This window comes from Bifidobacterium sp. UTCIF-39, from assembly GCF_006408715.1.
Lineage (GTDB): Bacteria > Actinomycetota > Actinomycetes > Actinomycetales > Bifidobacteriaceae > Galliscardovia > Galliscardovia tissieri.
Map to the genome: position 1 here is coordinate 54,988 of NZ_JEOG01000008.1, position 57,671 is coordinate 112,658.

General features: G+C 60.6%; 53 protein-coding genes and 8 tRNA genes (2 of these 61 only partly in view). 23 read left to right on the forward strand and 38 right to left on the reverse strand.

Annotated elements, in window-relative coordinates; all coding sequences use genetic code 11:
- The 17 genes from EP30_RS05255 to EP30_RS05325 all read left to right on the forward strand — a co-directional run.
- Positions 1 to 867, forward strand: partial view of a phage portal protein gene (locus tag EP30_RS05255; protein WP_140556774.1) — the 3' portion only. The gene continues 645 nt to the left of window position 1, outside the view; 867 of the gene's 1,512 nt are visible here — the last part of the coding sequence; its start codon lies beyond the left edge, outside the window; the stop codon is at positions 865 to 867.
- Positions 782 to 2,524: a hypothetical protein gene (locus EP30_RS05260; RefSeq protein WP_140556776.1), complete on the forward strand. Its 1,743-nt coding sequence runs from the start codon at positions 782 to 784 to the stop codon at positions 2,522 to 2,524. Before EP30_RS05255 ends, EP30_RS05260 begins: the two co-directional genes overlap by 86 nt.
- On the forward strand, positions 2,521 to 2,775 hold the full coding sequence (locus tag EP30_RS05265) for a hypothetical protein (protein ID WP_140556778.1): 255 nt from the start codon (positions 2,521 to 2,523) through the stop codon (positions 2,773 to 2,775). Before EP30_RS05260 ends, EP30_RS05265 begins: the two co-directional genes overlap by 4 nt.
- An 89-nt stretch (positions 2,776 to 2,864) precedes the next feature.
- Positions 2,865 to 3,344 carry a heavy metal transporter gene (locus EP30_RS05270; protein ID WP_140556780.1) on the forward strand — a complete coding sequence of 160 codons (480 nt, stop codon included), beginning with the start codon at positions 2,865 to 2,867 and terminating at the stop codon, positions 3,342 to 3,344.
- A gap of 48 nt (positions 3,345 to 3,392) precedes the next feature.
- Positions 3,393 to 4,274, forward strand: coding sequence for a phage major capsid protein (locus tag EP30_RS05275; RefSeq protein WP_140556783.1), 882 nt, complete (start codon positions 3,393 to 3,395; stop codon positions 4,272 to 4,274).
- Positions 4,274 to 4,789: a hypothetical protein gene (locus tag EP30_RS05280; RefSeq protein ID WP_140556785.1), complete on the forward strand. Its 516-nt coding sequence runs from the start codon at positions 4,274 to 4,276 to the stop codon at positions 4,787 to 4,789. Before EP30_RS05275 ends, EP30_RS05280 begins: the two co-directional genes overlap by 1 nt.
- Positions 4,790 to 4,815: 26 nt before the next feature.
- Positions 4,816 to 5,226, forward strand: coding sequence for a Gp19/Gp15/Gp42 family protein (locus tag EP30_RS05285; RefSeq protein WP_140556787.1), 411 nt, complete (start codon positions 4,816 to 4,818; stop codon positions 5,224 to 5,226).
- 62 nt (positions 5,227 to 5,288) lie between these two features.
- Positions 5,289 to 5,552 carry a hypothetical protein gene (locus EP30_RS05290; protein WP_140556789.1) on the forward strand — a complete coding sequence of 88 codons (264 nt, stop codon included), beginning with the start codon at positions 5,289 to 5,291 and terminating at the stop codon, positions 5,550 to 5,552.
- The gene (locus tag EP30_RS05295; RefSeq protein WP_140556791.1) at positions 5,549 to 5,788 is read left to right on the forward strand and encodes a hypothetical protein; all 240 of its coding nucleotides are present in this window, start codon (positions 5,549 to 5,551) and stop codon (positions 5,786 to 5,788) included. Before EP30_RS05290 ends, EP30_RS05295 begins: the two co-directional genes overlap by 4 nt.
- A gap of 336 nt (positions 5,789 to 6,124) precedes the next feature.
- Entirely contained in the window at positions 6,125 to 6,490 is a 366-nt protein-coding gene (locus EP30_RS05300; protein ID WP_140556793.1) for a hypothetical protein, read from the forward strand.
- Positions 6,491 to 6,498: 8 nt separating this feature from the next.
- Complete coding sequence (locus EP30_RS05305; protein ID WP_140556795.1) at positions 6,499 to 7,191, forward strand: hypothetical protein; 693 nt, start codon at positions 6,499 to 6,501, stop codon at positions 7,189 to 7,191.
- Between the two features lie 104 nt (positions 7,192 to 7,295).
- On the forward strand, positions 7,296 to 9,623 hold the full coding sequence (locus EP30_RS05310) for a bifunctional DNA primase/polymerase (RefSeq protein ID WP_181160805.1): 2,328 nt from the start codon (positions 7,296 to 7,298) through the stop codon (positions 9,621 to 9,623).
- Positions 9,616 to 10,032, forward strand: coding sequence for a hypothetical protein (locus EP30_RS10900; protein ID WP_181160806.1), 417 nt, complete (start codon positions 9,616 to 9,618; stop codon positions 10,030 to 10,032). Before EP30_RS05310 ends, EP30_RS10900 begins: the two co-directional genes overlap by 8 nt.
- A gap of 271 nt (positions 10,033 to 10,303) precedes the next feature.
- On the forward strand, positions 10,304 to 10,438 hold the full coding sequence (locus EP30_RS11100) for a hypothetical protein (protein ID WP_258185377.1): 135 nt from the start codon (positions 10,304 to 10,306) through the stop codon (positions 10,436 to 10,438).
- Positions 10,431 to 10,562: a hypothetical protein gene (locus tag EP30_RS11105; protein WP_258185378.1), complete on the forward strand. Its 132-nt coding sequence runs from the start codon at positions 10,431 to 10,433 to the stop codon at positions 10,560 to 10,562. The genes EP30_RS11100 and EP30_RS11105 overlap by 8 nt, the downstream gene beginning before the upstream one ends.
- Positions 10,559 to 11,314: a hypothetical protein gene (locus EP30_RS11110; RefSeq protein ID WP_258185379.1), complete on the forward strand. Its 756-nt coding sequence runs from the start codon at positions 10,559 to 10,561 to the stop codon at positions 11,312 to 11,314. Before EP30_RS11105 ends, EP30_RS11110 begins: the two co-directional genes overlap by 4 nt.
- A gap of 58 nt (positions 11,315 to 11,372) precedes the next feature.
- A complete protein-coding gene (locus tag EP30_RS05325; RefSeq protein ID WP_140556800.1) occupies positions 11,373 to 11,852 on the forward strand; it encodes a hypothetical protein in 480 nt (159 codons plus the stop codon).
- A gap of 188 nt (positions 11,853 to 12,040) precedes the next feature.
- On the opposite strand, the gene EP30_RS05330 is transcribed toward EP30_RS05325, so the two are convergent.
- From EP30_RS05330 to EP30_RS05340, 3 genes are all read right to left on the reverse strand, one after another.
- Positions 12,041 to 12,117: transfer RNA gene (locus EP30_RS05330), tRNA-Pro, on the reverse strand.
- A gap of 537 nt (positions 12,118 to 12,654) precedes the next feature.
- Complete coding sequence (gene der, locus EP30_RS05335) at positions 12,655 to 14,802, reverse strand: bifunctional cytidylate kinase/GTPase Der (protein ID WP_094664474.1); 2,148 nt, start codon at positions 14,800 to 14,802, stop codon at positions 12,655 to 12,657.
- Positions 14,799 to 15,581, reverse strand: a complete 783-nt coding sequence (locus EP30_RS05340; protein WP_094664472.1) for a pseudouridine synthase — start codon at positions 15,579 to 15,581, stop codon at positions 14,799 to 14,801. Before EP30_RS05340 ends, der begins: the two co-directional genes overlap by 4 nt.
- A 158-nt stretch (positions 15,582 to 15,739) precedes the next feature.
- Between EP30_RS05340 and EP30_RS05345 the strand changes: the two genes are divergently transcribed.
- Positions 15,740 to 16,870, forward strand: coding sequence for an MIP/aquaporin family protein (locus tag EP30_RS05345; RefSeq protein ID WP_140556802.1), 1,131 nt, complete (start codon positions 15,740 to 15,742; stop codon positions 16,868 to 16,870).
- 182 nt (positions 16,871 to 17,052) lie between these two features.
- On the opposite strand, the gene EP30_RS05350 is transcribed toward EP30_RS05345, so the two are convergent.
- The 22 genes from EP30_RS05350 to EP30_RS05455 all read right to left on the reverse strand — a co-directional run bounded on the left by EP30_RS05350 (position 17,053) and on the right by EP30_RS05455 (position 32,137).
- The gene (locus EP30_RS05350) at positions 17,053 to 17,370 is read right to left on the reverse strand and encodes a DUF3017 domain-containing protein (protein ID WP_140556804.1); all 318 of its coding nucleotides are present in this window, start codon (positions 17,368 to 17,370) and stop codon (positions 17,053 to 17,055) included.
- 22 nt (positions 17,371 to 17,392) lie between these two features.
- A complete protein-coding gene (purH, locus tag EP30_RS05355; RefSeq protein ID WP_140556806.1) occupies positions 17,393 to 19,021 on the reverse strand; it encodes a bifunctional phosphoribosylaminoimidazolecarboxamide formyltransferase/IMP cyclohydrolase in 1,629 nt (542 codons plus the stop codon).
- Positions 19,021 to 20,610, reverse strand: a complete 1,590-nt coding sequence (locus EP30_RS05360) for a DUF6350 family protein (protein WP_140556808.1) — start codon at positions 20,608 to 20,610, stop codon at positions 19,021 to 19,023. The genes purH and EP30_RS05360 overlap by 1 nt, the downstream gene beginning before the upstream one ends.
- The gene (sucD, locus tag EP30_RS05365; RefSeq protein WP_140556810.1) at positions 20,607 to 21,527 is read right to left on the reverse strand and encodes a succinate--CoA ligase subunit alpha; all 921 of its coding nucleotides are present in this window, start codon (positions 21,525 to 21,527) and stop codon (positions 20,607 to 20,609) included. The genes EP30_RS05360 and sucD overlap by 4 nt, the downstream gene beginning before the upstream one ends.
- A complete protein-coding gene (gene sucC, locus EP30_RS05370) occupies positions 21,524 to 22,720 on the reverse strand; it encodes an ADP-forming succinate--CoA ligase subunit beta (protein ID WP_140556812.1) in 1,197 nt (398 codons plus the stop codon). The genes sucD and sucC overlap by 4 nt, the downstream gene beginning before the upstream one ends.
- Positions 22,721 to 22,807: 87 nt before the next feature.
- Entirely contained in the window at positions 22,808 to 23,386 is a 579-nt protein-coding gene (locus EP30_RS05375) for an adenine phosphoribosyltransferase (RefSeq protein WP_140556815.1), read from the reverse strand.
- Positions 23,387 to 23,465: 79 nt separating this feature from the next.
- Entirely contained in the window at positions 23,466 to 23,942 is a 477-nt protein-coding gene (yajC, locus tag EP30_RS05380) for a preprotein translocase subunit YajC (RefSeq protein WP_181160807.1), read from the reverse strand.
- A gap of 77 nt (positions 23,943 to 24,019) precedes the next feature.
- On the reverse strand, positions 24,020 to 25,081 hold the full coding sequence (ruvB, locus tag EP30_RS05385; RefSeq protein ID WP_140556821.1) for a Holliday junction branch migration DNA helicase RuvB: 1,062 nt from the start codon (positions 25,079 to 25,081) through the stop codon (positions 24,020 to 24,022).
- Positions 25,082 to 25,090: 9 nt separating this feature from the next.
- On the reverse strand, positions 25,091 to 25,708 hold the full coding sequence (gene ruvA, locus EP30_RS05390) for a Holliday junction branch migration protein RuvA (RefSeq protein WP_140556823.1): 618 nt from the start codon (positions 25,706 to 25,708) through the stop codon (positions 25,091 to 25,093).
- 109 nt (positions 25,709 to 25,817) lie between these two features.
- Positions 25,818 to 26,399 carry a crossover junction endodeoxyribonuclease RuvC gene (gene ruvC / locus EP30_RS05395; protein WP_094664450.1) on the reverse strand — a complete coding sequence of 194 codons (582 nt, stop codon included), beginning with the start codon at positions 26,397 to 26,399 and terminating at the stop codon, positions 25,818 to 25,820.
- 36 nt (positions 26,400 to 26,435) lie between these two features.
- Positions 26,436 to 27,191, reverse strand: coding sequence for a YebC/PmpR family DNA-binding transcriptional regulator (locus EP30_RS05400; RefSeq protein ID WP_094664448.1), 756 nt, complete (start codon positions 27,189 to 27,191; stop codon positions 26,436 to 26,438).
- 139 nt (positions 27,192 to 27,330) lie between these two features.
- A complete protein-coding gene (thrS, locus tag EP30_RS05405) occupies positions 27,331 to 29,364 on the reverse strand; it encodes a threonine--tRNA ligase (protein WP_094664446.1) in 2,034 nt (677 codons plus the stop codon).
- A 133-nt stretch (positions 29,365 to 29,497) separates the two neighbouring features.
- Complete coding sequence (locus tag EP30_RS05410; protein WP_140556825.1) at positions 29,498 to 30,544, reverse strand: ABC transporter permease; 1,047 nt, start codon at positions 30,542 to 30,544, stop codon at positions 29,498 to 29,500.
- Positions 30,545 to 30,659: 115 nt separating this feature from the next.
- Positions 30,660 to 30,929, reverse strand: a complete 270-nt coding sequence (locus EP30_RS05415) for a hypothetical protein (RefSeq protein WP_140556828.1) — start codon at positions 30,927 to 30,929, stop codon at positions 30,660 to 30,662.
- A gap of 124 nt (positions 30,930 to 31,053) precedes the next feature.
- The gene (locus EP30_RS05420) at positions 31,054 to 31,242 is read right to left on the reverse strand and encodes a hypothetical protein (protein WP_140556830.1); all 189 of its coding nucleotides are present in this window, start codon (positions 31,240 to 31,242) and stop codon (positions 31,054 to 31,056) included.
- Between the two features lie 192 nt (positions 31,243 to 31,434).
- Positions 31,435 to 31,510, reverse strand: a tRNA-Gly gene (locus EP30_RS05425).
- Positions 31,511 to 31,533: 23 nt separating this feature from the next.
- Positions 31,534 to 31,605: transfer RNA gene (locus tag EP30_RS05430), tRNA-Val, on the reverse strand.
- Positions 31,606 to 31,644: 39 nt separating this feature from the next.
- Positions 31,645 to 31,717: transfer RNA gene (locus EP30_RS05435), tRNA-Gly, on the reverse strand.
- 24 nt (positions 31,718 to 31,741) lie between these two features.
- Positions 31,742 to 31,814: transfer RNA gene (locus EP30_RS05440), tRNA-Val, on the reverse strand.
- A 41-nt stretch (positions 31,815 to 31,855) separates the two neighbouring features.
- Positions 31,856 to 31,930 (reverse strand) — tRNA-Val (locus EP30_RS05445).
- Positions 31,931 to 31,968: 38 nt separating this feature from the next.
- Positions 31,969 to 32,039: transfer RNA gene (locus EP30_RS05450), tRNA-Cys, on the reverse strand.
- A 25-nt stretch (positions 32,040 to 32,064) separates the two neighbouring features.
- Positions 32,065 to 32,137 (reverse strand) — tRNA-Gly (locus EP30_RS05455).
- 186 nt (positions 32,138 to 32,323) lie between these two features.
- Here EP30_RS05455 and EP30_RS05460 point away from each other — a divergent pair.
- A complete protein-coding gene (locus EP30_RS05460) occupies positions 32,324 to 33,160 on the forward strand; it encodes a PAC2 family protein (RefSeq protein WP_258185380.1) in 837 nt (278 codons plus the stop codon).
- Positions 33,161 to 33,330: 170 nt separating this feature from the next.
- Here the strand turns inward: EP30_RS05460 and EP30_RS05465 are convergent, their stop codons facing one another.
- Positions 33,331 to 34,257, reverse strand: coding sequence for an undecaprenyl-diphosphate phosphatase (locus EP30_RS05465; protein ID WP_140556832.1), 927 nt, complete (start codon positions 34,255 to 34,257; stop codon positions 33,331 to 33,333).
- Positions 34,258 to 34,471: 214 nt separating this feature from the next.
- Here EP30_RS05465 and EP30_RS05470 point away from each other — a divergent pair, with 214 nt between their 5' ends.
- Positions 34,472 to 35,266, forward strand: coding sequence for a fructosamine kinase family protein (locus tag EP30_RS05470; RefSeq protein ID WP_140556834.1), 795 nt, complete (start codon positions 34,472 to 34,474; stop codon positions 35,264 to 35,266).
- 197 nt (positions 35,267 to 35,463) lie between these two features.
- Here EP30_RS05470 and dnaJ read toward each other — a convergent pair whose 3' ends face one another.
- Together dnaJ and hrcA are read right to left on the reverse strand one after the other, a co-directional pair.
- The gene (gene dnaJ / locus EP30_RS05475) at positions 35,464 to 36,615 is read right to left on the reverse strand and encodes a molecular chaperone DnaJ (RefSeq protein ID WP_094664432.1); all 1,152 of its coding nucleotides are present in this window, start codon (positions 36,613 to 36,615) and stop codon (positions 35,464 to 35,466) included.
- 82 nt (positions 36,616 to 36,697) lie between these two features.
- The gene (hrcA, locus tag EP30_RS05480) at positions 36,698 to 37,810 is read right to left on the reverse strand and encodes a heat-inducible transcriptional repressor HrcA (protein WP_094664430.1); all 1,113 of its coding nucleotides are present in this window, start codon (positions 37,808 to 37,810) and stop codon (positions 36,698 to 36,700) included.
- A 284-nt stretch (positions 37,811 to 38,094) separates the two neighbouring features.
- Between hrcA and tkt the strand changes: the two genes are divergently transcribed.
- Entirely contained in the window at positions 38,095 to 40,197 is a 2,103-nt protein-coding gene (gene tkt, locus EP30_RS05485) for a transketolase (RefSeq protein WP_094664428.1), read from the forward strand.
- A gap of 89 nt (positions 40,198 to 40,286) precedes the next feature.
- Entirely contained in the window at positions 40,287 to 41,390 is a 1,104-nt protein-coding gene (gene tal / locus EP30_RS05490; protein ID WP_094664426.1) for a transaldolase, read from the forward strand.
- Positions 41,391 to 41,737: 347 nt separating this feature from the next.
- Here the strand turns inward: tal and EP30_RS05495 are convergent, their stop codons facing one another.
- From EP30_RS05495 to uvrA, 10 genes are all read right to left on the reverse strand, one after another.
- Positions 41,738 to 43,360: an aminotransferase class I/II-fold pyridoxal phosphate-dependent enzyme gene (locus EP30_RS05495; RefSeq protein ID WP_094664424.1), complete on the reverse strand. Its 1,623-nt coding sequence runs from the start codon at positions 43,358 to 43,360 to the stop codon at positions 41,738 to 41,740.
- Positions 43,361 to 43,763: 403 nt separating this feature from the next.
- Positions 43,764 to 44,600 (reverse strand): HAD family hydrolase, encoded by an 837-nt coding sequence (locus tag EP30_RS05500; RefSeq protein WP_140556836.1) that lies wholly within the window; start codon positions 44,598 to 44,600, stop codon positions 43,764 to 43,766.
- A 160-nt stretch (positions 44,601 to 44,760) separates the two neighbouring features.
- Positions 44,761 to 45,009, reverse strand: a complete 249-nt coding sequence (gene secG, locus EP30_RS05505) for a preprotein translocase subunit SecG (protein WP_093959502.1) — start codon at positions 45,007 to 45,009, stop codon at positions 44,761 to 44,763.
- Positions 45,010 to 45,100: 91 nt separating this feature from the next.
- The gene (gene tpiA, locus EP30_RS05510) at positions 45,101 to 45,901 is read right to left on the reverse strand and encodes a triose-phosphate isomerase (RefSeq protein ID WP_094664420.1); all 801 of its coding nucleotides are present in this window, start codon (positions 45,899 to 45,901) and stop codon (positions 45,101 to 45,103) included.
- A gap of 165 nt (positions 45,902 to 46,066) precedes the next feature.
- The gene (locus tag EP30_RS05515) at positions 46,067 to 47,275 is read right to left on the reverse strand and encodes a phosphoglycerate kinase (protein ID WP_140556838.1); all 1,209 of its coding nucleotides are present in this window, start codon (positions 47,273 to 47,275) and stop codon (positions 46,067 to 46,069) included.
- 236 nt (positions 47,276 to 47,511) lie between these two features.
- Complete coding sequence (whiA, locus tag EP30_RS05520) at positions 47,512 to 48,468, reverse strand: DNA-binding protein WhiA (protein WP_140556840.1); 957 nt, start codon at positions 48,466 to 48,468, stop codon at positions 47,512 to 47,514.
- Between the two features lie 194 nt (positions 48,469 to 48,662).
- Positions 48,663 to 49,571 carry an RNase adapter RapZ gene (rapZ, locus tag EP30_RS05525; RefSeq protein ID WP_140556842.1) on the reverse strand — a complete coding sequence of 303 codons (909 nt, stop codon included), beginning with the start codon at positions 49,569 to 49,571 and terminating at the stop codon, positions 48,663 to 48,665.
- A complete protein-coding gene (locus tag EP30_RS05530; protein ID WP_140556844.1) occupies positions 49,571 to 50,464 on the reverse strand; it encodes a shikimate dehydrogenase in 894 nt (297 codons plus the stop codon). The genes rapZ and EP30_RS05530 overlap by 1 nt, the downstream gene beginning before the upstream one ends.
- An 89-nt stretch (positions 50,465 to 50,553) precedes the next feature.
- Positions 50,554 to 52,863: an excinuclease ABC subunit UvrC gene (gene uvrC, locus EP30_RS05535; protein ID WP_140556884.1), complete on the reverse strand. Its 2,310-nt coding sequence runs from the start codon at positions 52,861 to 52,863 to the stop codon at positions 50,554 to 50,556.
- 15 nt (positions 52,864 to 52,878) lie between these two features.
- Positions 52,879 to 55,830 (reverse strand): excinuclease ABC subunit UvrA, encoded by a 2,952-nt coding sequence (gene uvrA, locus EP30_RS05540; RefSeq protein WP_140556846.1) that lies wholly within the window; start codon positions 55,828 to 55,830, stop codon positions 52,879 to 52,881.
- 262 nt (positions 55,831 to 56,092) lie between these two features.
- On the opposite strand from uvrA, the gene EP30_RS05545 reads away from it, so the two are divergent.
- Positions 56,093 to 57,671, forward strand: the 5' portion of a protein-coding gene (locus EP30_RS05545; protein ID WP_181160808.1) for a carbon starvation CstA family protein. The gene runs 821 nt beyond the window's last position; only the first 1,579 of its 2,400 coding nucleotides appear in the window; the start codon lies at positions 56,093 to 56,095; its stop codon lies beyond the right edge, outside the window.

The following is a 57,671-nucleotide window of genomic DNA, read 5'->3' on the forward strand; positions in this document are numbered from 1 at the left end:
CGCCTCGACCGTGTCAGCGTGGTGCCCATCGTCTACGACCGTGGAGACCGTCCGTTCGGTCACAGCCGCATCAACCGCACGCTCATGAACCTGACCGACATGGCCATGCGCACCATGATCCGCATGGAGGCGTCCGCCGAGTTCTACAGCGTGCCCAAGATCTGGTTCCTCGGCCTCAACCGGAACGCGTTCAGCCAGGACACGTGGAGCAGCCTCGTGTCCAGCATCAACGCGGTCAGCCGCGACGAGAACGACAACATCCCCGAACTCAGGCAGGTCACCCAGGCGAGCATGCAGCCGCACGGCGACATGCTCGAGACCATCGCCATGCTCGCCAGCGCCGAGACCGGCATCCCCGCCGAACAGCTCGGCATCCGCCTGACCAACCCCACCAGCGCCGAGGCCCTGGCCGCGGCCGAGGACCAGCTGACCCGGATCGCGGACCGGCAGAACCGCGCGTTCGGCGTCCAGCTCATGACCGCGATGAGCATGGCCGTCCAACTGCGCGACAACACGCCCGACCCGCCCGACCTGACCGGCATCCGCCCCCTGTGGGCTCCCACCCGCGTCGTGTCCGAGGCGGCACGCGCCGACTACTACACGAAGGTCGCCGGAGCCAACCCCGCGTGGGCCGACTCCGACGTGGGCCTAAGCAAACTCGGCCTGAACGCCGACGAACTCAAAAGCTTCCGCGCATGGCAGCAGCGCCAGCGCGCACAGGAGCAGATCGACCGGCTCAAACAGCAGACACTACCCCAGCGGACGCAGGAGGTGACGGCGGATGGCGACGATGAACGATCTGCCGGCCAGCCCGGATCTGAAGCGGCTGCTGGAACAGGCGCAACGGGACTATCAGGACAATCTTGATAACCTGACCGACGCGGCCACCGACGCGATCGAAACCGCGGTCACCCGCGGCGACATCGACCTTCAGGAGCTCGTCCAGGACTATGCGCGCGAGGCCAGTCAGATGGCCAACGACTACTACCAGCGGCTGCGCCTCCTCTGGGCCGAATCCGGGAACGTCGAAATGCCGGACCACGTGTCGGAGCCGCTGGACCCGGACCGAGCGCTATGGGATCTGCAGGGCGGGTTCAACAACACCGACTACGCGGGCCTCACCTACCAGCAGGTCAAGGAGGGCAGGGCGCGCAGCGGTGTGACCATGGCCGACCTGTGGCCCGACCTGTCGAACGTGGACGACGCGCAGCAGTTCATCGCCGACATGATCGCCACCAGCGGCAGGCTCACCATGCGGCAGAACATCCAGGCCGACCCCACCCGACCGCGGTGGGCCCGCGTGTGCGGTGGTGCGAGGCCCTGCGCGTTCTGCGTCATGCTCGCCTCCCGCGGATTCGCCTACACGAGCGAGGAGACCGCGTCCCTCGGAGGAAGCTTCCACGACGGTCATTGCCGGTGCACGGTCGTACCAAGCTGGGGCAGGGACGAGCAGCTGCTCGCCAAACAGGCCCAGTGGAAGAGCATGTACGCCCAGGCCAAGGAGTCGGCCAAGGCCGCCGGAGACAGTACAGGCGTCAAGGAGATAGCGTCGTGGCTGCGCTACAATTTCCCCGACCTGCTCAAGGACGGTGTCGTGTTCGCCCCTGACATGCGCATCCCCCGAGGCAGTGAATTCGCCCGGCAGCTCGGAAGCCGGCATACGCTGCGCATGAACCAGCTGCTCAAACAAGCCGCCAAGAACGGGCACGAGAACACCGTGAAACTCTGGGCCAAATACGCTGGAGACTACCGGATACACAACCCGAACTGTGCTGACGCATACTTCCTGCAATCGGACGGTGGAATCTCGATCAACCTGCCATCCATCGGGAATGCGTCGAGCATCTCCACCCCATATCAGGTCATGTTTCACGAGTCGTCCCATATGCTTGACTGGCTGCTCAACGACAGATCCGGCGAACTCTATTCAGAACTGACGTTCAGTTGGTCGGAGCCCGATAAATTCGGGAAGGCTCTATGGGATGACTACAGCAACCTGAAAAAAGGTGTGGAACGGGAACTGAAAGATGGCTGGCGAGTCAGTTTCAAGGAGATTGAAGAGGCCGAAGCATATCTGAAAAAATACCATCGACTCCCCTCGAAGACCATAAGCAAGATGATCAAAGTGGGCAATATCAAGATGGAGCTAAAAGACCTCATTGGGAGCGGGCACACATCCTTACTCCGTGCTGGACTACTGCTGTGGAGGACTGAGATTGAAAAACAGGAACCGACCGCAGCGGATGTTGCAAAAAGCATACGAAATAAGGTCCATGACGCCATTCCAAAACGTAACGCAGCGGATTTGGATGATATGATCCAGGCTTGGTCACCGGACTACCATGGTTATGCAGGCCATTGGGATCTTGACTATTGGGATAAATCATCCAGACCAAATGAAGCGTTTGCCGAGATGATGTCAGCCCAGATCGCCAATCCTGAATCATGGAAACATATACAGCGCTGGTTCCCGGAATCAGCTAAAATGTTTACAGAAATGGTGAAGGAGGCGATGGCCAGATGACAGTTGCTGCAACAAGCGCCCCTATCGCAATGAGATATCTGTGGGACGGTGATTTTGACAGTTTCGTCAATGACGAGTCCGCCACCGTGGAAGATCTGCTGGATTGCTATTCCGACCTTTTTGAACAGCCGTTCTTCAATATTGAGGCTCAGGGGCCGTTCGTTACCGACAACGAGCTGCGACGATGGGTAGCATGGTGTCTCTTCTACGGCAGGCCTCGTGACGAGTATCCGCTCGCCAATCAGGATTAGCCCATAACCGTTTTTTCTGTTCATGACCACCCGCACGGGTGGTTTTTTTATGCCCGAAACGGGCCCCATATTAACCATCAGGAGGAATCATGGCCGAGGAAGCCACCACCAGCACCGACCAGTCGCAGGACGTGTCCGAGCCGCACGGCGAAGCGCAGCAGACCGACTGGGAGGCGAAGTACCGCGAGGCCGTCTCGCATTCGCGCAAGTGGGAGCAGCGCGCGAAGGACAACAGCGCGGCCGCCGTCGAACTGGAGAAGCTCAAGGAATCAAGCCTGAGCGAAGCGGAGAAGACCGCGAAGCGCCTCAAGGAGCTCGAGACCGAGAACACGGCCATGAAAGCGGAGAGGCAGCATGCCGAATGGGCGGCGCAGGTGTCGAAGGACACCGGCGTGCCCGTGGAGCTGCTGCACGGCGACAGCCTCGAGGCCATGAGCGAGTACGCGAAGAAGCTCGACCAGTGGGCTCATCCCAAGCCCAAGGGCATGCCCAACCAGGGCGGCAAGCCGGCCCATCCCGCCAAGGGCCAGGAGACCCGCGACTTCGTCAACCGCATGTTCTCCGACTGACATCCTCCACTACAACCATCACAACCGATTCTGAAAGGAAACCCAATCATGGCAATGACACTCGAAAAACTGCCCCTGCCCAGGGAGCTCGCCACCGCGGTGGTCAACAAGGCCAAGGACACCAGCACCATCGCCGCGCTCAGCCCGTCCAGCCCGATGATCTTCACCGACAAGGACTTCCTCATGTTCAACGGCAAGAGCGAGGCCGAGGTCGTGGCCGAGGGCCAGTCCAAGGGCAGCTACGAGCAGGACACCACCACCGTGAGCGCGAAACGCTTCAAGGTGCAGACCACCACGCGCGTCACCAACGAGCTCCAGTGGGCCGACGAGGACAACCGCACCCAGATCATCGAGGCGATCCAGCTCGACCAGGCCGCCGCCATCGGCCGCGCCCTCGACTACGTGATCTACCACGCCGTCAACCCCAAGGACGGCGAGACGCTCACCGGCTACGACGCCCTGACCGCGCAGGCGAAGGCCGTGACCGCAGGCGACGACGAGATCGCGAACGTGGACGCGCTGGCCGACGCGCTCAACCAGACGTACGACGTCAACGGCGTCGCCCTGTCGCGCACGTGGGCGTCCCGCCTGCGCAAGGTGCGCGTCCCCTCCACAGGCATGCGCTTCTACCCGGAGATCCCGCTCAACCTGCAGGCCGGCTCTCTGGACGGCATCACCGCCGCCACGTCCGGCACCGTCAACGGCACCAAGGCCAAGACCCCCACCGGAGTGCTCGCCCTCATGGGCGATTTCAGCCTGATCAAGTGGGGCATGGTGCGCGACATGTTCGCCACCATGATCCCCTACGGTGACCCGGACCACGCGGGCACCGACCTGCAGAACGTGAACATGGTCGCCTACCGCACCGAGGCCGTGTTCGCGTACGCGGTCCTCGACCCCAACGGCTTCGCCGTGCTCAAGGAGGCGTGATGTCCTTCCCCGTGCAGAACCTCATCGTGCAGAAACGCACCGCGAAGCGCAAGGCCGGCCCCCTGGACGCGCCGGTCGCCCTGTACAACCCCGACGGCACCCCGTTCACGGGCTCCGGCTCCACGAGCCTCGCGGATGGGGCCGTGACCGGCGCGAAGATCGCGGCGAAGGCGGTGACCCGTGACAAGATCGCGGACGGTGTGCTGCCTGCCGCGGCGTCCACGAGCACCGCCGGGCTGGTGAAGAAGAGCGCGGCGGTGTCCACGCTCGCTTCCAACGCCACGCTCGAACAGGTCGTCGCCGCGTACAACGATCTCGTGGCCAAGGGCAAGGCCGCGGGTTTTTTTATCGTAGCCGACCCGTCCGAGCCGCAACGCATCGAGACGGAGCCCGGATCCCTGACCCTGCGCGTGGGCGGGACGGCCACGCTCTCCTGCAGGGTCCTGCCGGACACGGCCCCGCAGGACGTCGCCGTCACCGTCGAACACGACGGCATCGTCTCGGTCTCCGGCTGACCCGGACCGTGGAAAGGAGCCATGCCATGGACGATGAAACCGGCGTGTACCCGGATGGCAGCGTGTTCGCGTACGTGGACACGCTCGAGGCCGGCTGGCACACGCTGACCGACGAGGAGCGCGCAAGGGCGGGAGTCCTGCTGGCTCGCGCGTCGCGCATCATCCGCGCCGACTGCCCCGGATGGAGCCGGGCCGAGGCCGAGAACCCCGGCCTGTGCTCGGACATCTGCTGCGAGATGGTCAAACGCGCCATGCTCCCCGGCACGGGGGACATCCCCGCCGGCATCACGCAGATGAACAGGACCACCGGACCGTTCACGGACGGCTACTCGTTCGCGAACCCGACGGGAGGCCTGTACCTGTACGACACGGAGAAACGACGGCTCGGCAACGGCGTCCAGACCGCGTTCTCCATACCGATGGCAGGCGCGGCGTGAACGGGCGGGAACAGGCTGTGTTCACCAGACGGCCCGTCACGATGGCACACGGCAGGCGTGTCGTGGGAGATCCCGTCGAACTGGGCGTGATGAGCATGCTGGTCGCGCCAGGCACGTACGAGCGGCAGACCGACACCGGGCGCACGGTGACCGCATCCGGATACGACCTGTACCTGCGCGGCACGCCCCCGTTCCCCGTGCGCGTCGGCGACACCGTCCACGTCCGCGGGGAGACCCTGACCATCATCAACACGCCCGAGGAATGGCGGCGCGGCGACCAGTATGTCGGAGTCCAGTACCACGCGGAAAGGAGCCTTGACGCATGAAACCCGGCAGACTCGTGCTCAACCGTTCGACGGTGTCTAGGGAGCTGCTGCACAACGCGACGATCCTCGACAACGTCGAAACGCAGTTCCGCGGGATGGCCACGGCGCACCCGTCCATCGAGGTGTACCGCAACGAGAACGAAAACCGAGGCAACGTCGTCGCCACCATCCCGCAGGCGGTCGAGGACAAGCATCGAGGCATGCTGGCCGGCATGCCGGGAAGGCTGACGCTATGACCCCATCGCTCATCGGCGTCGACCCGTCCGACATGATCCTCGACGGGCTCGCGGACGCGTTCCCCGGCATCGCGTTCGGCTGGGACATGCCAGCCGGGCAGCGCAGGAAAACATTCCTGACGCTGGACCCGGGATCCATGCCCACGCCGGTCTCCCAGTACATGACCCTGACCCTCAGCTGCTACGCGCCCCAGGCCGACGGCACCGCCGACATGCAGGCCGCGTCCGGCATGTTCCGCGACTGTGCGCGCTGGCTGATCGCCCACCGCACGACCGGCCCGCTCATCGACGCGTCCCAGCCTCTACGGCATCGGCCTGACACGCGAGGAGGAACGGGTGGAGCACATGTGCATCTACTTCCTGCCCCGCAACGGCCTGACCCTCGCGGACGCGCTGCCCGTGCAGATGCGCTTCGACCCCAAGCCCGGCATGTGGGCGCTCACCCGCGCGCAATTGCTGGTCACGTTCATGGACCTCATCGAGCAATCCGACGGCGCGGACGTACGCGACGCGTGGATCCGCACGCTGCCCAAGTCCACCGGCCACTGCTTCGATTGCGGCACATGGGCCAACGACCGAGGTCCCGTCATCCCGGAGACCGCCAAGCCGCGGACCGAGGTGCCGGAACGGTGGACGCGCCTCACGCCGTTGCTCGAAGCCCGATACCCGCATTCAGAGAACACCGAACAACACAACAGTTAGGAGAACCCATGTTCGCAGCACAACAACCCGCCGCCACCCCCGGCTTCGGCGGCACGGAGCCGCTGCCGTCACTCGCGCAGGTCATGTCCGGCGGCACGCCGTCCGCCATCGGCAAGGACGATCCCATCGGCACCACGGCCTCGGGCATCGTCAGGAACATCGAAGCGCAGCAGCAGCACGACATCGACACCGGCGCCCCGAAGTTCTTCGACAACGGGCAGCCTATGATGCAGATCGTCGTGCACATCGCCACCGACCAGCGCGACCCCATGATCCCCGGTGACGACGGCATGCGCGCCGTGTACGTCAAGGGCAAGAACATCGGGACTTTGCGTAACGCCAGCCGCAGGGTCGCGCGCGACATGCCCCACATCGGCGACCGGTTCACCGTCACCTATAGCGGCAACGGCGAAGCCAAGAAACGCGGCTGGAACCCGCCCAAGCTCTACAGCTACGAGCTCCAGCCTAATGCCGCCCAGCTCGACCAGGCCATGCAGGAGCCCGCGCCCGCCGCGCCGCAGCAGCAGCCACCGTTCCCGCAGCAGACGGCGCAGCAGCCCGTGTTCCAGCCGTCCGCGCCGCAGGTGGACGAACGGCAGATCCGCCAGCTCGCCGCCACCGGACGCAGCGCCTCGGAGATCGCCAGATTCCTCGGCCTGACCATCGCACAGGTCGAAAACGCCCTCGAACCCGAGTTCTAACCCCCTCGGCCCGAGCCGTAGCCAAGCGGCCACCGCGCATGCGACAGACGCGGCGGGCACTCGCAGACACAATCCACTACCGCCCAACGAAGGGAGGCAGACCAGTGAACGTTCCCTACACGCACCAGTGTTCGGTCATCCCGAACGGGCCCAGCCACGTGGCCCGCGTGCTCATGGGCATGCGCGTGACCGAGGACGACTGGAAGCACACGTTCTTCGACCGTCTCGGCCGAAGCGTCACGGTGCCGCGCAACGAGATGAACAACAACCGCGAATACTTCGACGACGGGTATGCGAAGGCGCTGTGGGACTTCCGCAACGGCAGCATGCTGCTCGGCGAGGACGGGCGCACCATCTACGTGCGCGACGTGGACGACACCGGCCGCAACCGCCTGCTGGACTCGTGGCACGCGATCGGCTCGATCGAGGACGAATACCATGTCAAGGGATCCGGCAAGGTGTACCTGCCATGGAACACCCAGATGCGCGTCGAATGCTCGAAACTGCCGGGCCGGGTGCGTCACGGGGTCAAGTTCGCGAACCTCGCGTTCTACCGGATCGACGGGCGCGTGCGTCGCGTCACACCCGACCAGCCGTTGTTCAACGACCCGTTCGAGGTGAGCCTGTCCGAGGACTACGACGACGGGCTGGTGGCCGAGGCCGGCCGGTTCCTCAGGTTCGTGACCGCCGACGAACACTCCGCCCAGAACTTGGGCCGCATGTTCGCCACGCCCTTGCTGGAGGCGTACAAGCATTTGTTCTACGTGCTCTACGGTGGCGGCGGCAACGGCAAGGGCATCCTCTTGGGTGCGTTGAACAGGTCGTTCCCCGGACTATCCACGGCGGTGAACGCGAAGACCCTGTTGGGTGGTGCGAAGGGCGCGGGCGGGTTCGCGACCGATCAGGAGATGCTCAAACTCATCGGAGCCCTGTGGGCGTATGACGAGGACGCTGACATCATCACCTTGGAACAGGCCACGCTCTTGAAGAAGATCGGTACCGGCGACATGATGGCCGCCCGACGCATCCAGGAGAACACGGTCAGCTTCCGCAACAAGGCCACGTTCATCATCGCGTCGAACAATCCCGTCATCATGGCCAACACCGAGGCATTGAAACGCCGCCGCGTGTTCGTCCGCATGCGCGACAACCGCGCCGAGGCGGAGTTCAGGGAACTGCTGGCCTTCCGTGCCGAGCATGGGGCCGTGCCGTTCCTCATGGCATCCTGCCGCCTGTGGGAGCGCAGCGACAAGCCATGGGATGACGTGGCCATCGGATCGGGCGACGACCTGTCGGAGCATGAGCAGTGGATCGTGGACCAGATCATCGTGCAGGGGTACGCGGTCAGCGGCGACAACCCCTACTACGCGTCGTCGGCCACACACCGCAACTCCGTGACCAAGCTCGGCCTCGAATCCACGTGCAAACGCGTCGAAGGCAAGGTCGCGCGCGTGCTCGTCGTCGCCGACGAGAAGATCTTCGCCGTGTACCGGGCCAAGAGCGAACACGACATCAACCAGGCCGTCAACGAGACCATACCGGACCCGCCGCAACCCATCGAGGGCGATATGACGGTCACGCCCGGCGAGGCCGGCTACCCGGTCAACTACGCCACCGTCACGGACGGCAAGAAGTCCTACGACTGGCAGAAGGCGAAGGACCTGCCCGCCGGCTCCACGCGCACGCCCACCGGCAATGCGTACGCGGTCATCCCCGCGGCCGGCATGGCGGTCATCGACCTCGACGTCGCCAAGGACAAGAACGGACGCGTGCTCGCGGACGCGCCCACGGGCTGGGACGTGTTCAACCGTGAGATCGGCCCATACGGCGGCAGCGCGTTCCCACGCACCTACCTCGTATCCACACCCACCGGCGAACGCCACGGGCTGACCAGCGTGCACGCCTACTACCTCATCCCCGACGAGCTCAAAGGCAAACTCAAGAACGGCGTACACCTGACCGGCAAGCCGGTGGACATCCGATGCGAGGGCAAGGGCTACGTCATCGGCGCAGGCAGCGTGTTGGACGACGGCGGACGGTACCGGCTGCTCGACCTTCCCGACGGGAAGCCGCCCCTCATGCCGCCCGTCATGGTCGCGTGGCTCAGAGAGCACGGCTACGTGGACGGCGCCATTCCCGCGACGATGCAGCCGGACGGGGCGCGGCCGGTGATGATGCGCACCCGTTACCGGTCCACGCGCATGGCCGGCAAGAGCGTCAGGAACGAGCCCGACATGACCCCGGTCGCGCCCGGCTCGCGCAACGACACGCTGCACCGGTGGGCGTACGGACGGCTCGCCAATCACCCCGACAACGCCGCCCGGATCCGCGACGACCTCTACCAGCGCGGCCACGCCAGCGGACTACAGGACACGGAGCTGGAGACCATATGGCGCAGCGTCACCCGACAACTGGGAGACCGTCATGCCTAGACGCAAACCCGCATGGCTCACACACCTGTGCACCGGCCGGCTGAAAGCCAGACGATGCGCCGGCTGCCGGGAGTGGGTGGCCGTGGACGAGCAGGGGCCCGTATGGGAGACATACGATCCCGGCGTGCTCGACGCGAAGGACCTCACCACCGCGATCATCCTCGAACGGCCGTTCACCCGCATCCACCAGCACACCGCCGGACTGCTCACCCTGCAGAACCCGTGCGGCGCGCGCGGCATCAGCCCGGACGGCCAATACCTCGCCGTCCATGAATGCCACCGCACGCCCATCAGCCTCAAACCATTCACACCGATCACAAGGAAACCGGCCCCGCGCTGGGATCCCGGCATCCATTTGTCGGACGAGGACGTCCGATTGTTCACCGAACTCTGGAGACGACCCTTATGAGCATCATCCACCCCACACACGACCCCGACCCCGCGTCGTCCGTCTGCCGGAGACCACGCACCACCGGCTGCGCCGCACGTATCCCGCGGCCATCCAGTTCCTGCGTCAGCCGGCGGCCGTCAGCGGGTTCGGCACCGCGGCCGGCACCACGCGCGAATGCACGTGCGGATACAAGACCCGCAGCACCCGACAGTTCCTTGCCCATCTCGAAGAGAAAGCCACCCTCATGCCCGTAGCCTCGTACCAGTCACCCCGGCCCGCACGACCGTCGATGACGCACCGCCTCGTGGACACCGCCAAACAGGGCACAGTGTTCATCTGCTCGTGCGGCCACGACTACACGTCACTGGGCCTCATGCAGGAACACGTCCGCTACGCCGACAAGACGGAGGCCGACCATGCATGAACAACACCAGATCATCACCGAATACTCCAGCACGGGATTCCGCTGGTGGTGCTCATGCGGCTGGAACACCGACGACCGACAGCAACTCCACCAGCACCCCGGCGTGAAGGCGGCACGACCATGACCCGGTACTGTGCGAACAGGGACGGCAACCATGCGGGAGAGCTCAACGTGTGCGCTCCCTGCGCCAGACGGTTCCGTGAAGCGCTCGCCTCGATCGCGGTAGACACACCCGCACTGCTGCTGATCGCCAACCGTCAGGCCGGCACCGGCGACAACGACCACACCGGCGTGCGCAGCAGGTCGGCGCACGCGCCGCTGCTGCTGCGCGAGCAGGCGTGGGAACTGCACTGCCGGGCGGAGCAGCTGGTGCGGCTCGCGGCGCTGCAATGCGGATGCCCGCCCGCCGTCCGACGCACCGCCGGCATACCGGAGCTCGCACACGGCATCCTCAAAGACGACAAGCCGCTGTTCGCCGCGCCGGACGCCCGTTTATGGTGGCGTGACATCGTTGACATGGCCGGCAAGGTCAACCGTGCCGTGGATCCGCCACAGACGCGGGTGGCGTTCGGCGCATGCCCGTTCTGCCAGAACGGCGTCGTCTGGGGCGCGCCGCGCGCCCACATGGGCGAATGCCGCTCCTGCGGCGCCGAGGTGAACCGCACCTACGTTGCCGACCGGCTGCTCGACCAGCTCGCCAAGTCGGAGAAGAAGGGCACGCCCAAGCAACTGAGCGACCAATGCGCGAAGGCCGGCATACGACTGCCAGCCGCAACCATCCGCACATGGATCCACCAAAAACGCCTCACACCCTACCAGAACGGCCATGTCACCCTGCGCGACATCGTGCCATTGCTGCGTCGAAGAGCCGACTGACAACGGCAAGACGGCCCCTCCCTCCAAGATGGGAGAGCGGGGCCGTACCATGTTGGGTATGGAGGAAGCGAAACAGCGGCAGCGTGGCAAGCTGTTCACATGGTGCCTGATCGCCAACGTCGTGGACGAACACGAGGTCGGCCAGGACCACCACATCGAACACGGCACGAAGATCTTCAGCCCCGGCACGAAGGTGTACGTGGCAGACTATTGGTCTTCGAGCCCATTGGAGCATGGCGGCGTGCTGTACGTCATCGGCAAGGCCCGCAAGCAATGGCGTCTCGTCGCGGCGTATATCGCTCGCGACCGGCTGACGAACTTCCGCGCCAAGCAAGTGTTCGACCCGAAGGCGCTGCGTCGCATGGCGCAGGACGAGGGGCAGAACCGTGTGCGGCCGGGTCAGTTCGTCCGATGGTGGGGCAAGGATGATGAAGCCCGCAGACGGGTCGAGAAGGAAGCCGCCTACTACAACCAGGACATCTACTCGGTACGGCGACGCGAGTGGGAAGAGGCCAGACACGGTATGGAGAAGTTGTGAAAAGTCGTCTTGGAAGAGCCGGGAAAGTCGCCGGGCGACCGCTTGAAAATGGCTTGATTTGAGGCGTGTCGCATGGTCGTCGTGTCTGGTCGTGTCCGAAAATCGTGTCTGAATCGTGTCTGGAGGGCCAAAAGAGGGGGTTCGTACGATAACAAAAAAGCCCGAAATCGTTGAAATTCCGGGCTTTCTGGTCGGACCAGCGGGATTTGAACCCGCGACCCCTTGACCCCCAGTCAAGTGCGCTACCAAACTGCGCTATGGTCCGATTGACTGATTATTCACGTCGTGTCTGAGCGGGAAAAACAACGTAGGTAATTCCGTCATCGTGTCTAATCGTGTCTGTCTTAAATTATCCGCTTTTCAGCGTAGGCCCTTAGCCCTACTGGTAGCTGACATCCGGTCAGGTGTCACTCAGTATGACTGAGTAACCCCTTGACCCCCAGTCAAGTGCGCTACCAAACTGCGCTACGGTCCGATGTCGCCGTGGCAACGAGAAGATAATTTAGCACAGCATTTCCGATAGTGCCAAATCGAGTGTTGCTCTCGGAGTGTTGCAAGGAATCGCAACGTTTTTGCGGTTCCTTCGTTCGTGGTCGCGGTTCTTATGCGAGATCGAAATGCGGTTCGGAGACGTCAATTGCCATGCATGTATCTATCGTTAGCGATGGCCGCTGGGCATAATCACCGCATCGTCACGCACGGCATGCTCTCATATGACATTACGGGGGTACTCGTATGGAATACCCCCGTAATGTCATATGGCATGCAGCGTCCGGCCTGATGATCGTCTGCTGCTGGCTTACTACTTGCGGCGCTTCTTTTCTCTGATCTTTACGGAGATCTGGATCGGCGATCCTTCGAATCCGAATTCCTCGCGCAGACTACGCTCGATGTAACGACGGTAGCCGTGCTCTAGGAACCCGGTGGCGAAGATCACGAAACGAGGCGGACGGTTTGACGCCTGGGTGGCGAAGAGAATGCGAGGCTGCTTACCACCACGCAACGGGTGCGGGTGGGCGGCCTGCAGCTGTCCGAGGAACGAGTTGAGCTTGCCGGTGGGGATGCGCTTGTCCCAGGATTCCAGAGCGGTGCGCATCGCCCTGGCCAGACGGTTGGTGTGCCATCCGGTCTTGGCGGACAGGTTGACGCGCTGTGCCCAGGTGACACGATCAAATTCCGTGGCCCAGAGACGTTCAACGCGCTGGCGTCCGAAATCATCGAGTGCGTCCCACTTGTTGAACACGAGCACGACGGCTCGTCCGGCGTCCACGGCCTGACTCATCACCTTGAGATCCTGATCGGAGATTGGCTGAGAGACATCGAACAGCACCAGAGCCAGTTCGGAACGTTCCAAAGCAGCCTGCGTGCGGAGCGTCGAATAATATTCGGCACCCGACAGCTTGTGCAGGCGACGCTTGATGCCTGCCGTATCGATGAACAGCCAATCCTCGCCATCCACGGACACGATCTCATCGACCGGGTCACGGGTGGTGCCGGCAAGATCATTGACCACGGCGCGTTCTTCACCGGCCAGACGGTTCAGCAGCGACGATTTGCCAACGTTCGGTCGGCCCACCAGCGCCACGCGACGCAGATGGGATGGAGTAAGCATGCCGGAGGTCTTCTCGGCCTTCTTCAGCTTGTCCAAAGCGGCATCAAGCAGATCACCAACTCCCCTGCCGTGCATGGCGGAAACCGAATACGGCTCCCCCATGCCCAGCTTCCAGAAATCAGCGGCGAGATATTCGTCGGACTGCGTATCGACCTTATTGACGGCCAGCGTCACTGGCTTGCCGGACTTGCGCAGCATCCGTACGATACGCTCGTCGCTGGCGGTCATGCCGACCAGACCATCCACCACCAGCACCACGGCATCGGCCATTTGCACGGCTATCTCCGCCTGATTAGCGATCGAGGATTCAATACCCTCGACGTCTGCCTCCCAGCCACCAGTGTCGACCAGTTTGAAATTCGTGCCCGCCCATTCCGCGTCATAGCTGACACGGTCACGCGTCACGCCCGGAGTATCCTCCACCACGGCGGCACGGCGACCGAGAATACGGTTGACCAGCGTGGACTTGCCCACATTCGGACGTCCCACCACGGCGAGCACGCCGACGGCCTTGGGACCGGGTTCACTGGTCCCCTCCTGGAAGGCCCCGCTGAGCAGCCGCTCATCCTCGGCATCAAGCTCATAGTCGGCAAGATTCGCGGCGTAACTCTCATACGCCTGTGCCTCCATGGCCTCTTCCACCAGATTGACGAGCACGTCCAGCGTCTCGCCGAAATCCATATCGGAATTGTCGACTGTAGTCACGCCATCGGCGGCGGTCAGAAAGTTGGTGACCTTGGAATCAGCGCGATCCCTGGCAGCCACGTCATCGGAACCCACGGTACCATTCTCGGACCGTTCCGACTGGGCTGACTGTGCGGCACGACGCTGAGCACGAACCTCCTCGCGGGCCGTCAGCAACACACGAACTTCAGCATCGGGAGCAACCACCGTGGTGATGTCACGTCCCTCAGCCACGATCCCAGCACCATTCGAGAACGAATCCGGATTCTCCTCACCGGCGATGAACGCGCGCTGGGCCGCGATCAGCAAACGCCGGACGGAGGGGATTGAAGACACCGCCGAAACATGCGAGGACACTTCCGTGGAACGAATCTCCTCGGCGATGCTCTCCCCATCGGACAGTACGTCAGGATCGTCGGGATCCACGGAAATATCGAAATGGTCTTCGGTGAAGAACCGACCGACCGTAGCGGTGATAAGATCCGCGTCCGGCTGCTCGGCATCCAGATTCACTCCCTGATGCAAACACCACCATGTCGCGGCACGATACATGGCTCCGGTATCGAGATACGCGAACCCGAAATACTTGGCCAGCGCCTTGGACGTGGATGACTTGCCCACACCGGCGGGACCGTCGATCGCAACGCGAATCACAGGCCGACCTCCTTCTCCAGAGACTTCACCTCGGTGGGTGACAGCACACGATACGAGCCGGGCTTGAGCTCGCCAAGCTTGATCGGACCGATCTGCGTGCGGATCAGCCGGCGGACCGGGAATCCGATCGAGCCGAAAATACGGCGGACAATGCGGTTGCGACCCGAATGCAGCACCACACGAACCATAGTGAACTCACGGTTCTGATCCAGAATCGAGCACTTGTCAAGCTTGACCCAACCATCGTCAAGCTTGACGCCGGTACGGACCAGACGACGGCAGACGTTACCGCCAAGACGTCCCTCCACGGTGGCGATATAGGTCTTCGCCACCTCATACTTGGGGTGCATGACGTGCTGCGACAGCTCGCCGTCATTGGTCATCAGGATCAGACCTTCGGAATCGTAATCGAGCCTGCCCATATGGAACACACGCTCATACTTGTCCCCAATGATGTCACGCAGCGTCCAACGACCCTTCGGATCGCTCATCGTGGACAGCACACGCTTGGGCTTGTTCAGCGCAAGCGTCACATGATGATCATCAATGTGAATACGGGATCCGTCAACCAGGATCTTCTGGCGCTTCGGATTGACACGGGTTCCCAACTCGGTCACCAGCTCACCGTCGACCTCCACACGGCCTTCGGTAATGATCTCCTCGCACTTGCGGCGAGAACCAAACCCCGCTTGGGCAAGGACCTTCTGCAGGCGAATATTCTCAGCGTCCCGATCGGAACGTTCGGATGATTTCTTGGAGGATGAATACTGTTCTGGCATCGTTCTCCCAACGTGGCCTTTCATAATATGCAAATCTGCTTCTACTCACTGCTATTTTCACAGATGATTCTCAGGAAATCACAGTGATCTCATTCTATCGGTATGCCTGAACCACTGGTAGCATATGAGACGTTTTGTCAGACTATCAAAGGATTCATATGTCACAGACATCCACGTCGGCATACACACAATCGGCGGTGGTGGACGCCGAGGATGCAACGACCGAACAGCCCATTCCCAATAACGGCCAGTCCTCTGCACCGGCCGAATCCCTCATCATTCGAGCGCTCGCCGAATTCGCCGGCAGCTTCTTCATCTGTTTTGTCATTTACGCCGTAAGCACATATGGCACGGTGTTGTATGGCATCAATATCCTTCTCATCGCAGCTGTGGTCGGCGTGGCATATGCCGCGGCCACGGCCGTGTTCTCACGGTTCTCCGGGGCGCACTTCAACCCTGCCATCACGTTGGCGGCAGCACTGACGTCACGAATCTCCTGGCTGGACGCACTGCTGTACCTCGTGGCACAGGTCCTGGGCGGCATTGCAGCCGGTGCCGTCGTCGTCGCCATTCTGCCCACCAGCGAGAGCGTCGCCGCCAAGGCGTGGCTCACCTATGCGGTCAACGGCTTCGACACCACATCCCTGTCGTATCTGTCGAACAGCACGTTGCAGCAGACCGGTCTGAGCTTCGATTCCAATATGGCCATTGCCGTGGAAGTGGTCATGAGCCTGCTGGTGGTCGCCGCGGCCATCGTGACGTTGAATCAGGATGGCTCGCCGCTTCCCAATCACACGCGTGCCGTGGGACTTGCCTATGGTGTTGCTGCGGCCGTCACCTATCCCATCACCGGGGCGGGTCTCAATCCGGCTCGTTCCACCGGCATCGCACTGTTCGCGCAGGGCAAGGATCTGACGGTCGAGCCGCTGAGCCAGCTGTGGCTGTTCTGGATCTGCCCGCTGCTGGCTGGCGCCGTTGTCGCGTTGGTCATGCTGCTGAGCTCCACGCTCACCGATATGATTGCGAAGAATGCAGCGGCCAAGGCGGCAGTCGTCGCTGATACCACTGAAAGCGCTTCGGAAGAGTCCGAGACTGATGACTTGGATGATGCGTCCCAGTTTGCCGAAACCGAGACCGTCGAAGCAGAACCTGCCGAGAACGGCGAGAATGATGGGAATGAACTCCGTGGCAATGCGCCGGTGCCAGCGGTGACGGATGCCGCCGCTCATGAGACGGAACCTGTTGCAGGCGATTCCGGTGCCGACGGCACCGAACGGAACCCCCGTTAGCACGCCAGTTAGCGATTTGTCCCTAGATTGCTAACCGTCAGTCAGCAGAAAGGCCCCTCTAATTACCCCCACACCTCCGATCATTGCAGCTGAATCATTGCAGTAATCGGAGGTGCGAGCCGGTAATTAGAGGGGCCTTCCCTGTTTAGCCGTTGTCCGTCCCGTATGGATGTCGCTGGACATCACCACAACATGATGGCCGCCCAAGCCATCACCAATCCGATGCCCAGGGCAAAACCGAAGAAAGCATCGAATCCGACCGATCGAATCTTCCAGGGGCTTCGCTCCCGTAGCGTCAGCCGTATGGCCGCACACACGATTGATGTGATGGAGATGACCAGTGTGGCCCCCAACAGATGGCCAAAAGCGGCCAGTATTGCGGAGACCACGACGAGGGCCGCCACCCCCCATTCGAAGGGTGGCTTTCCCTCATGGGCTTCAGACACATACGGATGTGACTCGGACCGCTGTCCGGGATCTTTGCGTGGTGTCGTCGTCATGCGCCGATATGGTCCGTCACGATCAGTGGAAGAAATGACGGGTACCGGTGAGATACATGGTGACTCCAGCCTTCTTCGCGGCTTCGATCACCTCTTCGTCACGGATGGAACCACCGGGCTGCACGATTGCCTTGACGCCGGCCTTGATGAGGATCTCGGCACCGTCCGCGAACGGGAAGAACGCATCGGAAGCCGCCACCGAACCGTTGGTACGATTCGCGCCATCCGCCAGCGTGTTGGCGCGTTCCACGGCGAGATTGCAGGAATCGACGCGGTTGACCTGGCCCATGCCGATACCGACGGTGGCCTGATCGTGAGCCACCAGAATGGCATTGGACTTGACGCAACGAATGGCACGCCATGCGAAAACCAGATCCTTGAGGGTCTCAGCGTCGGCAGGCTCGCCGGAAACCAGCTTCCAGGCGTCGGGATCGTCGCCCACGGCGTTGATGAGATCCGTGGACTGCACCAGCAGACCGCCGTCGATCTGACGGATCTGACGCTTGGCCTTCGGCGGCTCGGCAACCTTGAGGATACGCAGGTTCTTCTTCTTGGTCTGCAACAGCTCGAGGGCTTCGGGCTCGTAATCGGGCGCGACGATGACCTCGGTGAAGATCGGACGGACACTTTCCGCCATCTCCAGGGTCACGGTGGAATTGGCGGCGATCACGCCACCGTAGGCGCTCATCGGATCGCAGGCATGGGCCTTCTTGTGCGCCTCTGCCACGGTCTTGCCCAGAGCGAGACCGCAGGGATTGTTGTGCTTCACCACGGCGACGGCGATCTGCGGGGCAAAATCCCAGACGGCACGCCAGGCGGCGTCGGCATCCACGTAGTTGTTGTAGCTCATCGGCTTGCCGCCCAGCTGTTCGGCATGGGCAAAGCCGTTGCGGTTCAGCGGATCGAGGTACAGCGCGGCCTGCTGGTGGGGGTTCTCGCCGTAACGAAGCACGTGGGTGCGATCCCAGGTTTCGGTGAACGTGGCGGGGAACAGCTTCTCGTCGATCTGCGGTTCGACGTCATCCTCGCTCTTGACGAAGGAAGCCGGCTTCGGCCACTGCTTGGATGCCCATTCGATGATGGTGGCGTCATAGGCCGCAGTATGAGCAAAGGCCTTGGCCGCCAGATAGCGACGCTCCTCCAGAGTGAAGCCGGTTCCGTTCTCCACGCGTTCCGCGACGAGTGCGTAATCGTTGGGGTCCGTGACAATGGCCACGGTGGCGCTGTTCTTGGCCGCACCACGGACCATCGACGGGCCTCCGATATCGATCTTCTCGATGGTGTCCGCCTCATTGGCACCTGAGCGAACGGTGTCAGCGAAGGGATACAGGTTCACGACCACAAGATCGAACGGCTTGATGCCCAGCTCGGCGAGCTGGCTCACATGCTCGGGGTTGGTCATGTCGGCGAGAATGCCGGCATGAATGTGAGGATCAAGCGTCTTTACACGGCCATCGAGGCTTTCGGGGAATCCGGTGACCTTCTCGACGGGCGTGACGTTCACTCCGAGTTCCGCAAGCTTCTTGGCGGTGGAACCCGTGGATACGACCTCGGTGCCGGCGGCCACAAAGGCCTTGGCCAGCACTTCGATGCCGTCCTTATGGAACACGGACACCAATGCACGTTTGATGGGACGCGCGTTGTTTGACATTACCTGTCCTCCTTAATTGTCGGATTGACGGATTCCGCCGAGGAAACGGTGCGGAAAGTCCTGACCCCCACTGTAGAGGTAGCGGAGGATTGAGCAGTTGCATGGCCGTCGCTGGAGACGGTGCGGGATGTCCGGCCATCGTGATTTCCGCTGGCCGTGTTGCGATCGTTCATGTGTTCTGATGAATCGCCTGTGGAAGCGGACGGAACGGAGCCGTTGTCATGGTCCATTGCCGTTGACAAGGACTCGGAGTCTCCGGAATTGACGGTTCTGGCAGAACGCTTGTCATCGGGGGTGTTCTCATGTCGGTTGCGAGCGGTCGTGGACAGTCTCGTGAAGGCATATCGCGCCGCCGATATGATCAGACCGAACACCCACGCGGATAGGAACCCCAACGCGGTTGGACGGGCAAGCGCCTGCGTTGATGTGGCGATATCCACACCGACATGGGCCAGACGGTCATATCCGAGAGAGCCGTTTGCCATGGTGAAGATAACGGGAAGCAGTACACTGAGCAGCACACATGCCAGACAGAACGCGATTGCCGGAGGAACGAACAGGCGCATAGTCTGCCATGAAACGAATCCGTGCGAGTCGTCATTACGGGAATCACCGTTACTGGTCTCACGGGGATCTTGACCGCTATTTCGTTCCAGTACGTTGAATCGTTTCGCGGAGAATACCTGCCAGATGCCCAGAATCAACGACAATGCAAACGGGATGGCCATGAGTGTGATTCTCGCCCACGGAAGAGCGATCGCTTCCGGAAACAGTGCGAATACCGGTATCGTCGGGAGTGACTGCGCCTGACCGTTCCATAACGAGAACGTGGCGATGGAACCGATGGAGAATCCTCCTCCGGACACCCAGGACAGTGCCCAGACCATGAATGTCGGCAACCAGATCAGACTTGCGATCGTGGTCATGACCGCTGATCCCGTCGCCATGCCCATGTCATGGAACAGTCGGTGCATGGCCTGATGGTTGAGGGCGACCCATGTGATCACGGTAATGCCCGCCATCAGCATGAAGCAGGTGAAGAGAATGCCAGTCAGACGCAACGCCTCACGTAGCGCCATGAGTACGGGAGACGGGAGAACCGAGATGTTGTCCAACCTGATGCGCTTGACCAGATTGGTGCGGGGAATCAACGCCCATAGATATCCGATGGCGTATATGGCACCGGTCTTCAGCAGGATGACGGGCATGGAATCGATGAGGACCATCTGGACGGTCGCCGCCATCCATGCGTGCATAGCCACCCATAACGCCAAACCGGTAAGCAGCCCAGGCCATGAGCTTCCCAGCCGTGATGCCGCGGAACGGATCAGAACGATCAGCAGGATCGTCAATCCCCATGGAATCAGCGTGAGATGAATCGTTTCGAATTCAAGTCCGACGCCCTGAGACAGCAGTATCACCGATTCGGTGAAATTCATGGTGTAGTCGGTAACGCCCTGACCGCCTTCCTCCATGGAGATGATCAGCAGCATCAGGGCGTTGAAGCAGGCCAATGCTATGGCATATAGGGCAAGGGAGAGGGCGGATACGCCCAGTCCCCTGACGAAATCCTTGGGATTCAGCCTCATGCGATATTGTTGGCAGCCAGAATCTCGTGCATGATTTCAGCGGTCTGACCAGGAGTACGGCCAACACGGATGCCTACGGCTTCCAGTGCTTCCTTCTTCTCCTTCGCAGTGCCCTTGCCTCCGGAAACGATGGCACCGGCATGGCCCATCTGCTTGCCTTCCGGCGCGGTGAAACCGGCGATGTATGCCACCAGCGGTTTGGTCATGTGGTCCTTGGCCCATTCGGCGACTTCCTGTTCGGCGCTGCCGCCGATCTCGCCGATCATCACCACGGCCTTGGTGTTGGGATCGGCATTGAACTCCTGCACGGCTTCCAGAAGGGTGGTGCCTACGATCGGATCTCCACCGGCTCCCAGAGCGGCGGTGAAGCCGACATCGGAGAGTTCGCCCATGAGCTGATAGGTCAGGGTGCCTGACTTGGACACCAGACCGAGCGGTCCGCGCGGCACGATCCCATCCGGAATGATGCCGAGATTCACGCCATGCGGATCATCGCCGGTGCCGAAGGTGGCCAGACCAGGGCAGTTGGGCCCGATGATGCGCACGCCCTTTTCTCGGGCAAGAGCCACGAAATAAGCGGTGTCGGCGACGGGAATGCCCTCGGTGATGACTACGATCAGCTCGATGCCGGCCTCAACGGCTTCGACGACCGCTCCCTTGGCGAAACGCGGGGGAACGAACACCACACTGGCCTTGGCACCGGTGGTCTCTCGCGCTTCGGCGCATGTGCCGAACACCGGGATCTCGACCTGTTCTCCGTCCACGGTGAACGGCACCGTGGTTCCCGCCTTGCGCGGATTGACACCGCCGACGATGCGGGTTCCGGCGGTCAGCATACGGGCAGTATGCGTCATGCCCTGATGTCCGGTCATGCCCTGAACGATGACGGGGGCTCCATCTTCGATAAACAGTGTCATCGTGCATCTCCCTTGCTGTTCGCTGCGAGTTCGGCCGCCTTCGATGCGGCCTGTTCCATGGTCTTGGCCACGAGAATATGCGGATTGTTCGCCGTGGCGAGGATCCGCAGGCCCTCCGTGGCCTTGTTGCCGTCGAATCGCACCACGATCGGTCGGATGCTGTTGAGGGAGGAGATGGCTTCAAGAATGCCGTTGGCCACTTCCTCGCATGAGGTGATGCCGCCGTACACGTTGATGAATACGGATTGGACCTTCGGATCCTCCAGAACGATCTCAAGGCTCTCCGCCATGACTGCCGCGGAGGCTCCGCCGCCGATGTCGAGGAAGTTGGCGGGCTTGACCCCACTGCCCTGGCTTTCGCCTGCTCCTGCCACGGCGTCGAGCGAGCTCATGACAAGTCCCGCACCGTTGCCGATGATGCCGACCTGACCGTCGAGATGCACGTAGTGCAGTCCAAGCGCGCGCGCCTGATTCTCCAGAGGGTCGCCGGCGTTCGGATCCACAAAGCGCTTCCATCCGTCATGACGGAACGCTGCGTTGTCATCGAGGGAGATCTTGGCGTCCAAGGCGCACAGGGACTTCGAGGATTCGTCTTCGGGATCGCCGATCTTCGCCAGCGGGTTGATCTCCACCAGCGTGGCGTCCGTGTCGCGGAACGCCTTCCACATGTTCAGCAGGATCGCGGCGGCCTGATCCCCATCGGCATGGTAGAAGCCGATCTGTTCTGCCATGCGCTTTGCCGCGGCGAGATCGAAGTCCTCCAGCGGCTCGATATGCAGGCGCTTGACGGATTCGGGATGCGCCTTGGCGATTTCCTCGACCTCAGTGCCGCCGTTCGCGGTGGCGAGCACATCGTAGTCGCGCGAGGTGCGGTCCACGGAAATCGAGACATAGTATTCGTGGAGGATGTTCTTGGCTTCGGCGACCAGAACGCCGTTGACCTTATGTCCATGAATGGTCATGGGGAACAGCTGCTCCGACAGCAGAATGGCTTCCTCGAGGTTGTGGGCGATCTTGACTCCGCCGGCCTGGCCACGGTGGCCGATCTTCACCTGGGCTTTGATCACGCAGGGGAAGCCAATCGTTTTCGTCGCTTCGGCCACGTCGTGGGAGTTCTGCGCAAAGATCGCGCGGGGCGTGGGAATATCAGCCTCTTCGAGCAGCTCTCGCGCTTGGTATTCGTAAAGGTCCATGGGATGACCTCGTATTTCCTTTCGTCTCTGATGAGAGTAACCGGCTTGCCGAAACCGGAATCCCTGTGTTCCCGGAAAACGGTTTCGTCAGGCGGGCATGGTCAGCAGCGATGATCTCTTGTGCTGGCCGATGGAGGGCGGCGTGGGAATGCCGGCAAGCTCCATGACGAAACTGAAGCCGGCCACGGTGGCACCGTGCTCCTGAATCAGCTTCTCAGCCGCCTGCGCGGTACCGCCGGTGGCGATGAGATCGTCGACGATCAGCACGCGTTCACCGGGGCGAACGGCCTGATCCTCGATTTCGATCGCGGCAGTACCGTATTCGAGAGAATACTCCATGCGCTTGGTGGGCGGCGGCAGTTTGCCCGCTTTGCGGATAGCCACGAATCCCTTGCCCAGACGCAAAGCGAGTGGAACACCGATCAGGAAGCCGCGGGATTCGAGTCCGGCCACGACGTCGAATTCATCGGGAGCCACCGGGAGTGACTCGACCAGCGCGTCGATGAGGATGGACAGTCCCTTGGCGTCGGCAAGAACAGGCATGAAATCCCTGAAGTTGATGCCTTCCTTCGGGAAGCCGGGAATGGTGCGGATAAGGGAGAGCAGATATTCCGCGTTCTCCTCCCCCATGGCTGACAGCTGGTTGACGGTGATGTCGGATGTCATTGTCTTCACCTCTGACGAAATATATGGCCGGCCCCAAAGGGAGCCGGCCACGGTTTGCCATTATGCTGGCGGACCCGTCTTACTTGGCGGGCTCGTCCTTCTTGTCAGTGTCGTCCTTGTCGGATTCCTCGGACTTCACGGTTTCAGTGTCATTGTCCTGAGCGTCGGCGGGGTTGACATAGTCGGCGTCAGCGATCCCGTCGGAGTTCTTTGTGGCATCCGAATCGGCTTCTTCGGCCTTCTCCTTCTGCTCGCGTTCGTACTCCTCGTCGGATACGTAGTTCGGCACGACCGGAGGCTCGGTGACCGCCTGAATACGCCAGCGGCTCAGAGTGCCCTCGGAGTTGATGACGATCTGGTCGGCATCGAGATCGACCTCCTCAACAACGCCGATCAGACCGGAGTACGTGGCAACCGGATCGCCCTTCTTCAGGCTCGTGCGGAAGTTCTGCACTTCACCCTGCTTCTTCTTGGACTGGCGGGACTGGTACCACATCATGCCGGCGATGACGACGATGATGGCGATGAGCATCATGGTGTTTGAATTACCACCCATAATGTTTTGATCTCCTTTGCAGGCTAGTCGTGATGCTCCCGAACGCTTGAAAACCTTCGGGAACCAACCCATTTAGGCTAAAACAGCACGTTGACATCATCCGGCGGGGTGATTCCCAGATGCTCCCATGCCCGCGAGGTGGCCACGCGGCCCTTGGGGGTACGCACCAGGAAGCCCTCTCGGACGAGATACGGTTCGCAGACGGTTTCCACGGTTTCCGATTCCTCACCCACCATGGCCGCAAGATTGTTCAGTCCCACGGGTCCTCCGTTGAAGCTGCCGCAGATGGCCTTGAGCACGGCGATGTCCAGACGGTCCAAGCCCTCCACATCGATCTGATACAGATCCAGGGCGTCGCGAACGGCTGACGCATCCACATGGTCAAGATCGTGGACGACGGCCCAGTCCCGGACACGTCGCAATAGACGGTTGGCGATTCGCGGCGTTCCGCGGGATCGGCGGGCCAGCTGCTCGGCCGCGTCCTCGTCGATGCTGACGCCCAGCACGGTCGCCGAGCGCAGGATCAGCTTACGCATCTCATCACGCGGGTAGAAGTCGAGATGTGCGGTGAAACCGAAACGGGCCCGCAATGGCGACGGTAGCATGCCTTCGCGGGTGGTGGCTCCCACCACGGTGAATCTCGGCAGGGTCAGCGGAATGGACGATGCGCCGGGTCCCTTGCCCACCACGACGTCCACACGAAAGTCCTCCATGGCGATGTACAGCAGCTCCTCGGCGGCCCGCGGCAGACGATGGATCTCGTCGATGAACAACACTTCACCCTCCTCCAGGGAGGACAGGATGGATGCGAGATCGCCGGCGTGCTGGATGGCCGGTCCGGAGGTGATGCGGATGGGTGAGCCAAGTTCGTTGGCCACGATCATGGCCAACGTGGTCTTGCCTAGGCCGGGAGGGCCGGCAAGCAGAATATGGTCCGGGGCCACGCCTCGCTTCATGGCCGCGTTGAGGAACAGTTTCATCTGGGCCTTGAGTCGGGGTTGTCCGATGAACTCGTCGAGTCCGGAAGGCCGAAGCTCCTCGTCGCTGACCTGATCGGCACCCATCGGCGTGGCCGAGACCATGCGCAGGGATTCCTCCCGGGCACCGGCGTTGACCTGCATATCATCGTCGTTCGTCATGACGTCTGATCACCTTCCCCTGTCCATGGATGCCAATGTGGTCTTGAGCAGCTGCGGCACGTCCTGTGACGTGACAGGCCCCTCGTGATGCTCGCTTTGCAGCACCTGACGGACGGCCTGTACCGCGTCGCGTTGCTGCCAGCCCAGAGAGACCAGGGCTTCCACGACCTGCTCGGTGCCTGAATCCTTTGGTTCCTCCACAGTCTGAGTCCCGTTTTCGAGCTCGCTGAGATTGATCGAGCCTTTCAGCTCGAGAATGATTTTCTGCGCCCCCTTCTTTCCAAGGCCGGGGGCTTTGGAAAGGGCGGCGGCATCACCGTTGGCGACGGCGCTCATCAGCTGTGTCGGTCCAAGCGTGGATACCAGGGACAATGCGACCTTAGGACCTACGCCGCTGACCTTCTGCAGACTGAGGAACAGATCCTTGGCCGTCTTCGACAGAAAGCCATATAGGGCGATGGCGTCCTGTGAGACGGCAAGACGGGTGAAGACGGTTGTCTTCTGTCCGATGTGCATGGCGGCCAGATCACTGCCCGGCATACGGACCTCGTAGCCCACTCCCCCCACTTCGATGATTGCCGCGTCTTTGGTGACCGCTGCAATCGTGCCATTCAGGCTTGCGATCATCGACTACCTCATTTCCCCGACGAACTATTTCGAACATCTGTTCGGTATTGTAGCGGATCAGACGGTCATATGCCCACTTCCGCATGCCGGGATTACGGCTGTACGGAAGTTACATGCCTCGATGCAGCATTTTGCCACGATTCGCCTTGCGCGTCGCTTCGGCCCATTGCCGTTGGGCCGGGGTGAGATGCTGTTCCCGTTCACCGCCCTGCAGGGCTCCCGATGGACGCAACGCATGACAGATGGCCAGTGCGAGAGCATCTGCGGCATCTGCCGGCGTTGGCATGGTATTGAGATTGAGAATACGCGTGACCATACGTTCGACCTGGATCTTCTGCGCCTGACCGTTTCCGGTGATGGCCAGCTTCGCCTCGGTCGGAGTATGCAATGCCACGGGTATGCCGCGTTGCGCTGCGGCGAGCATGGCCACGCCGGCGGCCTGGGCGGTGCCGAGCACGGTGTTGCGATTGGCCTGGGCGAACACGCGCTCGATCGACACCGCATCAGGGATGAACTCATCGAGCTTGGCGCACAAACCCTTGTATATCTTGAGCAGGCGCAGGTCCTGCGATTCGTGCGGATCGGAGCGGACGACATCGACGTGAATAAAGGAAAGCCGGCGGTAAGCGCCGGCTTCCACAACGCCGACTCCGCACCTGGTGAGTCCGGGGTCGACTCCAAGAATGATCATGCAATGAACTCCTTGGCTGTTCGCTGAAACGGAGGACTACTCCTCGTCCAGCTGGGCCATGATCTCGTCGGTGGCCTTCCACGTGCTGTAGATGTTCTGCACGTCGTCGAGGTCGTCGAGAGCGTCGATCAGCTTGGAGACCTTGCGAGCACCGTCGAGATCGAGTTCGATCTCGTTCTGGGCGACCATGGCGAGTTCGGCGGAGTCGTAATCGATACCGGCGTCCTGCAGGGCCTTGCGGACGGTGATCAGATCGCTCGGGCCGGTGGTGACGGTGAATACGTCGCCATCATCGGTCACGTCCTCGGCACCGGCCTCGGCTGCGATCTCGAACAGGTTGTCGAAGTCCACGCCCTCGGAGGGAACCTCGATGACGCCCTTGCGCTCGAAGTTGAAGCTCACGGAGCCATTCTCAGCCAGAGAGCCGCCGTTCTTGGACAGGGTGGAACGCACGTCGGCGGCCGCACGGTTGCGGTTGTCGGTCAGGCATTCGATGATCAGGCCAACGCCACCGGGAGCGTAGCCTTCGTAGACGATGTCCTCGTAGTTGGCGCCGCCGGCTTCCTCACCGGAGCCACGCTTGACGGCACGCTTGATGTTGTCGGCAGGCATGGAGTTCTTCTTGGCCTTGACGATGGCATCGTACAGAGCCGGGTTGCCGTTCGGGTCACCGCCGCCCTGACGGGCCGCGATCTCGATGTTCTTGATGAGCTTGGCGAAGAGCTTGCCACGCTTGGCGTCGATTGCCGCCTTCTTGTGCTTCGTAGTCGCCCACTTGGAATGTCCTGACATGACTCTCCTAAGGATTATGGATGGTTAAACAGTGCGATTTTATGGTGGTATATCGACAATACCGGTCCGCAGGACAGGCACCCATCCTGCGGACCAGTATTGTCAGACGCCGGAGCGGACCGGCGGGAACCTGACGGAATCAGGCTTCAGTAGCGGCGGTGAAGTCGTCGGCGGAATTGACCTGCACGCGCTTGGCGATCACCTTGAGGATCGACTCCTTGGCCTGATCCACCGGCACGCCATTGAGCTGGCTGCCGTCACGGAAACGGAAGCTCACGGCGTTCTTGTTCATGTCGTCCTCGCCCACGATGAGCGTGAACGGCACCTTGGACTTGGACGCGTTGCGGATCTTCTTGCCGAAACGATCGTCGGAGGAGTCGATCTCGCAGCGCACCATGTTGTCCTCCAGCTCGTGGATGAACTTCTCCAGATGCGGGGCGAACTCGTCGGCCACCGGGATGCCGGTCACCTGCACGGGGGCGAGCCATGCCGGGAACGCGCCGGCATAGTGCTCGAGCAGGATGGCGAAGAAGCGCTCGATGGAGCCGAACAGTGCGCGGTGGATCATCACCGGGCGCTGGTGCGTGCCGTCCTTCGCGATGTATTCGAGCTTGAAGCGCTCGGGCAGGTTGAAGTCCAGCTGGATCGTGGAGACCTGCCAGGTGCGGCCGATGGCGTCACGTGCCTGCACGGAGATCTTCGGGCCGTAGAAGGCGGCGCCGCCCGGATCGGCCACGAGTTCGAGACCGGACTCCTTGGCGACCTCGGCCAGCGTGCTGGTGGCCTCCTCCCAGATCTCATCCGAGCCGACGAACTTGTGCTCGTCCTTGGTGGACAGCTCCAGATAGAAGTCGTTGAGACCGAAGTCCTTGAGCAGACCGAGCACGAAGTTCAGCAGGCTCTTGAGCTCGTCCTTCATCTGCTCGCGGGTGCAGTAGATGTGGGAGTCGTCCTGCGTCAGACCGCGCACTCGGGTCAGGCCGTGCACCTCACCGGACTTCTCGTAACGGTAGACCGTGCCGAACTCGAACAGGCGCAGCGGCAGCTCCTTGTAGCTGCGCTGGCGGGACTTGAAGATCAGGTTGTGCATCGGGCAGTTCATCGGCTTGAGGTAGTAGTCGAAGCCCTGCTTGGTGATGTTGCCGTTCTCGTCGCGCTCCTCGTCGAGGCGCATCGGCGGGTACATGCCGTCCTTGTACCACTGCAGGTGGCCGGAGGTCTCGTACAGGCCGCCCTTGGTGATGTGCGGGGTCTGCACGAAGCTGTAGTGGTGCTTACGGTGCTGCTCGCGCGAGTAGTCCTCCATGGCGTTGATGATCGCGGCGCCCTTGGGATGGAACACGGCCAGACCCGGTCCGATCTCATCGGGGAAGGAGAACAGATCCATTTCCTGACCGAGCTTGCGGTGATCGCGCTTGGCGGCCTCCTCCAGCTTGGTCTGGTATTCCTTCAGATCCTCCTTGGTGAAGAACGCCACGCCGTAGATGCGCTGCAGCATCGGGTTCTTCTCGCTGCCACGCCAGTAGGCGGCCGCGCTACGCTCCAGCTTGAACGCCTTGATGAAACGGGTGTTGGGCAGGTGGGGTCCACGGCACAGGTCCTTCCAGACCACATTGCCGTCATGATCCACGTTGTCGTAGAAGCTCAGCTCGGATTCGCTCACCTCGGTGGCGGCCTCCGGGTCAAGATGCGCTTCCTTGTCCTTGATCAGCTCGATCTTGTACGGCTGGTCCTTCTCCTCTTCGAGGGCCTCCTCCTCGGTGACGGCGCGACGGCGGAAGGTCTGGCCGGACTTGATGATGCGCTGCATGCGCTTTTCGATGTCCTTGAGATCCGCCGGGGTGAACGGTTCGTCCACATCGAAGTCGTAGTAGAAGCCGTTCTTGATCACCGGGCCGATGCCGAGCTTGGCTTCTGGGCGGATCTGCTGCACGGCCTGGGCCATCACGTGGGTGGCGGAGTGGCGCATGATCGCCAGACCGTCCTCGCTGTCCAGAGCGACGGGTTCGACCTTGTCGCCGTCATGCAGCGGCGTGTACAGATCGCGCAGTTCGCCGTTCAGACGCACGGCGATGATGTTCTTGTCGTCGGCGAACAGTTCGACGCCGGTGGTGGTTGCTTCCACCTCCTTCGCCTCGTCGTCGACCGTGATGGAGATGGTAGCTTGCGCCATGGTATGTCCTTTGCTATCGGGGGTCCGCGTTACTAATGTGCAGGCCTGGACTGAACTTGACGATGCAACTGTATGTGTCGTCGGCGACAATCGCCACGCGCCGTGTGAGCGCGCGCAGACGTTGGGAATCCATTCAAAGCTGCCTATGAATGTATGCGGCCATATTGCCTCGTGACAACACCACGCACCCTAGTGTGAGCAACGTCACACACGTCATCGTTGATGCGCTGGCGAACATGATCGTCTCCCCCGGTGACGGCAAACCGCGGTGCGTCCAGAGAACCATCAATATCGCCCATGCCAGGCCGATGCCATACCCCAGCAGCGCGACCGCCATGCTCGAGAGCACGAAAATCAGTGCGGTGGGATTCCTGCCGGCCCCCACGCTGCGATACAACGCGAACTCATGCCTGCGGAACACCATCGGCAGAAACAGCAGCAGGAACGTCACCACGCCACCCGCGACCCACAGTAGCCGCGTGGAACGTCCCATATACCGATCCAGCAGCCGGTCCCCATCGACCTGCGCCATCGATGTGACCGATATGGTCGTAGCCTGTCCATCCAACGCCGATGTCAGCCAGCCGACCGCATGCTCGTCATCGGACATCGCCCCGGGAACGAACTCCACATAGCAGTCAGTGAGATTGCCCTGCGGTGCCGCATACGCCCACAATCGTGGAGTGTCGGCGAACCCGCGATCGGCATCCACCACGTGAGCCACGCCGGTCTGCACGGCACCGTCATCAAGCCTCACCTGCACGTTGTCCCCATCGGTGATGCCGATCCCTGTGGCGGTTTGTCGATCGATGAAGAAGCCATCATCGTAATCGGACGCATTGTTCACCGACAGGATACGGGTGATGTCGCCGACCACGGGAACGTACGAGAAACGCTGTCCCGGAGCCTTGATGATCATCGCCGCATGGGAACCGAAAAACCCGGCTGAGGCGCGAACCGATGGATTCGTGTTCAACGACGCGCACAACGCGGCGCTGATCCGGCCAGTACCATCGTCCCCTGCAGCATGCGCATGATATACATTCAGCCCGGCCACCACCGCCTCATCATACTCGGACAAGATCTCGGATCGGGACGTCGCGTCCAGCAGTGTGCACGCTCCCGTGGCCACGGCTATCGTCACCACCAGCAGCAGAGTCATCAGCCGTTGCGATGCCAACGTACGCCCCGTCTGACGCAACACTACACGGAACGACCACTCAACATCATGTTGTTCTGTAATACTTTTGCCCGCCTGACTTCGACCGTGCCTCCGACGCTCTCCGCCTCTCCCGCTACGCATCGCGCATCCTCTCGCCGAAGCCATGCGACGTGCCGTCATCGCCCTTGACGGAATGCACGCTACCGTCTTCCAGACGTACGATGCGCTCGCAGTATGAGGCGACATAATCGTCATGCGTCACGATCACCATCGTCGTGCCGAAATCACGTGTCTTGGCGATCGCGTTCATCACCAACGTGGTGGTCGTATGATCCAACTGTCCCGTCGACTCGTCAGCCAGCACCACGGGTGGATGGCATGCGAGAGCGCGGGCGATTTGCACACGTTGCTACTGACCACCCGACAACGTGTTGACCTGTTGATCAGTGCGGCCGTCCAAAACAACGGACGATTGTCTCTTTCCTATTGTTTTCATTGTCGTTTGCCCGTATTCGAAGGTCACCGTCTCATCGTTGCTCCACCAGTTTTCCCTGAGCGATCAGATCCTTGCGCTCCTGTTCCGTAAGCTGATCCATCGGCTTGGCCTCCTTGCCGAATGATCTGGGTGTTGCGGTCTGATACATCATGCAATTGCCGAGTGCTTCCTGCTTATCCGCTGGAAGCACGTTCATATGCGAGTCAATGGTATTCTGCATCTTTTCCTCGCTTGTATCTGGATCGTATGCCGCATCGAATTCATTCCTGAGGGACGGCATCACCTCAATGGCGCAGACGATACTGTCTTCATACTGCTTGGCAAACAGGGCGCATATGGAATGCAGGAGATACAACACGCATGTGATCAGAAACAATCAGATAACAAAAAACCGCTCCGGAGAGCGGTGATCTGGAGCGGACAACGGGACTCGAACCCGCGGTCTCGACCTTGGCAAGGTCGCGCTTTACCAACTAAGCTATGTCCGCAAAAGTGACCGAATGGCCATTCGTGGGCGATACAAGATTCGAACTTGTGACCCCTTCCGTGTCAGGGAAGTGCGCTACCTCTGCGCCAACCGCCCGGTTGTGTCGGAACCAGTCGATCGCTCGACCGATTCGAGAGCGGACAACGGGACTCGAACCCGCGGTCTCGACCTTGGCAAGGTCGCGCTTTACCAACTAAGCTATGTCCGCATAGAGTACTGTTGCCAGTACCGGTGGGTGATGTAGGAATCGAACCTACGACCCCTTCCGTGTGAAGGAAGTGCGCTAGCCGCTGCGCCAATCACCCAAACTGAACCTCTTCAATTAGTCAAATCGGCTAGGCCGATCTGGTGGGCGATACAAGATTCGAACTTGTGACCCCTTCCGTGTCAGGGAAGTGCGCTACCTCTGCGCCAACCGCCCGGTTGTGTTCATTCGGAAGAGTGTTTCTTCCTCATGAGAGGTGGGTACGAGAGTCGAACTCGTCTATACGGCTTTGCAGGCCGCTGCCTAACCGCTTGGCTAACCCACCACATGCGGTCCAACTGTGGGACTCGAGCGGACAACGGGACTCGAACCCGCGGTCTCGACCTTGGCAAGGTCGCGCTTTACCAACTAAGCTATGTCCGCATGTGTTTTCAACCCCGACCTGACTGGCCGGTGCCGTAAGCACGAGTAATTAATATAGCGATCACCTGAAGATCATGCAAACTCGGCGTGTCGCCAATCTGTATAGGTCGTGAGTTCGGGTGTCTCCCCCGTTCTCGCTGGGCATACTCAACCGTTGAAAACACAAGGCTGCGATAGGGTGGAGATATGAGTGAGAGTATGAGCAAACGACGGTTTATGATCGCCGCGTTCGGAGGATGGAACGATGCCTGTCAGGCAGCCACCGATACGGTGCGCCATTTGCTGGACGTCTACGAATCCAGGGAGATCGGGCACATCTGCTGCGATTCCTATTACGATTACCAGTCCTCCCGGCCGATGATGTGCAATGTGCAAGGACGCAAACGCATCGTCTGGCCGGAAACCACGTTCTATGAGGTCACCATCGACGAACACACCACCGTATACGTCGAGATGGGTCCCGAACCGAATTTCCACTGGTCCGATTACTGCCAGCGGTCGCTGCGGTTCGCCGACGAGTGCGAAGTGACCGACATCATCACGCTCGGGGCCATGTTCGCCGACTGCGCGCATACACGAGCCCTGCCTGTCAGCCATTCCGACGGCGACGATGACGACCCCGAGAACGACTCCTACTGCGGTCCCGTGGGCATTCCCACCGTACTGAACTATGCGGCCGCTGAAGACGGCTTCGAAGCCCGTTCCCTATGGGTTTCCATTCCCCAGTATCTCGGCGGCGACGACTGCCCGGCAGGCACCATGCGTCTGCTGGAGGAACTTGGCTCGATCATCGGCGTGGGATTCGATGAAACCGACCTTGCCGACCGTGCCGAAAAATGGCGTCGAAAGGCCGATATGCTCATCCGCTGTAACGATGACCTGAGCGATTACGTGCATCATCTCGAACGCATGATGGACGAGAGCGGCGAACGGGATGTTCCCACTCCCCACGCCAAGCAGCTCGTCGAGGAGACCGAGGAGTTCCTTCGCTCGTTTGACCATCCTGCGGCACCGGAGGAATGATCGACACGTGGCACAGTCGAAGTCTGTCCGCGCAATAGAACGAAAGGCAATATAGGGTGATCGGTTCCAGACGAACCGATCACCCTATATTGCTTTATACGATTTGCTTTGCGTTATCGCTTTGCTTTGCGTTATCGCTACTGGCGCTGCTGACCCGTAACGAACCGAGGTCAGGCCGCGGCGGCGACGGACGGATCAATCGCCGGCAGCACGCCGGTGATGAGCAGGATCGCCACCACGACGGCAAGACCGATACGGTAGATGGCGAACGCTTTGTACGAGAACGTGGACACGAACTTCAGGAAGCCGATGATCACGATATAGCCGACGAAGAACGACACGAACGTGGCCGCAATGGTCGGACCCCAACCCGGGAACGCGCCGATGGCCGCACACGCTTCGGCGGCAGCCTGGCCGCCTGCGGAGCAGGCGCTTACATCCTTCACCGCGGACACGGTCTCGAGAATACCTGCACCGAACACGGCGGGAATGGCCATCAGGAACGCCACGCGCACGGCGGCCTCACGGGTGTACCCCAACGCGCGACCGAAGGTGATGGTGCCTCCCGAACGGGATACGCCGGGAATCAGGGCGAGCATCTGACCGATACCAAAGATGATGGCATCCTTGACCGTCATACGCTCCATGGTCTTGATCTGCTTGGAACGCGCATCAAACACCCACAGCAGCACACCAAAGACGATAAGCACCGTCACCGTGATCCACAGGTTACGGAACGTAGTCTCGATCACATCCTTGAGCAGCAAGCCGGCAATAAGAATCGGCATGGTACCGATGATGATGTACCAGCCCATCTTGGTGTCCTCGTTATGGGCGCCAAGACGACTCTTCCAGTCCTTGCCCTCCTTGCCGAACAGAGAGCCGAACCAGGCGCCAAGAATACGGATGATGTCACGGCGGAAATACAGCAGAACGGCCAGCTCGGTACCGATCTGAATAATGGCGGTGAACGCAGCGCCCGGATCCGAACCGATCATCAGATCGCCGACGATACGAATATGTGCACTGGAAGATACAGGCAGATACTCGGTCAACGCCTGTACCAGACCGAGGACGATGGCTTGGAAGAAATTCATATACCCCTCGTTGTCCCTTACGTCTTTTCGATTGGTTTATCTACGATACGTTGCAACACAATAGCCGCACCCCTCTAAGAAACGATGAAGAAAGGGGTGTCCGCTCACGGAATGGACACGAGCCGGTCGCGTGTCTATATGGGTAGGCGACCGGGGTGGCGGCCGCACGATCGCGGCCCTAATATGGGCGGTGTTTTCAGCAAGGAGGAATGTGATGTCCAAGTATCGCAAGAGCCGCGTCATGGCCCCGGAAGGATTCTTCGAATGCGAAGGACGAGGCCTGCAATGGCTCGGAGAGGCGCAAAGCAAAGGCGGCCCCCGCGTGGTGGACGTATACGAATGGGGCAAGGACCACCTCGACATCGAACGCGTGACCGCCGCCTCCCCCACCGCCGACGCGGCATACGCATTCGGCGCTGCGCTCGCCCGCATGCACGATACCGGCGCCCCCTACTTCGGCTCAGCTCCCGACGGATATAAGGGAACCTGCTACTTCGGCCCACTACAGGACCCCGTCCCCATGGACACCGGAGAATGGGACGACCCCGCCACCTACTTCGCCGAAGGACGACTGTTGCCGATGGTTCGCATGGGCATTGAACGCCGCGAACTCGACCAGTACGACTATGAAATGGCCCAGGAAGTGGTGGACGCACTACCAGAACTGCTGGGCGGAGCAGCCAAGGACAAACCCGCACGCATCCACGGCGATCTCTGGAGCGGCAACGTCATGTGGACCAAAAACAGCGACGGCCATACCGAAGCGGTACTGATCGACCCGGCCGCACACGGAGGCCATCGCGAAGAAGACCTGGCGATGTTGCACCTATTCGGCATGTCATACCTCGGCCAGATCATGGACGGCTACCAGTCGGTGCACCCGCTCAAAGCCGGATACGAACAACGCACCACACTCTGGCAGCTCTACCCCATTGCAGGCCACTGCGTGTTCTTCGGCGGCGGATACGTCAGCGAATTCCGTTCGATGTGCCGTTCACTACTTCGCTAAACCACCGATCCGCAGAGCAGCAGAACGGAAACACAGCGACAAACAACAACGGGCCCCGATCCAATGACGACATATGAGTCACAGACAGCGACTCAGAACATGTCCCGGAAAGAGGCCCGTTCACTACCGCGCACATCAGCCCGCCAATGGCACACAATCCAATGGGAACCAATCACGCGGTCACAGAAACACCAATATCAGCTCAACGCATCCCTGAGCTTGGAGAAGAACCCGCCCTTCTTACCAGAACCACCTGCCGGACGAGGCTTCGACTGCTGGGTGACATGCTGAGCGTCACCATCATGCGACTCAGCGAACTCCTCCATCAGCTTGCGCTCCTTATCGCTCAGCTTGGTGGGAATCAGCACCATGATGTGAGCGATGATATCGCCGCGCTCGCCCTTGGAACGCAGACGAGTCACACCCAGTCCATCCAACGTGACGACATCCTCCTGCTGACTGCCTGCCGGGATCTCAATGGTCCGAGGTCCGTCGAAGGTATCGATCTCAAGGCTGTGGCCAAGCACGGCCCAGCTCATCGGCACTTCGATCCAGCAATGGAGATCATCGCCGTCACGCACAAACGTCTTATCCGGGGCGATGCGCACGTCGATATACAGATCGCCAGCAGCACCTCCGCACTCGCCCACCTCGCCCTGCGAGGCCAGACGGAGACGAGTGTCATCGGAAATGCCGGCGGGAACAGACACACCAACGTTACGCTTGGAACGGATACGACCATGTCCCATACACGACGGACACGGATTCTGGATAATCGTGCCATGGCCCTCACAGCGCTCGCAAGGAGCCGATGTCATCATCTGCCCCAGCATGGTGCGCACCACCTTCTGCGCGAAACCGCGACCCTGGCAATCAGGACAGGTGACCGGCTGCTCACCCTTGACAGTGCCGCTTCCCTGACAATCAGGGCACAACGACATCGTGCGGATATCCACGTGGGCAGTGCCGCCGAACACGGCCGTCTTCAGATCGATGGTCACGTTGGCCAGGGAGTCCCGTCCGGGCTGCGTTCGCGGAACCGGTCCCTGCGAACCCCCACCGAAGCTCTGCCCGAAGAACTGACCGAAGATGTCGCCCATGTCGAATCCGGCTGCTCCTCCGAAACCGCCGGCGTTCGGATTGTTCGGATCGACGCCCTGATCGTACATTCGGCGCTTGTCCGGGTCGGAGAGCACCTCGTATGCGGAGTTGACCTCTTTGAACTTATCCTCGAATTCGGGGCCCGCGATGTCGGGATGGTACTTGCGGCTCATCTTGCGATAGGCCTTCTTGATTTCATCCTCGCTGGCGTTGCGATCCACGCCCAGCACTTCGTAATAATCGGCCACTTCCTGATCTTTCCTGTCGTCGGTTGTGATTGTCGTTTATGGTTTCGCTGTCGAATATTGTGCCACAAGGTGTGGCGGAGCATTAGTCGGTATCGTCGTCCGAGTCGGTCTTCCCCTCCTCGTTCCTCATGAATTCGGTCAGGTACTTTGCTACAGCCCGGACTGCGGGGATCGTGCTCGCGTAGTCCATATGCGTGGGGCCGATCGAACCGACGAACGCCACTGGTTCGACCGATGAGCCATTCGTCGAACCGTCTTCGGCATCGGTCGTGCCGGCGGTGGATTGCCCGTATCCGGATGTGATCACCGAGGCGTGCATAAGTCCTGGCGTGTGGGTCTCAGATCCGATGGCTATACCTACGCCGTGGAGTTGCGAGACCTCGGTCAGTGCTGTCATCAGTCGCATCAGAACGGCCTGTTCCTCAAGTGCGTCGAACAGGGAGGCCAATGACGCCATGTCGGAGGCTGATTGGTGGGCAAGTTGCGAGGTACCCGCCATATACAGATTGCTGGCCTGTTCCTGCGTGGCAAGCTCATCGAGCACTCGTGCGGTGGCTTCCAGAAAGGCGCGTATGGATGGATCGGGATCGTCCTGAGCGAAGAGCCGGACGTCGTCACCGGCGCGTCGCAGGGATTCGCCCTGGCATACGGTGTTGATACGGGAGACAAGCTGATTGAGTACGTCGTCCGAAGGCCGCCCGGCGGAGACGATCGTACGCTGCTCTACCCGTCCGGTATCGGTGATGACGACGACAAGCACGGTGACCGTGGATACGGGAACCATTTCGATGTGGCGCAATGCCGATCGCGCCAGTGACGGGCTTGCGACCACGGCGACCTGACCGGTGATCTGCGCGAGAAGGCGCGCCGAACGTCGGAGCGTGTCGTCAAGATTCACCGATCCGGAGAGGAACGTGCGTATGCCGCGCTTCTGTGCCTTGGACAGCGGCACGACGGTGGCGAGCTTGTCGACGAAGTACCGGTATCCCTTTTCAGTGGGGATCCTTCCTGCCGATGTGTGAGGCTGCACCAGATATCCCTCGTCCTCCAGCGCGGCCATATCATTGCGCACGGTGGCCGAGCTGACACCCAGTTTGTGTCCGCGTGTCAAGGCCGCCGAACCTACCGGTTCCTGTGTGCGAATATAGTCCTCTATCACGGCACGGAGAACCAACATGCGTCGTTCGTTGGCCATGGAACCTCCTTTGAAAATCGCCGTACTGTACCTTTTTAGCACTCGATGATGGCGACTGCTAGCTGATGGCGAAAAGCGAACTTTTGCACGGTCTTAATCAAACAAAAAAGAACATGCATGAACATTTAATTCACAACTCACGTGGGGAAATGCTGGAGGAAGTCTCCATACTGGGTTAGCATAAAAGGGCAAATGAAGCCAATGCGCACGTTCTACTCGTCCGTGCATGCACGGCGCCCAGAACGGGCACGCTGGTTCCATCCGATTGGAAGGAAAGTTGATCCATGACCGAATTCAAGGAGACCGAACTGGACGAGCGCGCCATCAAGATGGCCAAGGTCCTTTCGGCTGATGCGGTCGAGAACGCCGGAAGCGGCCACCCCGGTTCCCCCGTCTCGCTGGCACCTATCGCCTACACCCTTTACCAGCACTTCATCAAGCATGATCCGAACGATCCCAAGTGGGAGGGTCGCGATCGCTTCATCCTTTCCGGTGGACACGCCTCGCTCACCCAGTACGTCCAGCTCTACTTCTCCGGCTACGGACTGACGCTGGATGATCTCAAGCACTTCCGTGGCGGTGCCGACACCCGCACCCCGGGCCACCCCGAGTACGGCCTGACTCCGGGCATCGAAATGACCACCGGCCCGCTGGGTCAGGGTCTGGCCTCCGCCATCGGTTTCGCCTACGGCCAGCGCTTCCAGCGTGGTCTGCTCGACCCCGAAGCCCCCGCCGGCGAATCCCCGTTCGACCACAAGATCTGGGTCATCTGCGGTGAAGGCGACATCGAGGAGGGCATCTCCGGCGAGGCTGCCTCCCTGGCCGCCAACCAGCAGCTCGGCGACATCACCGTGATCTTCGATGCCAACCGCATCCAGATCGAAGGCGACACCAACCTGGTGCTTGCCGAGGATGTGCTCAAGCGTTACCAGGCCTACGGCTGGTACACCGACGAGTTCAGCTTCATTCAGCCCGATGGCTCCTACAAGGAGGACGTCGAGGGTCTTGCCGATGTCATCGCCAAGGCTCAGGCCGCCGCTCCGAACCAGCCGAAGATCATCAAGGTCGACACCCTGATCGCATGGCCGACCCCGGGCAAGACCAACGATCCGTCCTCCCACGGCTCCAAGCTGGGTGCCGAGGCCGTTGCCGGCCTCAAGGAACTGCTCGGCTACGATCCCGAGAAGAGCTTCCAGGTGGACGAAGAGGCCCTGGCTCACGCCCGCAAGGTTGCTGAGCGCGGTCTGGCCGCCCACGCCGAGTGGGACAAGAAGTACGACGAGTGGCGCAAGGCCAACCCGGACAAGGCCGCCCTGTTCGACCGCATCAAGGCCGGCGAGCTGCCCGAGGGCTTCGACAAGGCCATCGACGATCTCGAGGCCACCTTCGAGGTCGGTAAGAAGGTCGCCACCCGTGGTGCCTCCGGCTCCGTGCTGAACGCCATGGCCGCCGTCATGCCGGAACTCTGGGGCGGCTCCGCCGACCTCGGTGGCTCCAACAAGACCGACCTCAAGGGTGCCGCCACCTTCGCTCCTGAAGAGTGCGCCACCAAGCAGTGGCCGGTGTGCAACCCGTACGGCCGTCAGCTGCACTTCGGCGTGCGCGAGTTCTCCATGGGTGCCATCACCAACGGCATCCTGCTGGGCTCCTACACCCGTCCGTTCGGCGGCACGTTCTTCATGTTCTCCGATTACGAGCGTCCGGCCGTGCGCCTTGCCGCTCTGATGGAGATCCCGAACCTGTACGTGTGGACCCACGATTCCGTCGCCGTCGGCGAGGATGGCCCGACCCACCAGCCGATCGAGCATCTGGCCGCATTCCGTGCTATCCCGCAGCTCGAGGTCGTTCGTCCGGCCGACGCCTACGAGACCGCCGAAGCCTACCGTGCCTTCTTCGAGAAGAAGAACACGCTGCCGACAGCCATGGTCCTGACCCGTCAGGGTGTCCCGGTGCTCGCCGAGACCGCTGCCAAGGCCAAGGAAGGCGTGAAGAAGGGCGCCTACGTGCTCGTCGATACCGAGGGCACTCCGGACGTCATCCTCATGGCCACCGGTTCCGAGGTCCAGTGGGCTGTCGAAGCCGCCAAGACCCTGGCCGGCGAAGGCGTGAAGGCCCGCGTGGTCTCCGCTCCGTCGCTCGAGTGGTTCGAGGAGCAGGACGCCGAGTACAAGGAAGCCGTGCTTCCGGCTGCCGTGAAGGCCCGCGTGTCCGTCGAGGCCGGCGTTGCCATGCCGTGGTACAAGTACCTCGGTTCCTACGGCAAGGCCGTGTCCATCGAGCAGTTCGGCCTGCAGGGTGACGGCGCTCAGAACATGATCGACCTCGGCATCACCGCCGAGCACGTGGTCGAGGCCGCCAAGGCTTCCATCGCCGAGGCCAACGCCTGATCGATCTCCGGTAACCCGGTACAAGTTTTTTCGGCTCCCCTCTTTTCCGATCACGGGGAGCCGGAATGAAAGAAACAAGGAGAAAACATATGACTGCTGCAACTCAGCGCACGTCCGACAACGGCGTTTCCATCTGGCTGGACGACCTGTCCCGCACCCGCATCGAGTCGGGCAACCTGCAGGAGCTCATCGCCGACAAGAACGTCGTCGGTGTGACCACCAACCCCTCCATCTTCCAGAAGGCCCTGAGCCAGGTCGGCCCGTACGACGCCCAGCTCAAGGAGCTCGGCAAGGTTGATGTCGAGACCGCCATCCGCGAGCTCACCACCACCGATGTGCGCAACGCCACCGACATCTTCCGCGAGATCGCCGAGAAGACCGACTTCGTCGACGGCCGCGTCTCCATCGAGGTGGACCCCCGCCTTGCCCACGAGACCGAGGCTACTGAGAAGCAGGCCGTGGAGCTGTGGGAGAAGGTCAACCGTCCGAACGCCATGATCAAGATCCCGGCCACCCTGGAAGGCCTGCCGGCCATCACCGCCACCCTGGCCAAGGGCATCTCCGTGAACGTCACCCTGATCTTCTCGCTCGAGCGCTACGAGCAGGTCATCGACGCCTTCATCGAGGGCATCGCCCAGGCTGACGCCAACGGCCACCCGCTGGAGCACATCGGCTCCGTCGCCTCCTTCTTCGTCTCCCGTGTGGACACCGCTGTGGACAAGAAGCTCGAGGAGATCGGCACCGATGAGGCCAAGGCTCTCGAAGGCAAGGCCGCCATCGCCAACGCTCGTCTTGCCTACGAGCTGTTCGAGAAGAAGTTCGCCGAGGATCCGCGTTGGGCCGCTCTCGAAGCCAAGGGTGCCAAGAAGCAGCGTCCGCTGTTCGCTTCCACCGGCACCAAGAACCCGGCCTACTCCGACTGCGTGTACGTGGACGAGCTCGTCGCCCCGCACATCGTGAACACCATGCCGGAGAAGACCCTGAACGCCCTCGCCGACCACGGTAACGGCGCCCCGACCATCAAGGGCACCTACGAGGAGAGCCACGCCATCATGGCCAAGCTCGCCGATCTGGGCATCGACTTCAAGGCTGTCACCGACAAGCTCGAGGCCGATGGCGTCGCCGCCTTCATCAAGTCCTGGGATTCCGTGCTCGCCGACGTGCAGGCCGGTATCGACCGCGTCAACGGCTGAAAATCCTAAACGCTACGCGAACCGGATAACAGGAATCGCATAGCGGGGACGGCCAAGGGCTCCGATCCATATGGGTCGGAGCCCTTTTGCATGCCTGAAATCCATTAGTGCTGTTTTCGGATGGGCCGTTGAAGGATGGAATAAGCGTTGTTTATTCTCATCGGCTCTTGTGCCTTCAGTGGTGGCGTTGCGTCATTATGCTCATCGATTAGTCATGCCATTGCACGTTCGGCTCAAGCCGCAATCAGTATGAGATCAACCAACAGCAGAGGGAGCCGAAGAAACACCTCCGACTCCCTCTCCTATTCGATTAACGCTCCAAAACCGTCTTAGTTCGGTCGGTTCGCTCACTGCCGATAGTAGCTCAGGAAGTCGGTGAGCTTGGTGGTGGCATCCTTGAGGACTTCGATACGCGGCAGGTAAACGATACGGAAGTGATCGGGCTCGTGCCAGTTGAAACCGCCGCCGCGGGTAATGAGGATACGCTCGTCGTGCAGCAGGTCGAGCGCGAACTGCTCATCGTCCGTGATATTGAATTTCTTCACATCGAGCTTTGGGAAGATGTAGAACGCCGCCTTGGGCTTGACCGCGGTGACGCCAGGAATCGCGTTCAGCGCATTGTAGATGTAATCGCGCTGTTCGTAGATGCGGCCGCCGGGCACGATGTAGTCGTTGACGCTCTGATGACCACCGAGTGCGGTCTGTACGATCGACTGTGCCGGCACGTTCGAGCAGATACGCATATTCGTGAGCATGTTGATGCCCTCGATGTAATCTTTCGCAATGTTCTTGTTGCCGCTGAGCACCATCCAGCCCACGCGGTATCCGGCGATCATATGGGACTTTGACAGTCCGGAGAATGTCACACAGAACAGATCAGGTGCCATGGAAGCGATCGAGATATGCTGCAGGCCGTCCATGACCAGGCGGTCATAGATCTCGTCGGAGAAAATCATGAGCTGATGTTCGCGTGCCAGATCAACGATCTGCTGAAGCACCTCCTTGGGGTACAGGGCTCCTGTGGGGTTGTTCGGATTAATGACCACAATGGCTTTGGTCTTGTCCGTGATCTTGGCACGCATGTCGTCGATGTCCGGATACCATTCGGATTGCTCATCACACAGGTAGTGGACCGCGGTACCGCCGGCGAGGTTGACGCAGGCCGTCCACAGCGGATAGTCAGGGCTAGGAATGAGCACTTCGTCGCCGTTGTCAAGCAACGCGGACATCGAGAGGTTGATAAGCTCGCTGACCCCGTTGCCGGTATAGATGTCGTCGATACTGACATTGGGCAGATTCTTCAGCTGCGAGTATTGCATGATGGCCTTGCGCGCGGAGAACAGTCCTTTGGATGCGGAATATCCCTCGCAGTCGGGCAGCTGATGGGCCATGTCGTAGATCACTTCGTCCGGGGTTCGGAATCCGAAGGGGGCTGGATTGCCGATGTTCAACTTGAGTACATGCGTGCCGGTGGCCTCCATGCGAGCGGCCTCATCGACCACCGGACCTCGCACGTCGTAAAGCACATTATCGAGTTTGGTGGATTTGGTAAAACGACGCATGGGATGTCCTTCCGAAATGGTGATGGATGGTGTGGTGGGATGAGTTTCAGTGCACGGTCGGTCGTCAAAAGCCGGAGATGACAATGATTCTGCGGCGGATGGCTCCGTAGTGACGAATTCATTCGCCGGTGATGTGGGTGCGAACGAATCGTGTTTGGAATCAGCGTCTGATCCGCGTTCCATGGGAACATCGTCACCATGGAGCCATTGGTCGCTGACATTCAATGTTGCGGCCAGAAATCTCAGGGTCTCGATGCGCGGCACCGTCTTACCGCTGACGTACTGGCTGATATGGCTTTTGCCGAGCTTGAGTCCTTTTCTCTGCGCGGCGCGGACCACGTCGATCTGTTTCATATGTCGTAGTGACATGGCGGAGTTCAACCGCTTGGCGAAGGTTTCCCGACTCATACCGCTCCTTGAAGGTTCAAGTATCAGTGATCTAATAGTTCAACACAGTAGCACGACGCGGTAAGAAGAAATTCAGTAGTTCAATATACGGACAAATGCAAACGTGCGCAGGTAAACGAAGAGGTTCAATATACTGTTTACATGATCTGTAAATAGTGTGAAAACGATGTAAATCTAAACGAAAACGATTGCATTATGCTTGTTTAGATAGAATTAGCTCTAAAGATATAGAAAAATGACTATGTAAAGCTTTGTAAATTGAACTTTCTGTCTGCTACATGTCGACATGCCGTATACGCCGTGTATTCAACGTTTGCATCGGTAGTTGTACGGTGCATTTCCTCTAGGGGACTCGCACCAATGATTCAGAAGTTCAATGCAGTATATGTGCAATCTCTGGTGTTTAGTTCAATTTATCTTCGATCCACTGCGCGACACCGTCCTCGTTGTTTGATGGGCAGATCTCGTCAGCGATGTTCAATACGCGAGGAACAGCATTGGCTACGGCCACTCCCCTACCTGCACGTTGCAGCATGGCGATGTCGATAAGATCGTCACCGAAGGTTGCTGTAGCGTTCAAGGGGATTTCCAATTTGGCACACAGCAGATCCAGTGCGTGACTCTTGTTGGCCAACGGATTCATCAACATCCACATGACGCCCTCACTGATGCTTACGTCAAAATCCGGTGGGATCAGTGTGCGTAGGCGATCGCATTGTTCAGGCTGTGGCAAGATGATGATCTTGTCGGCGACTCCATCAGGGACGTCGGTGAAGTCCGTGTACCGGAATGTCTGTGTTTTCCACAGTTCTCGTACGTCGAAGTTGGTGTATCGGATATCGTTCATCACAATGCCGATCCGGATATCGGGAAACTCCTCCAACAGGAAACGGCACACCTCGCAGGCGCGCGTTGAAGAGAATCCGAGTCTGAGCACATGTCCATCACTAGAAACTTTCCCTGCGGTGAGCATATCGTAATCGGATTGACTTGGATTGAAGTCGATAAGTGCTCCGTTGAGGTAGGCGCAGGCGTCGACGGGAAGACGATTGACAAGTGCAAGTGCGGTACTGACCGGTCGTGCTGTTGCCACCGCGAACCGCACTCCCCTATCGTGCATGCGATTGATCGTATCAACGGTTCGCTGTGTCATGAACCGTCCTTCGAAGGTATCGGAGTCATGAAGCAATGTGCCATCAAGGTCGGCGACGATCAGACGGGGAAGCTCGATACCGGTCATGGTTGATGGTTCTCCTTTGCGGACAATCAAATGACGTTCCATGCCAATGCACGGTGAATGGTCGGGACGGGGAATGCCCTATATGGCGGATCTCAGCGATGATGAAATGATAAGGCCCGTGGCAACATGAGCCACGGGCCTTGCAGGAAAATGAGGGGAATCAGGCGAGACCGTACTTGGCCATGAGTCCCAGGGCGATGATGATGGCCACCCAAATAAGTGCCACGATGACGGTAAGGCGATTCAGGTTCTTCTCCGCCACACCGGAAGTGCCGGCATTGGCGGTCAGGCCGCCGCCGAACATGTCGGACAGGCCGCCACCCTTGCCTTTGTGCATAAGAATCAGCAGGGTCAGCAGAATGCTGGCCAGCACGACGATGATTTCAAGAACGATCTTGACAATGGCCACGGTTACCTCCGAATTACGACTCTAAGCAAGGATACCCCACATGCGGGATAAACGGTTGTTGAAATGGAAAAAACTATGAAGGAACTAGGGGTCAACGACGATTCTGCGCTGCCTTGGACGTCAGCCGCGCGATCGTGGCAAATTCGTCGGCGTCGAGTGAAGCGCCTCCCACGAGGAATCCGTCGATGTCATGACCCTCCTGCATGAGCTGGGTCGCATTCGATGCGTTTACGGACCCTCCGTATAGGATGCGAACCCTGTCGGATACTGTCTCGCCATATACCTCGTTCAGGTGTGAACGAATGGCCGAGGCGGCCTGCTGGGCAGACTCGGGAGTTGCCACCATACCCGTACCAATGGCCCAGACCGGCTCGTAAGCGATAAGCATATGAGCGGCTTCCTTATCGGACAGATCCCGAATGACATCCTGCACCTGTCCGACAGCGAATTCCAGTTCGATGCCCTGACGGCGTTCTTCGAAACTCTCTCCCACACACAATATGGGTCGCATGCCCGCGGTCAGTACGGCGCGGACCTGATCGACGATATTGGCATCATCCTCGGGATGATACTTGCGACGTTCGGAATGCCCGACCAGTACGTATTTGCATCCGAGACGAGCCAGCATATCGGCTGAGACATCACCGGTGAACGCGCCCTGATTGGTCACGGATACGGCCTGAGCGCCATAGGTGAGTTTCAGACGATCGGCGTCAATGAGCACCTGAACGCTGCGGATCGACGTGAACGGAGGCATGAGCGTCACTTCGCAACGTTTGAAGTCGAAGTTGGCATCACGCAACGTCCATGCCAGTTTCTGAACGAAATAGGTGGCTTCAAGATGGTCGAAGTTCATCTTCCAGTTGCCGGCCACCACCGGTTTGCGCTCCATGGATGCTCCTTTTTACGTTGCATGCGCCGACGGGTGTATCGACGCGGGTTATATCGTACGACTTGGATCGTTCGTATGGTCCTACTGACATGCAGACTCCCCGGAATCCACGCGCATCTGATGATGCGAAGTGGATTCCGGGGAGTCTGCAAAGAAAGGTGAGAACTACTCGAGGACGCTCAGGCCCGGCAGCTCCTTGCCCTCAAGGAACTCGAGGGAAGCGCCGCCACCAGTGGAGATGTGCGAGAAGCCATCCTCCGGGAAGCCCAGGTTGCGCACGGCGGCTGCGGAATCGCCACCACCGACGATGGTGAATGCGCCGGCGTGCGTGGCGTCGACCAGAGCCTCGGCCACGGCCTTGGTGCCTTCAGCGAAGGTCGGGACTTCGAACACGCCCATCGGGCCGTTCCACACGACGGTCTTGGAGTCGACGATCTTGTCGTGGAACAGCTTGCGGGTCTCCGGACCGATGTCCAGAGCTTCTTCATCGGACGGAATGGCGTCGGAGGCGACGGTCTTCGGGTCGATGACGGCGTCATCGCCTGCCGGGAAGCCTGGGTTGACGACCACGTCGACGGGGAGCAGGAGCTCGACGCCGTTCTTCTTGGCGGTTTCCATGTAGCCCTTGACGGTCTCGATGTTACTCTCGTCGAGCAGGGAGTTACCGACCTCGTAGCCGAGGGCCTTGAGGAAGGTGTAGGCCATGCCGCCGCCGATGATGAGGCGATCGACCTTGCCCAGAAGGTTGGAGATGACGCCGAGCTTGTCGGCGACCTTGGCACCACCGAGGACGGCGGTCAGCGGACGCTCCGGGTTCTCGGTGGCCTTGGACAGTGCGGTGACTTCCTTCTCGACCAGCAGACCAGCGGCGGCCGGCAGGTCAGCGGCGACATCGTAGTTGGAACCTTGGGCGCGGTGCACCACACCGAAGCCGTCGGAGACGAAGACATCGCCCAGAGCGGCGATCTTCTTGGCGTACGGGGCGCGCACGGCCGGGTCCTTGCTGGTCTCCTCCGGGTTGAAGCGGACGTTCTCCAGCAGCACGACGTCGCCATCATTCATGGCGGCGACCTTGGCCTGGGCGTCCTCGCCGTAGGTGTCCTTGGCCAGCGGCACGGTGATGCCCAGCAGCTCGCCGAGACGCACGGCGACGGGGGCGAGGCTCAGCTCGGGAACGACCTTGCCCTTCGGACGACCAAGGTGGGCCATCAGGATGACCTTGGCACCCTGCTCGCGCAGGTTCTTGATGGTCGGCAGGGCCGCCTTGATACGACCATCGTCGGTAATGGTCGTGCCGTCAAGCGGAACGTTGAAATCAGCGCGTACCAGAACACGCTTGCCCTGAAGATTTCCTAGATCCTTGAGAGTTTTCATTGATATCCTTTCCTGCTGCGGCGCGGACAAAACAGAATCCGCATGTGCTGCGCCATTAGGAATCTTACCGTGCCAATGAGAAAAAACCTATTAGCCACGGCCGCGATGTCGCGTGTAGTGAACAATTACGGTTGCAGTTGTGATCTCAACTGCGCATAACGACATTGGGGGTACCCGACAGTACGGGTACCCCCAATGTGGAATCGCAGCTGGCGATTATGCAAGACTCATTGCTCCTATTCGGCGGCGGCAGCGGCGGCACGCTGCTTCTCCACCTTGTTGGCGAGTTGCAGCAGACGGCGGATGCGGCCTGCGATGGCGTCCTTGGTTACGGGCGGATCCGCAAGACGGCCGAGCTCTTCCAGACTGGCGTCGCGGTGATCGAGCCGCAGCTGACCTGCTGCTCGCAGGTTCTCAGGCACGTCATCACCCAGGATCTTGAATGCCTTCTGCACCTTTTCGCTGGCTTCAACGGCCGCTTTGGCACTACGGCGCATATTCGCGTCGTCGAAGTTCGCCAGACGGTTCGCCTTGCCGCGATATTCGCCATCGTTGCGCTTGCCGCTCCATTCGCGTGCCGTACGGGTGGCCCCCATAAGCGTGAGCATGCGTTCGATCACATCGGGATCGCGCAGTGTGACTCGTTCGGAACTCCGCACCTGACGGGCCTTGGCGGTAATGCCAAGACGTCGTGCCGCACCTACCAGAGCAAGGGCGGCCTCGGAACCCGGGCAGACGATCTCAAGATAACTGGCCTTGCCCGGATCGGACAGTTCGCCATGGGCGAGGAATGCCCCGCGCCATGCGGCCTTGATCTGGGCGATGTTGCCGGAGACGATTTCGGCGGGCAGTCCACGTACGGGACGCTTGCGACGGTCAAGCAGACCGGATTGCAGCGCCAGAGCGCCACCGGCCTTGAGCACGCGTACCGAATACCGTTCAACGGTGCCTGTAGGGGTCTTGCGCGCAACCTTGATCAGATCGGCTTCGTGACCGTAGACCTCTTGAATGGTACGTTGAAACCACTGAGCTGCATCCAGCGAATCGAACTGACTTTCAACGACAATATGACGTTGGATGAGGTGCAAACCGCCTCCGAAACGGATCATCGCAGCCGCTTGAGCCTTCTTGGCAGCGGGTAGTTCGTCATCGATTGCGGCCAGTTCGCTTTTGACTTCATCAACCAGAGCCAAGAGCTAACCTCCTTTAAAATGTACAGTTTCAATGGTGGTGTCGATCGAGTATCGCCGTTCGGGCTGTCGTACGCACCGATCTTCTGTGTTACAGAATCAGGTGGACAAAAACCGTATTCATTTCGATACTTATCCAAAGGTTTTCAGGATGTGAGATAACCTGCTCCACCATGAACAACCGGATCGGAGTGAGATCAGTGATGACGCTTCAGCTCACGTGCCGACACGGTGACATTGAGACCCTTTGCGATCAGACGCTTGGCCAGAGCCTGACTCATGGCCACGGACCGATGCTGTCCTCCGGTGCAGCCGATGGCGATGGTCACGAAATGCTTGTCCTCGCGAGAGTATCCGGCTATGGCGGTGAGGATGGCGTCCGTGTACGAGTCGAGGAATTTCGTGGCGCCATCGCTGGACAGCACATAGTCGCTGACGGCCTTGTCGTTACCGGTGAGCTCACGGAGCTGAGGCACCCAGAACGGATTGGGCAGGAATCGTACGTCGGCGACGAAATCGGCATCCAGTGGAATTCCGTATTTGAATCCGAAACTGAAGATATGGACCGCGACGGTCTGGGGGCCTTTGCCTAGCAAGCCATCGTAGAGCTTGGTGGATAGCTGATGAATGCTCAGCTTCGAAGTGTCAATGACGATGTCGGCACGTTCCTTGAGATTCTCCAGCAGCACGCGTTCCTCCTCGATGCCGTCGATCAGACGACGCCCATGCTGCAGAGGATGAGGACGGCGAACGGACTCATACCGTTGGATGAGCACGTCATCGGTCGTGTCCAGGAACAGGATGCGGTATTTGACGCCTAGGTCATCCAGATGGCTGAGCACCTGTGCCAGATCATCGAAATAGGATCGGGAGCGCACATCGATGACTGCGGCAAGCTTGTGCACCTTCGATCCCGACGAGGTCATCATGTCGACCAGAGGGACCAGCAGTTTCGGAGGCAGGTTGTCAACGACATACCAGCCCATGTCTTCCACGCTATCCGCGGCACGGGAACGACCGGCACCAGACATGCCGGTGATCAGCAGCACCTCGAATGAGTCGGCGGGCTGGGGACGTTCTTCCTCGGTCTTTTCGGCACCGGTCATCACAGCACCTCCTCCAAAGCGTGACGGATGGTCGAATCAAGGGTGGGCGGCAGGGCATCGAAATCCGTGCCCGTCATGTAGGCGATCTGTGGGATGGCCTGATACAGGAGCATTTCCTCGCCACCAACGGCGATGCCTCCGAGGCGCTTCCATATGGTCATCAACGCGGTGGGACGCGGGTCATAGACGACATCGAGCAACGTGCCCTGCACACTGCCGGGGCGTAGCGCGGAAAGGCCAGCGGCGGTGGAGTCAGCCGCATGCGACGGCAACGTGCTGACGACGATCTGTTCGCCACTGACGATCTCGGGTACCTGACCGAGCGCGATCACGTCGACGCTCATGCCGAAGGTCTGTGCCAACGGCGCAAGGGCATGTGCTTTTTCCGGATGCCGGGCGGCGATGGTCACGTGCTGGATCTGCAAAGTGGAGAAGGCGGCGATCGCCGATGTCGCAGTGGAGCCGCTGCCGATCACCAGACCATTGCCACGGATGTCATTAGGCACCGGGCGGCCATCATGACGCATGGCGTTGGTGATCGCTAGATTGATGCCGGCCACGTCGGTGTTGTACAGCTTGATATCGGGAGTACCCGAGTTGCCCCGCCACTGGAAGACGGCGGTATTCGCCACGCCAAGCTTTTCGGCCCAGCGGTTGCTTGGTTCTCCCATCGGCATGATCGCCTTTTTTAGGGGCATGGTCAGGCTCAGTCCGCTCCACCGAGGGTCGAGCTCTCCGATGAAGTCGCCCAAGGTATGGTCGTCCACCTCATGGCTGTCGTAGAACCAGTCGTTCAGGCCCATCGCCCGGTAGGCGGTGTTGTGGATGACCGGTGACAGGGAATGCGATATGGGCTTGCCCAACACGGCCGCGCGGTGCCTGATTTCTGTCATCGAATGCTCCTTGCTCTCTGGTCTCATGCTAGCCCATGGAACCGATTATTCATGGATGATTCTAAAAGCGTCTCTATGACATCCTGACTTCAGGATGACGGCGGATCGCTCTTTTCCCCGTCGTCATGCAACGCGTCATAAATGGCCCGGGCCTTTTTCTCCCCGATTCCGGGAACCTGCATGAGCTCGTCGACGGTTGCGCCGCGCATCATCTTGACCGAACCGAATCGTTGCAGCAGCTTCTTCTGATGGGTCAATCCGATGCCTGGAATGGAATCCAGAGCCGAACGCAGTCCGCCACGGGTTCGCGCCTCGCGATGGTAGGTGATGGCGAACCTATGGGATTCGTCGCGTACACGCTGCAGCAGGTACATGCCCTCGGACTGACGCTTGAGGATGATCGGATAGTCGTCATCGGGAACCCATACCTCCTCCAGACGCTTCGCCAGACCGCACAATGCCACATCATTCACTCCACAGTCGGCCATGGCCTGCGCCGCTGCCGCCACCTGTGGCTGTCCGCCGTCGACGACGATCAGGTTCGGCTTGTATGCGAAATGCCGATGGTCGGTGTTCTGCTGAACAACGGATTCCGGTGCGGAATCTGAATCCGCCATGGCCTTGGCGGCGCGGCGTTCGTTGTCCATGCTTTCACCGGAGTCCCCGGCGATGTTGCCGTGCCGGAATCGGCGTGTCAGCGTCTCGTACAATGCGGTGGTATCGTCCACCGCCCCCTTGCCGTCCTTGCCTCGGATGGCGAATCGACGGTATTCGGACTTCTTGGCCATGCCATCCTCGAACACCACCATCGAGGCGACCTGATAGATGCCTCCGACCGTGTTCGAAATGTCATAGCATTCGATACGCAGTGGCGCCTGCTTCAGCCCCAAGGCGCGGGCCACGTCGTTCATGGCCTCCGTGCGGGTGCCCACATCCTTGATCCGGCTCATCTTGCTGCGTTGCAGTGACTGCTTCGCATTCGCCGTGGCCCGATCCATCAGATCCTTCTTCTCGCCTCGTGACGCCACGCGAATGGTGACCGTCGAACCGCGGATGCCGGTGAGCCACTGTTCCAGTTCGTCACGTCGTGACGGCTCCACCGGGACGATGATCTCCCGTGGCACTGGTGCAATGGGAGCCAGAAGATCGGCACGTCCCGTCATCTCCTGACGAGAATGACGGGAACGGGTCGCCTGCGCTCTTGACGAGGCATCCACGGCGGTCACGCTTTGCGTGGAGCCGATCGCATCACGGCTGCGAGACACCGCGACTGCGCCTGCCGAAGTGATTTCCGGCGAAGCCGCGGACTGTCCGGCCATCTCCGAATACACCTGCGTGATCAGATCGGCGATCAGATCGGCGTCCCCGATATCCTCCACCCGTTCCACGCTCCAGCTGCGTTCGCCACGAATGGCACCGGAACGTACGAAGAACGCGTGGACGCTGGCCTCGAGCTCATCCGCGTCATAACCGAACACATCGGCGTCCACGTCTGAGCCGAACGCCACCGCATTGCGTTGCAGCACGGTGTTGAGTACGGCGATCTGATCGCGAAGACGGGCGGCCCGTTCGAATTCGAGTTCGGCGCTTGCCGCTTTCATGTCCTCGGTAAGCTGGGCGACGTACGATCGGCCAAGTCGTCCGGTCATGACGCCGACAAGACGCTCACACATAAGCCGGTGTTCACCGGCGTCGATGCGTGATACGCAGGGTGCCGAGCATTTGCCAATCGATGCGAGCAGGCAAGGGCGATTCGTCAGCCGCGCCTTGCGGAACGCGCTGTCCGTGCAGGTGCGTACGGGAAAGCTCTTGAGCAGCAAGTCGAGTGATTGCCGGATCTCCCACACTTTCGCATACGGGCCGAAATAGCGTGTGCCACGGCGATTACGGCTGCGGGTGATCCATACCCGGGGGTATTCGTCGCCGACTGACAACGCCAGATACGGATAGGTCTTGTCATCACGGAAGACCACATTGAATCGCGGATCGAACTCCTTGATCCATGTGTATTCGAGCGTGAGCGCCTCGAGTTCCGTGGCCACCACCGTCCATTCGAGACTACGGGCGGTGAGCACCATGGTCTGGGTTCTCGGATGCAGCTGGTACAGCGGCTGGAAGTAGTTCGTCAGACGGTTGCGCAGGCTCTTCGCCTTGCCGACGTAGATCACCCGCCCTTCGGCATCCCTCCATTTGTAGACGCCGGGCTGGGCGGGAATATCACCGGTTTTCGGCCGGAACAGGTCACGTGAGTCCCCGAGCAGCGGAGCTCCGTTCACGTTGACCGATTCTCCGGTGGGGTCGTTGACCGAAGCCATGGGAGAGCCCTCCTGTTCCCGATGTTCCCGCTGCAGTTGCTTGGCCGTCCTGCGCCACACGCCGGGTGCGTGGCGTTCGATCATTCCTGATGGCATACGTCACCTGGACGCCGTCAGCATCGGTCCGAGGAATCGTCCCGTCCACGACTGCGCGCATTGCGCCACCTGTTCGGGTGTGCCTTCAGCGACGATGGTGCCGCCGCCGTCACCACCCTCCGGGCCGAGGTCGATGATCCAGTCGGCCGATTTAACCACGTCAAGGTTATGCTCGATGACGATCACCGTGTTGCCCTTATCCACCAGGCTCTGCAGAACGCCAAGCAGCTTGCGCACATCCTCGAAGTGCAGTCCCGTGGTCGGTTCGTCGAGGATATATACGGTCTTGCCGTCGGAGCGTTTCTGCAGTTCGGTGGCGAGTTTGACTCGTTGCGATTCGCCGCCGGACAGTGTGGGTGCCGGCTGGCCGAGACGGATGTACCCGAGTCCCACGTCCACCAACGTGTTGAGGTAGCGTGAGATGGATGGGTACGACTTGAAGAAGTCCGCAGCCTCCTCGATGGGCATGTTCAGCACGTCCGCCACGCTCTTGCCGTTGTACTTCACCTCCAGAGTCTCGCGGTTGTACCGCTGCCCGTGACACACCTCGCAGTCCACGTACACGTCGGGCAGGAAGTTCATTTCGATCTTGAGCGTGCCGTCGCCGTGACAAGCCTCACAGCGGCCGCCCTTCACATTGAAGGAGAATCGCCCGGGGCCGTAACCGCGCACCTGGGCTTCGGCGGTCTTGGCGAACAGCTGACGGATCTTGTCCCATACCCCGGTGTAGGTGGCCGGATTGGACCGTGGCGTGCGTCCGATGGGGTTCTGATCCACGTGGATGACCTTGCGCAGCTGGTCCACGCCCTCCACTCGCGTATGCTTGCCCGGCACGATGCGGGCACCGTTGAGACGGTCGGCGAGCACCGGGTAGAGGATCGTATTGACCAGCGTGGATTTCCCGGATCCGGACACGCCTGTCACGCAGGTGAAGACACCCAGCGGGAAGTTGACTCTGATGTTCTTCAGATTGTTCTCGCGGGCTCCCACCACGGTGAGGCAGCGCGTCTTGCGGACCTTGCGTCGCTGCTGCGGCACTTCGATGGCACGTCGGCCGGCGATGTAGTCGCCGGTGATGGATCGTTGCGCGTCGACCAGATGATCGGCCGGCCCGGAGTAGACGACTTCACCGCCGTGCTCGCCGGCGCCGGGGCCGATGTCGACGAGCCAGTCGGCCTTTTCGATGGTCTCCTGATCATGTTCGACCACGATCAGCGTGTTGCCGAGGTCCCGCAGATGGTGCAGCGTTTCGATCAGACGTTCGTTGTCACGCTGGTGCAGTCCGATGGATGGTTCGTCGAGCACGTACATCACGCCCACCAGTCCGGACCCGATCTGCGTGGCCAGTCTGATGCGCTGCGCCTCGCCGCCGGACAGGGTCGCCGCCGCGCGGGACAGGGTCAGGTAGTCGAGTCCGACGTCGTTGAGGAATCCGAGCCGCGCACGGATCTCCTTGAGCACCTCGCCGGCGATCATGGCGGCCGATCCGGTGAGATGCAGTCCGTTCACCCAGGACAGGGCCTTGCGCACGGGCATGTCGCATACGTCGAAGATGGACTTGTCGGCCACGGTCACGGCCAGCACCTCGGGTTTGAGTCGTTTGCCGCCGCACTCCTGGCAGGGCACTTCGCGCATGTACGACTCGTAGTACTGTTTCATCGCGTCGGAGTCGGTCTCGTCATGGCGGCGCATCAGCGTGCGCACCACGCCTTCGAATCCGGTGGAGTATTCGCGCAGTCGCCCCCACCGATTGCGATACGACACCTTCACCTTGAAGTCATGCCCGTACATGATCGCGTGGCGGATGTCCTTCGGCAGCTCCTTCCACGGCGTGTCCATGGAGAATCCAAGGTCCTCGGCGAGCCCTTCCAGCACGTGTCCGTAGTACTGCGAGGTCGTCTTGCTGTTCGACCAGGGTTCGATCACGCCTTCCGCCAGGGACTTGTCCGGGTCGGAGATGACCAGCTCCGGATCGATCTCGAGCTTGAATCCCAGTCCGGTGCATACCGGGCAGGCTCCGTAGGGGGCGTTGAATGAGAACGTGCGGGGTTCGATCTCGTCGAGTTCCAGCTGGTGTCCGTTCGGGCAGCTGCGCTTTTCGGAGAACGGCTGTCGACGTTCCGGACTGTTTTCGTCGATGTCCACGAAATCGGCGATCACGACGCCGTTCGCCAGTTTCAGGGCGGTCTCCACGGAGTCGGTGAGTCGTTGGCGGATGCCGTCTTTGACCACGAGTCGGTCGACCACCACTTCGATGGTGTGCTTCTTCTGCTTGGTGAGCTTGATGTCGTCGGACAGTTGCGTCATCGTGCCGTCGACGAGGGCTCGTGCATAACCGTCGGAGCGCAGCAGTTCGATCATCTCCACGAATTCGCCCTTGCGCCCCTTGACGACGGGGGCGAGAATCTGGAAGCGGGTGCGTTCGGGACGGGACAGCAGCGTGTCGACGATCTGCTGGGGAGTTTGCGCGGTGACCAGTTCTCCGCATTCCGGACAGTGTGGGATGCCGGTGCGGGCGAACAGCAGACGCAGGTAGTCATACACCTCGGTGATGGTGCCGACCGTCGAGCGCGGATTGCGGTTCGTGGTCTTCTGATCGATCGACACGGCGGGGCTCAGGCCTTCGATGAAATCCACGTCGGGCTTGTCCATCTGGCCGAGGAACTGTCGGGCGTATGCGGACAATGATTCGACGTAGCGGCGCTGTCCTTCGGCGAACAGCGTGTCGAACGCCATGGAGGATTTTCCGGATCCTGACAGGCCGGTGAACACCACCATCTCGTTGCGGGGAAACACCAGATCCACGTTCTTCAGATTGTGCTCGCGTGCGCCCTGCACCACGATCTTGCGGTCGTTGGGCAGGGAGGACAGATCCGCGATGAGGGTTCCGGACGTCTTGCTGTCATGAAGCCATGTGATGGAATCGTTGGTGTCGCCGTTCGCGTGTGTCGCCATTCCTGTGCCTCGTCCTTTTCCCCCGATGGGATGTCGCCGTGTCATGGATGTTTTCCGGACCCAAGAATAGCGCAATCCGCCTCATATTTCGAACTACTGTTCGATATTGGCGAAGTGATCGAATTCTGGTCATATTTCGTCCTTCGAACCCCCAAGGAACATCCGAATGAATTTTTGAGAAACGATGTTGACAATGATTATCTTTCAAAGTAGTCTCTCGAAGCAGAAGCGCAAAGTCGCGTTTCTGTAAGGAGAAGGGGCCATGAGCAAAGTGGCTGCAAAGGAAGGGATCCCCTCCTACACCAAGGAGGAAGAGTCCCGAATCATCAGAAACAAAGAAGGCGTTCCGGTTGGGGTTGAGCCGGATTACAAGTGGACGCCTAAGAAGGTCGCGATCTGGGTGGCCATCACCGCGTTGGGCGTACTCGCGTGGCTGATGATCGCCGTGATCCGAGGCGAAGAGGTGAACACGCTGTGGTTCGTCATCGCGGCAGTGTGCACCTACGCAATCGCCTATCGCTTCTACGCGCTCTACATTCAGCAGAAGATCATGCGGCCGGACGACCGTAACGCCACACCGTCCGAACGCATCAACAACGGCAAGGACTTCGATCCGACCAACCGCGTGGTGCTCTACGGACACCACTTCGCCGCCATCGCCGGCGCCGGTCCTCTGGTCGGCCCGATCCTGGCCGCGCAGATGGGCTACCTGCCCGGCACGATCTGGATCATCGTCGGCGTATGTCTCGCCGGTGCCGTGCAGGACATGCTCGTGCTGTTCTTCTCGATGCGTCGAGGCGGTCGTTCCCTCGGTCAGATGGCCAAGGATGAGATCGGCAGGATCGGCGGTTCGGTCGCCACGATCATCGTGTTCGTCATGCTGATGATCGTGCTCGCCGTGCTCGCCATGATCTGCGTGAACGCACTGGCCGCTTCCCCGTGGGGCGTGTTCTCCGTCGGCTGCACCATCCCGATCGCCATCTGCATGGGCCTCTGGCTGCGCTACGTGCAGCCCGGCAAGATCACCGAGGTGTCCATCGTCGGATTCGCCGTCCTGATCTTCGTGATCATCGCCGGCCGCTGGGTGTCCGAATCCTCCTTCGGTCAGTACCTGCACCTGTCCCCCACCGCACTGGTATGGTGCATGGTGATCTACGGCTTCTTCGCCGCCATCCTGCCCGTGTGGCTGCTGCTCACGCCTCGTGACTACCTGTCCACCTTCATGAAGGTCGGTACGATCTGCATCCTCGCGCTTGGTATCGTCATCGTGCGCCCGATCGTGGAGATGCCCGCCGTCACCGCGTTCGCCACCAACACCGAAGGCCCGGTGTTCGCTGGCGCCATCTTCCCGTTCCTGTTCATCACCATCGCCTGCGGCGCCCTGTCCGGCATGCACGCCATGGTCTCCTCGGGAACCACGCCGAAGATGATCCAGAAGGAAAGCCAGGTGCGCATGATCGGCTACGCCGGCATGCTCATGGAATCGTTCGTGGCCGTCATGGCCATCGTGGCCGCCATCTCCCTCAACCAGGGCATCTACTTCGGCATGAACACCTCCGAGGCCACCAGCGAAAAGCTCGCCGGCCCCGCCGTGGTGCAGGTCGCCCAGGACAAGGAGGACATCATGGCCCAGGCCGTGCAGAACCTCGGCGTCACCGACGTGCACGGCAACAAGATCCACGCGGAATGGGATTCGTGGGATGAAAACGGCAACGACAAGGTCTACACCGACGCCGAAGCCTACCGTCAGCTCGCCAAGGACGTTGGCGAACCCTCCGTCGTCTCCCGTACCGGTGGTGCACCGACACTGGCCGTGGGTATGGCACACATCCTGCACCAGA

Excerpts from the sequence above, each read along its gene's own strand:
- EP30_RS05270 (WP_140556780.1), top strand. The coding sequence starts at position 2,865 with ATGGCCGAGGAAGCCACCACCAGCACCGACCAGTCGCAGGACGTGTCC.
- tkt (WP_094664428.1), top strand. The coding sequence starts at position 38,095 with ATGACCGAATTCAAGGAGACCGAACTGGACGAGCGCGCCATCAAGATG.
- EP30_RS05495 (WP_094664424.1), bottom strand. The coding sequence starts at position 43,360 with ATGAGTCGGGAAACCTTCGCCAAGCGGTTGAACTCCGCCATGTCACTA.
- hrcA (WP_094664430.1), bottom strand. The coding sequence starts at position 37,810 with ATGGCCAACGAACGACGCATGTTGGTTCTCCGTGCCGTGATAGAGGAC.
- EP30_RS05260 (WP_140556776.1), top strand. The coding sequence starts at position 782 with ATGGCGACGATGAACGATCTGCCGGCCAGCCCGGATCTGAAGCGGCTG.
- EP30_RS05345 (WP_140556802.1), top strand. The coding sequence starts at position 15,740 with ATGTCACAGACATCCACGTCGGCATACACACAATCGGCGGTGGTGGAC.
- EP30_RS05360 (WP_140556808.1), bottom strand. The coding sequence starts at position 20,610 with ATGAGGCTGAATCCCAAGGATTTCGTCAGGGGACTGGGCGTATCCGCC.
- sucD (WP_140556810.1), bottom strand. The coding sequence starts at position 21,527 with ATGACACTGTTTATCGAAGATGGAGCCCCCGTCATCGTTCAGGGCATG.
- uvrC (WP_140556884.1), bottom strand. The coding sequence starts at position 52,863 with ATGATCGAACGCCACGCACCCGGCGTGTGGCGCAGGACGGCCAAGCAA.
- EP30_RS05275 (WP_140556783.1), top strand. The coding sequence starts at position 3,393 with ATGGCAATGACACTCGAAAAACTGCCCCTGCCCAGGGAGCTCGCCACC.
- rapZ (WP_140556842.1), bottom strand. The coding sequence starts at position 49,571 with ATGACCGGTGCCGAAAAGACCGAGGAAGAACGTCCCCAGCCCGCCGAC.
- sucC (WP_140556812.1), bottom strand. The coding sequence starts at position 22,720 with ATGGACCTTTACGAATACCAAGCGCGAGAGCTGCTCGAAGAGGCTGAT.
- EP30_RS05340 (WP_094664472.1), bottom strand. The coding sequence starts at position 15,581 with ATGCCAGAACAGTATTCATCCTCCAAGAAATCATCCGAACGTTCCGAT.
- EP30_RS05500 (WP_140556836.1), bottom strand. The coding sequence starts at position 44,600 with ATGACCGGTATCGAGCTTCCCCGTCTGATCGTCGCCGACCTTGATGGC.
- EP30_RS05280 (WP_140556785.1), top strand. The coding sequence starts at position 4,274 with ATGTCCTTCCCCGTGCAGAACCTCATCGTGCAGAAACGCACCGCGAAG.
- yajC (WP_181160807.1), bottom strand. The coding sequence starts at position 23,942 with ATGGGTGGTAATTCAAACACCATGATGCTCATCGCCATCATCGTCGTC.
- EP30_RS05515 (WP_140556838.1), bottom strand. The coding sequence starts at position 47,275 with ATGAAAACTCTCAAGGATCTAGGAAATCTTCAGGGCAAGCGTGTTCTG.
- EP30_RS05265 (WP_140556778.1), top strand. The coding sequence starts at position 2,521 with ATGACAGTTGCTGCAACAAGCGCCCCTATCGCAATGAGATATCTGTGG.
- EP30_RS05470 (WP_140556834.1), top strand. The coding sequence starts at position 34,472 with ATGTCCAAGTATCGCAAGAGCCGCGTCATGGCCCCGGAAGGATTCTTC.
- EP30_RS05530 (WP_140556844.1), bottom strand. The coding sequence starts at position 50,464 with ATGACAGAAATCAGGCACCGCGCGGCCGTGTTGGGCAAGCCCATATCG.
- ruvA (WP_140556823.1), bottom strand. The coding sequence starts at position 25,708 with ATGATCGCAAGCCTGAATGGCACGATTGCAGCGGTCACCAAAGACGCG.
- EP30_RS11110 (WP_258185379.1), top strand. The coding sequence starts at position 10,559 with ATGACCCGGTACTGTGCGAACAGGGACGGCAACCATGCGGGAGAGCTC.
- EP30_RS05465 (WP_140556832.1), bottom strand. The coding sequence starts at position 34,257 with ATGAATTTCTTCCAAGCCATCGTCCTCGGTCTGGTACAGGCGTTGACC.
- EP30_RS10900 (WP_181160806.1), top strand. The coding sequence starts at position 9,616 with ATGCCTAGACGCAAACCCGCATGGCTCACACACCTGTGCACCGGCCGG.
- EP30_RS11100 (WP_258185377.1), top strand. The coding sequence starts at position 10,304 with ATGACGCACCGCCTCGTGGACACCGCCAAACAGGGCACAGTGTTCATC.
- EP30_RS05420 (WP_140556830.1), bottom strand. The coding sequence starts at position 31,242 with ATGCAGAATACCATTGACTCGCATATGAACGTGCTTCCAGCGGATAAG.
- purH (WP_140556806.1), bottom strand. The coding sequence starts at position 19,021 with ATGTCAAACAACGCGCGTCCCATCAAACGTGCATTGGTGTCCGTGTTC.
- ruvB (WP_140556821.1), bottom strand. The coding sequence starts at position 25,081 with ATGACGAACGACGATGATATGCAGGTCAACGCCGGTGCCCGGGAGGAA.
- ruvC (WP_094664450.1), bottom strand. The coding sequence starts at position 26,399 with ATGATCATTCTTGGAGTCGACCCCGGACTCACCAGGTGCGGAGTCGGC.
- EP30_RS05325 (WP_140556800.1), top strand. The coding sequence starts at position 11,373 with ATGGAGGAAGCGAAACAGCGGCAGCGTGGCAAGCTGTTCACATGGTGC.
- EP30_RS05350 (WP_140556804.1), bottom strand. The coding sequence starts at position 17,370 with ATGACGACGACACCACGCAAAGATCCCGGACAGCGGTCCGAGTCACAT.
- EP30_RS05375 (WP_140556815.1), bottom strand. The coding sequence starts at position 23,386 with ATGACATCCGACATCACCGTCAACCAGCTGTCAGCCATGGGGGAGGAG.
- EP30_RS05285 (WP_140556787.1), top strand. The coding sequence starts at position 4,816 with ATGGACGATGAAACCGGCGTGTACCCGGATGGCAGCGTGTTCGCGTAC.
- EP30_RS05400 (WP_094664448.1), bottom strand. The coding sequence starts at position 27,191 with ATGTCAGGACATTCCAAGTGGGCGACTACGAAGCACAAGAAGGCGGCA.
- tal (WP_094664426.1), top strand. The coding sequence starts at position 40,287 with ATGACTGCTGCAACTCAGCGCACGTCCGACAACGGCGTTTCCATCTGG.
- uvrA (WP_140556846.1), bottom strand. The coding sequence starts at position 55,830 with ATGGCGACACACGCGAACGGCGACACCAACGATTCCATCACATGGCTT.
- EP30_RS11105 (WP_258185378.1), top strand. The coding sequence starts at position 10,431 with ATGCATGAACAACACCAGATCATCACCGAATACTCCAGCACGGGATTC.
- thrS (WP_094664446.1), bottom strand. The coding sequence starts at position 29,364 with ATGGCGCAAGCTACCATCTCCATCACGGTCGACGACGAGGCGAAGGAG.
- EP30_RS05305 (WP_140556795.1), top strand. The coding sequence starts at position 6,499 with ATGTTCGCAGCACAACAACCCGCCGCCACCCCCGGCTTCGGCGGCACG.
- tpiA (WP_094664420.1), bottom strand. The coding sequence starts at position 45,901 with ATGGAGCGCAAACCGGTGGTGGCCGGCAACTGGAAGATGAACTTCGAC.
- EP30_RS05295 (WP_140556791.1), top strand. The coding sequence starts at position 5,549 with ATGAAACCCGGCAGACTCGTGCTCAACCGTTCGACGGTGTCTAGGGAG.
- EP30_RS05460 (WP_258185380.1), top strand. The coding sequence starts at position 32,324 with ATGAGTGAGAGTATGAGCAAACGACGGTTTATGATCGCCGCGTTCGGA.